This window comes from Comamonas faecalis (assembly GCF_039538025.1).
GTDB classification, from domain to species: domain Bacteria; phylum Pseudomonadota; class Gammaproteobacteria; order Burkholderiales; family Burkholderiaceae_C; genus Comamonas_C; species Comamonas_C faecalis.
The window spans coordinates 1-54,165 of sequence record NZ_BAABBP010000026.1 but is presented as its reverse complement, the minus strand read 5'-3'; the positions used below and the strand labels follow the sequence as shown (position 1 = coordinate 54,165).

56 protein-coding genes, 3 tRNA genes and 1 pseudogene are annotated in these 54,165 nt (G+C 66.8%); 36 read left to right on the top strand and 24 right to left on the bottom strand.

Translation table 11 applies throughout. The annotated features are described in order from the left end of the window. Positions 1 to 134: 134 nt before the first annotated feature. Complete coding sequence (locus ABD767_RS13345; RefSeq protein WP_344869788.1) at positions 135 to 614, bottom strand: pilin; 480 nt, start codon at positions 612 to 614, stop codon at positions 135 to 137. 477 nt (positions 615 to 1,091) lie between these two features. Here ABD767_RS13345 and ABD767_RS13340 point away from each other — a divergent pair, with 477 nt between their 5' ends. The 16 genes from ABD767_RS13340 (at position 1,092) to ABD767_RS13265 (ending at position 13,701) form a co-directional block, all read left to right on the top strand. Then, on the top strand, positions 1,092 to 1,604 hold the full coding sequence (locus ABD767_RS13340) for a hypothetical protein (protein ID WP_344869787.1): 513 nt from the start codon (positions 1,092 to 1,094) through the stop codon (positions 1,602 to 1,604). Between the two features lie 308 nt (positions 1,605 to 1,912). Further along, entirely contained in the window at positions 1,913 to 3,034 is a 1,122-nt protein-coding gene (gene ribBA / locus ABD767_RS13335; RefSeq protein WP_103046370.1) for a bifunctional 3,4-dihydroxy-2-butanone-4-phosphate synthase/GTP cyclohydrolase II, read from the top strand. 4 nt (positions 3,035 to 3,038) lie between these two features. Then, complete coding sequence (gene ribH, locus ABD767_RS13330) at positions 3,039 to 3,503, top strand: 6,7-dimethyl-8-ribityllumazine synthase (protein ID WP_103046371.1); 465 nt, start codon at positions 3,039 to 3,041, stop codon at positions 3,501 to 3,503. Next, complete coding sequence (nusB, locus tag ABD767_RS13325; protein WP_344869786.1) at positions 3,500 to 4,033, top strand: transcription antitermination factor NusB; 534 nt, start codon at positions 3,500 to 3,502, stop codon at positions 4,031 to 4,033. Before ribH ends, nusB begins: the two co-directional genes overlap by 4 nt. Positions 4,034 to 4,099: 66 nt before the next feature. Beyond that, the gene (locus ABD767_RS13320) at positions 4,100 to 5,284 is read left to right on the top strand and encodes a pyridoxal phosphate-dependent aminotransferase (protein WP_344869789.1); all 1,185 of its coding nucleotides are present in this window, start codon (positions 4,100 to 4,102) and stop codon (positions 5,282 to 5,284) included. A 109-nt stretch (positions 5,285 to 5,393) separates the two neighbouring features. Continuing rightward, positions 5,394 to 5,810, top strand: coding sequence for a tol-pal system-associated acyl-CoA thioesterase (gene ybgC, locus ABD767_RS13315; RefSeq protein WP_103046373.1), 417 nt, complete (start codon positions 5,394 to 5,396; stop codon positions 5,808 to 5,810). Beyond that, a complete protein-coding gene (tolQ, locus tag ABD767_RS13310) occupies positions 5,807 to 6,508 on the top strand; it encodes a protein TolQ (protein ID WP_103046374.1) in 702 nt (233 codons plus the stop codon). Before ybgC ends, tolQ begins: the two co-directional genes overlap by 4 nt. 13 nt (positions 6,509 to 6,521) lie before the next feature. After that, complete coding sequence (locus ABD767_RS13305) at positions 6,522 to 6,947, top strand: biopolymer transporter ExbD (protein WP_103046375.1); 426 nt, start codon at positions 6,522 to 6,524, stop codon at positions 6,945 to 6,947. Between the two features lie 64 nt (positions 6,948 to 7,011). Then, the gene (gene tolA, locus ABD767_RS13300; RefSeq protein ID WP_103046376.1) at positions 7,012 to 8,004 is read left to right on the top strand and encodes a cell envelope integrity protein TolA; all 993 of its coding nucleotides are present in this window, start codon (positions 7,012 to 7,014) and stop codon (positions 8,002 to 8,004) included. A 190-nt stretch (positions 8,005 to 8,194) separates the two neighbouring features. Then, on the top strand, positions 8,195 to 9,406 hold the full coding sequence (gene yedE / locus ABD767_RS13295; RefSeq protein ID WP_103046379.1) for a selenium metabolism membrane protein YedE/FdhT: 1,212 nt from the start codon (positions 8,195 to 8,197) through the stop codon (positions 9,404 to 9,406). 36 nt (positions 9,407 to 9,442) lie between these two features. Further along, positions 9,443 to 9,685 carry a sulfurtransferase-like selenium metabolism protein YedF gene (gene yedF / locus ABD767_RS13290; RefSeq protein ID WP_103046377.1) on the top strand — a complete coding sequence of 81 codons (243 nt, stop codon included), beginning with the start codon at positions 9,443 to 9,445 and terminating at the stop codon, positions 9,683 to 9,685. A 91-nt stretch (positions 9,686 to 9,776) separates the two neighbouring features. Then, a complete protein-coding gene (locus tag ABD767_RS13285; RefSeq protein ID WP_103046380.1) occupies positions 9,777 to 10,133 on the top strand; it encodes a DsrE family protein in 357 nt (118 codons plus the stop codon). A gap of 141 nt (positions 10,134 to 10,274) precedes the next feature. Then, complete coding sequence (locus ABD767_RS13280; RefSeq protein ID WP_344869785.1) at positions 10,275 to 10,508, top strand: hypothetical protein; 234 nt, start codon at positions 10,275 to 10,277, stop codon at positions 10,506 to 10,508. Further along, positions 10,505 to 11,863 carry a prephenate-dependent tRNA uridine(34) hydroxylase TrhP gene (gene trhP / locus ABD767_RS13275; protein ID WP_344869784.1) on the top strand — a complete coding sequence of 453 codons (1,359 nt, stop codon included), beginning with the start codon at positions 10,505 to 10,507 and terminating at the stop codon, positions 11,861 to 11,863. The genes ABD767_RS13280 and trhP overlap by 4 nt, the downstream gene beginning before the upstream one ends. A 261-nt stretch (positions 11,864 to 12,124) precedes the next feature. Next, complete coding sequence (locus tag ABD767_RS13270) at positions 12,125 to 12,988, top strand: ParB N-terminal domain-containing protein (RefSeq protein ID WP_103046350.1); 864 nt, start codon at positions 12,125 to 12,127, stop codon at positions 12,986 to 12,988. Between the two features lie 107 nt (positions 12,989 to 13,095). After that, positions 13,096 to 13,701 (top strand): DUF5610 domain-containing protein, encoded by a 606-nt coding sequence (locus tag ABD767_RS13265; RefSeq protein ID WP_103046351.1) that lies wholly within the window; start codon positions 13,096 to 13,098, stop codon positions 13,699 to 13,701. Positions 13,702 to 13,707: 6 nt separating this feature from the next. On the opposite strand, the gene ABD767_RS13260 is transcribed toward ABD767_RS13265, so the two are convergent. Continuing rightward, on the bottom strand, positions 13,708 to 16,197 hold the full coding sequence (locus ABD767_RS13260) for a heavy metal translocating P-type ATPase (protein ID WP_103046352.1): 2,490 nt from the start codon (positions 16,195 to 16,197) through the stop codon (positions 13,708 to 13,710). Between ABD767_RS13260 and ABD767_RS13255 the strand changes: the two genes are divergently transcribed. The 15 genes from ABD767_RS13255 to ABD767_RS13185 all read left to right on the top strand — a co-directional run bounded on the left by ABD767_RS13255 (position 16,190) and on the right by ABD767_RS13185 (position 26,675). Further along, a complete protein-coding gene (locus ABD767_RS13255) occupies positions 16,190 to 16,684 on the top strand; it encodes a hypothetical protein (RefSeq protein ID WP_344869783.1) in 495 nt (164 codons plus the stop codon). The genes ABD767_RS13260 and ABD767_RS13255 overlap by 8 nt on opposite strands. A gap of 227 nt (positions 16,685 to 16,911) precedes the next feature. After that, the gene (locus ABD767_RS13250; protein ID WP_344869782.1) at positions 16,912 to 18,312 is read left to right on the top strand and encodes a tyrosine-type recombinase/integrase; all 1,401 of its coding nucleotides are present in this window, start codon (positions 16,912 to 16,914) and stop codon (positions 18,310 to 18,312) included. An 18-nt stretch (positions 18,313 to 18,330) separates the two neighbouring features. Beyond that, positions 18,331 to 18,654 (top strand): type II toxin-antitoxin system RelE/ParE family toxin, encoded by a 324-nt coding sequence (locus ABD767_RS13245; RefSeq protein ID WP_103046354.1) that lies wholly within the window; start codon positions 18,331 to 18,333, stop codon positions 18,652 to 18,654. Continuing rightward, positions 18,651 to 18,929 carry a helix-turn-helix domain-containing protein gene (locus ABD767_RS13240; protein WP_103046355.1) on the top strand — a complete coding sequence of 93 codons (279 nt, stop codon included), beginning with the start codon at positions 18,651 to 18,653 and terminating at the stop codon, positions 18,927 to 18,929. The genes ABD767_RS13245 and ABD767_RS13240 overlap by 4 nt, the downstream gene beginning before the upstream one ends. A gap of 107 nt (positions 18,930 to 19,036) precedes the next feature. After that, the gene (locus ABD767_RS13235) at positions 19,037 to 19,831 is read left to right on the top strand and encodes a hypothetical protein (protein ID WP_344869781.1); all 795 of its coding nucleotides are present in this window, start codon (positions 19,037 to 19,039) and stop codon (positions 19,829 to 19,831) included. Between the two features lie 688 nt (positions 19,832 to 20,519). Next, complete coding sequence (locus ABD767_RS13230; RefSeq protein ID WP_344869780.1) at positions 20,520 to 20,732, top strand: hypothetical protein; 213 nt, start codon at positions 20,520 to 20,522, stop codon at positions 20,730 to 20,732. 3 nt (positions 20,733 to 20,735) lie between these two features. Then, positions 20,736 to 21,014: a hypothetical protein gene (locus ABD767_RS13225; RefSeq protein ID WP_103045486.1), complete on the top strand. Its 279-nt coding sequence runs from the start codon at positions 20,736 to 20,738 to the stop codon at positions 21,012 to 21,014. After that, entirely contained in the window at positions 21,011 to 21,385 is a 375-nt protein-coding gene (locus ABD767_RS13220; protein ID WP_103045485.1) for a hypothetical protein, read from the top strand. The genes ABD767_RS13225 and ABD767_RS13220 overlap by 4 nt, the downstream gene beginning before the upstream one ends. After that, a complete protein-coding gene (locus ABD767_RS13215) occupies positions 21,382 to 21,846 on the top strand; it encodes a CHC2 zinc finger domain-containing protein (protein ID WP_103045484.1) in 465 nt (154 codons plus the stop codon). The genes ABD767_RS13220 and ABD767_RS13215 overlap by 4 nt, the downstream gene beginning before the upstream one ends. After that, positions 21,843 to 23,456 carry a DUF3987 domain-containing protein gene (locus ABD767_RS13210; RefSeq protein ID WP_103045483.1) on the top strand — a complete coding sequence of 538 codons (1,614 nt, stop codon included), beginning with the start codon at positions 21,843 to 21,845 and terminating at the stop codon, positions 23,454 to 23,456. Before ABD767_RS13215 ends, ABD767_RS13210 begins: the two co-directional genes overlap by 4 nt. Before the next feature lie 461 nt (positions 23,457 to 23,917). Next, positions 23,918 to 24,490, top strand: coding sequence for a hypothetical protein (locus ABD767_RS13205; RefSeq protein WP_344869779.1), 573 nt, complete (start codon positions 23,918 to 23,920; stop codon positions 24,488 to 24,490). After that, complete coding sequence (locus ABD767_RS13200; protein WP_103045482.1) at positions 24,487 to 24,864, top strand: hypothetical protein; 378 nt, start codon at positions 24,487 to 24,489, stop codon at positions 24,862 to 24,864. Before ABD767_RS13205 ends, ABD767_RS13200 begins: the two co-directional genes overlap by 4 nt. A 113-nt stretch (positions 24,865 to 24,977) precedes the next feature. Continuing rightward, positions 24,978 to 25,949 carry a phage major capsid protein gene (locus ABD767_RS13195; protein ID WP_344869778.1) on the top strand — a complete coding sequence of 324 codons (972 nt, stop codon included), beginning with the start codon at positions 24,978 to 24,980 and terminating at the stop codon, positions 25,947 to 25,949. Next, the gene (locus ABD767_RS13190; protein ID WP_344869777.1) at positions 25,949 to 26,170 is read left to right on the top strand and encodes a hypothetical protein; all 222 of its coding nucleotides are present in this window, start codon (positions 25,949 to 25,951) and stop codon (positions 26,168 to 26,170) included. Before ABD767_RS13195 ends, ABD767_RS13190 begins: the two co-directional genes overlap by 1 nt. After that, positions 26,148 to 26,675 carry a zinc metalloprotease gene (locus tag ABD767_RS13185; RefSeq protein WP_344869776.1) on the top strand — a complete coding sequence of 176 codons (528 nt, stop codon included), beginning with the start codon at positions 26,148 to 26,150 and terminating at the stop codon, positions 26,673 to 26,675. The genes ABD767_RS13190 and ABD767_RS13185 overlap by 23 nt, the downstream gene beginning before the upstream one ends. 283 nt (positions 26,676 to 26,958) lie before the next feature. Here ABD767_RS13185 and ABD767_RS13180 read toward each other — a convergent pair. The 7 genes from ABD767_RS13180 to ABD767_RS13150 form a co-directional block, all read right to left on the bottom strand. Next, a tRNA-His gene (locus ABD767_RS13180) sits at positions 26,959 to 27,034 on the bottom strand. A 46-nt stretch (positions 27,035 to 27,080) separates the two neighbouring features. Then, entirely contained in the window at positions 27,081 to 29,003 is a 1,923-nt protein-coding gene (locus ABD767_RS13175) for a SurA N-terminal domain-containing protein (RefSeq protein WP_103045478.1), read from the bottom strand. Between the two features lie 59 nt (positions 29,004 to 29,062). Continuing rightward, positions 29,063 to 29,138: transfer RNA gene (locus tag ABD767_RS13170), tRNA-Val, on the bottom strand. A gap of 24 nt (positions 29,139 to 29,162) precedes the next feature. Continuing rightward, positions 29,163 to 29,435, bottom strand: coding sequence for an HU family DNA-binding protein (locus tag ABD767_RS13165; protein WP_103045477.1), 273 nt, complete (start codon positions 29,433 to 29,435; stop codon positions 29,163 to 29,165). 220 nt (positions 29,436 to 29,655) lie between these two features. Continuing rightward, positions 29,656 to 30,234: a CDP-diacylglycerol--glycerol-3-phosphate 3-phosphatidyltransferase gene (gene pgsA, locus ABD767_RS13160; protein WP_103045476.1), complete on the bottom strand. Its 579-nt coding sequence runs from the start codon at positions 30,232 to 30,234 to the stop codon at positions 29,656 to 29,658. Positions 30,235 to 30,291: 57 nt separating this feature from the next. Further along, the gene (gene uvrC / locus ABD767_RS13155; RefSeq protein WP_103045491.1) at positions 30,292 to 32,256 is read right to left on the bottom strand and encodes an excinuclease ABC subunit UvrC; all 1,965 of its coding nucleotides are present in this window, start codon (positions 32,254 to 32,256) and stop codon (positions 30,292 to 30,294) included. A gap of 7 nt (positions 32,257 to 32,263) precedes the next feature. Continuing rightward, a complete protein-coding gene (locus tag ABD767_RS13150) occupies positions 32,264 to 33,475 on the bottom strand; it encodes a CoA transferase (protein ID WP_103045475.1) in 1,212 nt (403 codons plus the stop codon). 46 nt (positions 33,476 to 33,521) lie between these two features. On the opposite strand from ABD767_RS13150, the gene earP reads away from it, so the two are divergent. The 3 genes from earP to ABD767_RS13135 all read left to right on the top strand — a co-directional run bounded on the left by earP (position 33,522) and on the right by ABD767_RS13135 (position 35,968). After that, positions 33,522 to 34,637 (top strand): elongation factor P maturation arginine rhamnosyltransferase EarP, encoded by a 1,116-nt coding sequence (earP, locus tag ABD767_RS13145; protein ID WP_344869775.1) that lies wholly within the window; start codon positions 33,522 to 33,524, stop codon positions 34,635 to 34,637. Positions 34,638 to 34,845: 208 nt separating this feature from the next. Continuing rightward, positions 34,846 to 35,400, top strand: coding sequence for an elongation factor P (gene efp, locus ABD767_RS13140; protein ID WP_103045473.1), 555 nt, complete (start codon positions 34,846 to 34,848; stop codon positions 35,398 to 35,400). A gap of 61 nt (positions 35,401 to 35,461) precedes the next feature. Then, positions 35,462 to 35,968: a hypothetical protein gene (locus ABD767_RS13135; protein ID WP_103045472.1), complete on the top strand. Its 507-nt coding sequence runs from the start codon at positions 35,462 to 35,464 to the stop codon at positions 35,966 to 35,968. Between the two features lie 34 nt (positions 35,969 to 36,002). Here ABD767_RS13135 and ABD767_RS13130 read toward each other — a convergent pair whose 3' ends face one another. The 14 genes from ABD767_RS13130 to ABD767_RS13065 form a co-directional block, all read right to left on the bottom strand. After that, entirely contained in the window at positions 36,003 to 36,908 is a 906-nt protein-coding gene (locus ABD767_RS13130) for an SDR family NAD(P)-dependent oxidoreductase (protein WP_103045471.1), read from the bottom strand. Positions 36,909 to 36,928: 20 nt separating this feature from the next. Beyond that, positions 36,929 to 37,945, bottom strand: coding sequence for a zinc-binding dehydrogenase (locus tag ABD767_RS13125; protein ID WP_103045470.1), 1,017 nt, complete (start codon positions 37,943 to 37,945; stop codon positions 36,929 to 36,931). A 55-nt stretch (positions 37,946 to 38,000) separates the two neighbouring features. Continuing rightward, complete coding sequence (locus tag ABD767_RS13120; protein ID WP_103045469.1) at positions 38,001 to 38,438, bottom strand: hotdog fold thioesterase; 438 nt, start codon at positions 38,436 to 38,438, stop codon at positions 38,001 to 38,003. Continuing rightward, entirely contained in the window at positions 38,438 to 39,229 is a 792-nt protein-coding gene (locus ABD767_RS13115; RefSeq protein WP_103045490.1) for a glucose 1-dehydrogenase, read from the bottom strand. The genes ABD767_RS13120 and ABD767_RS13115 overlap by 1 nt, the downstream gene beginning before the upstream one ends. Positions 39,230 to 39,329: 100 nt before the next feature. Then, positions 39,330 to 40,058 (bottom strand): ATP-binding cassette domain-containing protein, encoded by a 729-nt coding sequence (locus ABD767_RS13110; RefSeq protein WP_103045468.1) that lies wholly within the window; start codon positions 40,056 to 40,058, stop codon positions 39,330 to 39,332. After that, positions 40,051 to 40,842 carry an ATP-binding cassette domain-containing protein gene (locus tag ABD767_RS13105; RefSeq protein WP_103045467.1) on the bottom strand — a complete coding sequence of 264 codons (792 nt, stop codon included), beginning with the start codon at positions 40,840 to 40,842 and terminating at the stop codon, positions 40,051 to 40,053. Before ABD767_RS13105 ends, ABD767_RS13110 begins: the two co-directional genes overlap by 8 nt. Beyond that, a complete protein-coding gene (locus ABD767_RS13100; protein WP_344869774.1) occupies positions 40,835 to 42,760 on the bottom strand; it encodes an ABC transporter permease in 1,926 nt (641 codons plus the stop codon). Before ABD767_RS13100 ends, ABD767_RS13105 begins: the two co-directional genes overlap by 8 nt. Positions 42,761 to 42,828: 68 nt before the next feature. Further along, on the bottom strand, positions 42,829 to 44,031 hold the full coding sequence (locus ABD767_RS13095) for an ABC transporter substrate-binding protein (RefSeq protein WP_103046180.1): 1,203 nt from the start codon (positions 44,029 to 44,031) through the stop codon (positions 42,829 to 42,831). 97 nt (positions 44,032 to 44,128) lie between these two features. Next, positions 44,129 to 44,221: transfer RNA gene (locus tag ABD767_RS13090), tRNA-Ser, on the bottom strand. Positions 44,222 to 44,355: 134 nt separating this feature from the next. Next, positions 44,356 to 45,093 carry a hypothetical protein gene (locus ABD767_RS13085; RefSeq protein ID WP_146031505.1) on the bottom strand — a complete coding sequence of 246 codons (738 nt, stop codon included), beginning with the start codon at positions 45,091 to 45,093 and terminating at the stop codon, positions 44,356 to 44,358. Between the two features lies 1 nt (position 45,094). Beyond that, entirely contained in the window at positions 45,095 to 46,192 is a 1,098-nt protein-coding gene (gene zapE / locus ABD767_RS13080) for a cell division protein ZapE (RefSeq protein ID WP_103046177.1), read from the bottom strand. Between the two features lie 77 nt (positions 46,193 to 46,269). Continuing rightward, positions 46,270 to 47,697: a dihydrolipoyl dehydrogenase gene (gene lpdA, locus ABD767_RS13075; protein ID WP_103046176.1), complete on the bottom strand. Its 1,428-nt coding sequence runs from the start codon at positions 47,695 to 47,697 to the stop codon at positions 46,270 to 46,272. An 89-nt stretch (positions 47,698 to 47,786) separates the two neighbouring features. After that, a complete protein-coding gene (gene odhB, locus ABD767_RS13070) occupies positions 47,787 to 49,037 on the bottom strand; it encodes a 2-oxoglutarate dehydrogenase complex dihydrolipoyllysine-residue succinyltransferase (protein WP_103046175.1) in 1,251 nt (416 codons plus the stop codon). A gap of 30 nt (positions 49,038 to 49,067) precedes the next feature. After that, the gene (locus ABD767_RS13065) at positions 49,068 to 51,950 is read right to left on the bottom strand and encodes a 2-oxoglutarate dehydrogenase E1 component (RefSeq protein ID WP_103046179.1); all 2,883 of its coding nucleotides are present in this window, start codon (positions 51,948 to 51,950) and stop codon (positions 49,068 to 49,070) included. A 308-nt stretch (positions 51,951 to 52,258) separates the two neighbouring features. Between ABD767_RS13065 and ABD767_RS13060 the strand changes: the two genes are divergently transcribed. Together ABD767_RS13060 and fdxA are read left to right on the top strand one after the other, a co-directional pair. Then, the gene (locus ABD767_RS13060) at positions 52,259 to 53,320 is read left to right on the top strand and encodes an AI-2E family transporter (RefSeq protein WP_103046174.1); all 1,062 of its coding nucleotides are present in this window, start codon (positions 52,259 to 52,261) and stop codon (positions 53,318 to 53,320) included. Between the two features lie 111 nt (positions 53,321 to 53,431). Further along, entirely contained in the window at positions 53,432 to 53,761 is a 330-nt protein-coding gene (gene fdxA / locus ABD767_RS13055; RefSeq protein WP_103046173.1) for a ferredoxin FdxA, read from the top strand. Positions 53,762 to 53,914: 153 nt separating this feature from the next. On the opposite strand, the pseudogene ABD767_RS13050 reads toward fdxA, so the two are convergent. After that, positions 53,915 to 54,165: pseudogene (locus ABD767_RS13050) on the bottom strand (IS5/IS1182 family transposase); the annotation flags it as partial.

Below are 54,165 nucleotides of genomic sequence, written 5' to 3'. Positions count from 1 at the left end.
TCAAATCCTCGGAGAAATTTGCAAGAAAACAGGTACTGGCAAAACCATACCTTGCAAATCGTGTACCCATCAATCCGAAGAATCACCAGTCAGATCAACGGCTTGTGAGTTGTTCAGGGCGGACTATTTAATTATTAGCTTCCTGTTTTATTGGTTTTTTCCACCATCGCCTTGATGGCTGTATTGTCTATATCAGAGGCATCAATAGTCCATACAAGATTTGTGCTAGTTTCGCTGGTCGTTGGTTCCCACTTGATTTCTTTGCCACTGACACCTTCACCAATGTCTGCTGCAAGAGTCGCAGTAATAACACCGTCAGCTACGGTAGCAGAAGCGACTTCCTTTGTCGGGGTGAATTCAGGAATGGTTGTTTCGGCGCCAGCGGCAGTGGTGTCACAGCTATCCATAACACCACCGTTCTCCTGCGAGCAAAGGGCTACAGCAGTTTTCAGGCTATCCACTGCCGTCAGTGCATTACCAATTTTTGCGCGAATAACATAATTTTGGTACTGCGGAATCGCCACCGCCGCCAAAATACCAATGATCGCCACGACGATCATCAGTTCGATCAAGGTAAAGCCCTGCTGGGCCTTGCGCATCATTTGCTTGTTCATTTCAGTCCTCCTGAAGATGGAAAAGTGCTGGCAGGAGAAAAGCCGGCCAGTCGACAGGTAACAAGCAAGAGGTGTGCCAAGTTGTATCTTGCGTATTGCAGGTGTTGCCGGGTGGTTTGACCCACTGTTTTCCTGGGTCACCGCCGCACGTGACCAGGCGCGCGGGTGCTTCACACTGGCTGGGCAGCCGCTGCGCCTGGTCAGCAGCGGCTGCGGGCTGGCGGCAAATCCAGCATTCGCCATCCCAGCGTTTGCCCATGGCAGAAGATCGAGGGGTCAAATCAATATTGCTCCGGCCTTGTGATGTTTGAACTCGTCATCCCGGCGAAGGCCGGGATCCAGTGCTTTTGGGAGGAAGTCATGGATTGCGGCCCCGGATCAAGCCCGGGGTGACGTTCCTTCGCCGGAATGACGAAAAATTGCTACTTCAAAGGGCCGAATCAATAGAATGGCCCGTCCCCCACCACCTCGCCTCCCATGAACCACCTCAGCCTGGACGCCGCCGTCACCCTTACCGGCCTGAGCCGCAGCACCTTGCAGCGGCGCGTGCGCGACGGCGCGCTGGCTGCCAGCACGCGCGAGGGCGACAACCGCGTGCTGCTGGCGCTGCCGGCCGTGCTGGCGCTGTCGGACCTGCGGCTCGATGCCGAGGACTTGCGCCAGCTGCTGGCCGCCGACGCCGGCGACGCCGCCGCGCAGGCCGACGTGGGCGCGCTGCTGTATGTGGCCGGGCGAACCGGCGCGGCGCTGTACTGGCTGCACAAGGCGGCCGCGCAGGACAACGCCGAGGCCATGCACTGGCTGGCGACGGCCTGCGCGGCGGGCGAGGCCGGCGCCGGCCTTGGTGCGGGGGGGGGGGGGGGGGAGGATGTCGCGCAGCAAAACGCGCAGGCCCTCACCTGGCTGGCGCTGGGGCATCCGATTGCGCGCCCACAGTTGAAGGCGCTGGTGCAGGCGGGGATTGACGGGGCGCCAGCCCCTGAGCGCTGATCGGGCGGGGATCGCGGCGAGGGCGCTGCTCCTACGGGGCGCGAGGTTTGAAGCGGGTTGTAGGAGGCCAGCCCTCTGGCCGATGGCAGGGAGCGCCGGCGTCTCGCCGGCACTGGTCGCGGCGAGGGCGCCGCTCCTACGAGGCCCTTACCCGTCAAAGACCGGCGCAGGCCGCTGGCGCGTGGGCAAGCGTCTAAAATGCCCGGTTTTGATGCGAGCGCCCCTTGAGCCGGCAGCCGCCCACCGCCATGGCGCGGCGCTGGGCCAGGGGCCAGCGCCAGGCCACGCCAACTTTCGAGACTTCCCACATGGACACCCCCACCCAGCCCGTTCCCATCTCGCCCGTCAAGGACATCGTCGCCGAGATCGCCGCCGGGCGCATGGTCATTCTGGTCGACGAGGAAGACCGCGAGAACGAGGGCGACCTGATCCTCGCGGCCGACCACGTGACGCCCGAGGCGATCAACTTCATGGCGCGCTTTGGCCGCGGGCTGATCTGCCTGACGCTGACGCGCGAGCGCTGCGAGCGCCTGCACCTGCCGCCGATGGTCGAGCGCAACGGCACCAAGATGGGCACGGCGTTCACCGTGTCGATCGAGGCGGCCGAGGGCGTGACCACCGGCATTTCCGCCGCCGACCGCGCGCGTACCGTGCAGGCGGCGGTCGCCCCCAATGCCCAGGCGGGCGACCTGGTGCAGCCGGGCCACATCTTTCCGCTGCAGGCCGTCGACGGCGGCGTGCTGATGCGCGCCGGCCACACCGAGGCCGGCTGCGACCTGGCCGCGCTGGCGGGCCTGAGCCCCACGGCGGTGATCTGCGAGGTGATGAAGGACGACGGCACGATGGCGCGCCTGCCCGACCTGCAGCTGTTTGCCGCAGAGCACGGGCTGAAGATCGGCACGATTGCCGACCTGATCGAGTACCGCAGCCGCACCGAGTCGCTGGTGCGCCGCGTCGGCACGCGCACGCTGGGCACGCCCTGGGGGCCGTTCACCGCGCATGCGTTCAGCGACACGACGAGCGATGGCGTGCATCTGGCGCTGGTGTGCGGCCAGTGGTCCACGGACGACAGCGTGCCGGTGCGCGTGCATGAGCCGCTGTCGGTGCTCGATCTGCTGGAGGTGGGCCGCTCGATGCACTCGTGGAGCCTGGACGAGAGCCTGCGCTTCATCGGCGAGCAGGGCCGCGGCGTGGCCGTGCTGCTGAACGCGGGCGAGTCGGCCGCGCAGCTGCTGGCCCAGTTCGAAGGCACGGCGCGCGCGGCGCAGGCGCCCGAGCGCGGGCGCATGGACTTGCGCACCTACGGCATTGGCGCGCAGATCCTGCGCGAGCTGGGCGTGGCGCGCATGCAGCTGCTGGGCCAGCCGCGGCGCCTGCCCAGCATGGTGGGTTACGGACTGGAAATCACGGGCTACATCCCCAAGGAGTGAATCGATGCTTCATGCAGACAAGGGCTCGGCCGGCCCGCTTGACGGCAAAGGCCTGCGCATCGGCATCGTCCAGGCGCGCTTCAACGAGAACATCACCGGCGCGCTGGCGCAGGCCTGCCGCGACGCGCTGCAGGATCTGGGCGTGCGCGACGAGGACATCACCCACCTGCTGGTGCCTGGCGCGCTGGAGGTGCCCAGCGCGCTGCAGGCGCTGGCCGAGCGCGACGCCTACGACGCGCTGATCGCGCTGGGCTGCATCATCCGTGGCGAGACCTACCACTTCGAGCTGGTGGCCAACGAGTCGGGCGCAGGCGTGTCGCGCGTGGCGCTGGACTACCGCCTGCCGGTGGCCAACGCGATCTTGACGACCGAAGACCTGGAGCAGGCCGTGGCGCGCCAGAGCGAGAAGGGGCGCGACGCGGCCTATGTGGCCGTCGAGATGGCGCGCCTGCTGGAGACGCTGGAATGAGCGAACACCAAGGCGCTGCCCATGGAGCGGGCCACGCGGCGCAGCCGGGGCGCACCAGCACCGGCGCGCGCAAGGCGTCGGCCAAGTCGCCGCGCACGCGGGCGCGCGAATTTGCGCTGCAGGGGCTGTACCAGCACCTGGTGGGCGGCAATGCGGCCAGCGACATCGACCTGTTCACGCGTGACCTGTCGGGTTTTCACAAGGCCGACGCGGTGCATTACGACGCGCTCCTGCACGGCTGCATCGAGACCGGCGCGCAGATGGACGCGATGATCACCCCGCGCCTGGATCGGCCGCTGGCCGAGATCTCGCCCATCGAGCATGCGGTGATGTGGATGGGCGTGTACGAGTTCCAGCACTGCCCGGACGTGCCCTGGCGCGTCGTGATCAACGAGTGCATCGAGCTGGCCAAGGAGTTTGGCGGCACCGACGGGCACAAATACGTCAACGGCGTGCTGGGCGCGCTGGCGCCGCAGCTGCGCGGCCCCGAGGTCGACGCCGATCGCGCGGCCGGCCGCATCGCGCCGTGATTTCCTGAACCTTTCAGCGGCCGCGGACGTGCATGCCGCCGGCCGCTGCCCGCGATTGCCATGACACTGCAGTTTTCCAGCCGCGCACAGCGCATCGAGCCCTTTTACGTGATGGAGGTGGCCAAGGCCGCCCAGGAACTCGCGCGGTCGGTGGCCGCCACGCGCGACCCGATGATTTTTCTCAACATCGGCGAGCCCGACTTCACCGCGCCGCCGCTGGTGCTTGAAGCCGCCGAGCGCGCGCTGCGCGCAGGCCAGACGCAGTACACCAACGCGCTGGGGCTCGAAGCGCTGCGCGAGGCGATCAGCGGCTGGTACGCGCAGCGCTTTGGCGTCGACGTGCCGGCGCGGCGCATCGTGGTGACGGCCGGCGCGTCGGCGGCGCTGCAGCTGGCCTGCCTGGCGCTGATCGACCGCGGCGACGAGATCCTGATGCCCGACCCCAGCTACCCGTGCAACCGCCACTTCGTCAGCGCGGCCGAGGGCACGGCGGTGCTCATCCCGACCACGGCCGAGGAGCGCTTTCAGCTCAGCGCCGACAAGGTGCAGGCGGCCTGGGGCGCGAAGACGCGCGGCGTCTTGCTGGCGTCGCCCTCCAACCCCACGGGCACGTCGATCGCGCCCGATGAACTGCGCCGCATCGTCGACGTGGTGCGCGCCAGGGGCGGCCTGACCCTCATCGACGAGATCTACCTGGGCCTGTCGTACGAGGAGCAGTTCGGCCACACGGCGCTGGCGCTGGGCGAGGACGTGATCAGCATCAACAGCTTCAGCAAATACTTCAACATGACCGGCTGGCGCCTGGGCTGGATGGTGGTGCCCGACGCCATGGTGCCGGTGGTCGAGCGCATGGCGCAAAACCTGTTCATCTGCGCGTCGACCATATCCCAGCACGCGGCGCTGGCCTGTTTTGCGCCCAGCAGCATTGCCGAGTACGAACGCCGCCGCGCCGAGTTCAAGGCGCGGCGCGACTACTTCATTCCCGAGCTGAACCGCCTGGGATTGAGCGTGCCGGTCATGCCCGACGGCGCCTTCTACGCCTGGGCCGACTGCAGCGCGGCCGCCGAGCGCCTGGGTGTGGACGGCAGCTGGGACTTTGCCTACGAGCTGATGCACCGCGCCCACCTGGCGATCACGCCCGGGCACGACTTCGGCAGCGCCGACACCGCGCGCCACGTGCGCTTCTCCACGGCTAACTCCATGGCCCAGCTGCAAGAAGCCGTCGCCCGCCTGCAGCGGCTGATCGGCTGATGTCTGTGCATGCCCCATCGGCCAGAGGGCTGGCCTCCTACCCCCGCGCCCACCCCTGTAGGAGCGGCGCCCTCGCCGCGATCGCGGCCCACCGCCACGGAGCCCGACCATGAGCTTTGAATGGCCGGTGCGCGTGTACTGGGAGGACACCGACGCCGGCGGCATCGTCTTCTACGCCAACTACCTGAAATTCTTCGAGCGCGCGCGCACCGAATGGCTGCGCGCGCTGGGCCACGACCAGCACCGGCTGCGCGAGCACACCGGCGGCATGTTCGTCGTGACCCACGCGCAGCTGCGCTACGTGGCGCCGGCGCGGCTCGACGATGAACTTTTGATCACCGCCGCTGTCCACGAAAGTGGCCGCGCAAGCGTTAGCTTCAAACAGCAGGCGCTGCGCAAAATGACCGGCGCGGCCGGCCACGAGCTGCTGTGCGAAGGCAGCGTGCGCGTGGGCTGGGTCGACGGCGCCACCATGCGCCCGGCCCGCATTCCAGACTCTCTCTTGCAACAACTGACTCACCAATGAACTCCCAAGACCTGTCCATCCTGAACCTGGTGCTGGGCGCCAGCTGGGTGGTGCAACTCGTGATGCTGCTGCTGTTCGCCGTCTCGATGGCCAGCTGGGCGGCAATCTTTCGCAAGCTCGCGGCGCTCAAGCGCGTGAATGCGCTCAACGACGCATTCGAGCGCGACTTCTGGTCCGGCACCAGCCTGAACGACCTGTACGCCAGCGCCGCGCAGAACGCCAAGGTGGCCGGGCCGATGGAGCGCATCTTCGCCAGCGGCATGCGCGAGTACCAGAAGCTGCGCGAGCGGCGCATTCAGGACGCACCCACGCTGCTCGACGGCGCGCGCCGCGCGATGCGCGCGAGCTTTCAGCGCGAGATGGACGTGATCGAGTCCAGCCTGTCCTTCCTGGGCTCGGTCGCCTCGGTCAGCCCCTACGTCGGCCTGTTCGGCACCGTGTGGGGAATCATGCACGCCTTCACCGGCTTTGCCGGCATGGAGCAGGTGACGCTGGCCACCGTTGCCCCGGGCATTGCCGAGGCGCTGGTGGCCACCGCGCTCGGCCTGTTTGCCGCCATTCCCGCGGTGATTGCCTACAACCGCTTCGCGCGCGACATCGACCGCGTGGCCATCCACCAGGAGACCTTCATCGAGGAGTTCTCCAACATCCTGCAGCGCAACCTGGGCGCGCACAGCGCCACGCCCTCGGGGCATTGAGAAGGAGCAGCGCATGCCCGTCATGGCCTCTCGCGGCGGCAGCCGCCGGCGCTCGATGAACGAGATCAACATGGTGCCCTTCATCGACGTGATGCTGGTGCTGCTCATCATCTTCATGGTCACCGCGCCCATGCTCACGCCCAGCGCAGTCAACGTGCCCTCGGTCGGCAAGGGCGCCAAGGTACCCAAGGTGCGCGCCGACGTCATCGTCGAACCGGGCGGCAGCGTCGTCTTCAAGGCTGACGGCATCGAGCGCACCGTGGCCGTCGGCCAACTGGGCGCCACCGCCAGCGGCTGGCTCAAGAACCAGCCCGAGGACACGCCCATCCTGATCAGCGCCGACAAGAACGTCTCCTACGACCAGGTCATGCAGGCCATGTCCGAGCTGCAAAAAGCGGGCGTGGCCCGCGTGGCGCTGGCGGTCAAGGCCGCCAATTGACAACCGAACCGAACTGAACAAACCCCAGGCTGCGCCGGACCGCACGCCACAGCCCAGACCGCCCATGCCGCTTCAAGCCCAAGACGACCGCGACCAGTTTGCCCCGCCCCGCCCGCCCGGGCGCGCGCGCGCCGTGGCGCTGGCTGCGCTGGCGCACCTGGTGCTGATTGCCGCGCTGACCTGGGGCGTGAGCTGGAAGACCAGCGCCGACCAGCCCGCCGTCGAGGCCGAGCTGTGGTCTGCCGTGCCCCAGCAGGCCGCGCCGCGCGCGGTGCAGCCGCCCGCGCCCAAGCCTCCGCCCGAACCCAAGCCTGAACCGCCACCGCCGGAGCCGGCCAAGGCCCCTCCTCCCCCACCACCGCCACAGGCCGAGCCCGACAACCGCGAGGCCGACATTGCGCTGCAAAAGCAAAAGGAACGCCTGGAGCAGGAGAAGAAGCTGCGCGAGCAGCAGCTGCAGCGCGAGAAAGAGCAGCGCGAGAAGGCCGAGAAAGAGAAGGCGCAAAAGGAAAAAGCCGAGCGTGAAAAAGCCGAGAAGGCCCGCGCCGAAAAGGAAAAAGCCGAGAAGGAAAAGGCGGAACGGGAAAAGGCCGAGCGCGAAAAACGCGAGGCGCAGAAAAAAGCCGAGGCAGAGAAGCAGAAGAAACTGGCCGAGGAAAAGCGCAAGGCCGAGGCGGATGCGCGCCGCGCCGAGGAGTTGCGCCAGGAGCAGCTGCGCCGCATCCAGGGCCTGGCCGGCGCCACCGGAGGCGAGAACGCCACGGGCAACGCGCAGCGCTCCAGCGGCCCGTCGGGCAGCTACGGCGGCAAGGTGGCGGCCAAAGTCAAGCCCAACATCGTCTATCCCGACGTGATCCCGGGCAACCCGCGCGCCGAGGTCGAGGTGCGCGCCGCGCCCGACGGCACCATCACCAGCGTGCGCCTGACGCAATCGAGCGGCAACAAGGCCTGGGACGACGCCGTGGTGCGCGCGCTGTACAAGACCGAGACGCTGCCGCGCGACGTCGACGGGCGCGTGCCGCCGGCGCTGGTCATCGGGTTCAGGCCCAAGGATTGAGCACCATCTCTCCACGCCGGCGCGAAACGCACGCACCAGCGCGATAATCAGCGCGCCCCTCGCGGGAGGACGGCACCGCCGACAGCGGCGCCAACCGACTCGGACGGGCGTTTTCAAATCACCCCCGCCCTGCCTTGGCAGGGCATTGGGCTTTAAACGCCGCGCACCCCCGTGCGGCAAGGACTTGACGATGAACTGGCTTGACTTCAAGCACCAGTACCTGGTGCGCTTCTGGTCGCCCGTGCCCGCGGTGATTGCGGCCGGCGTGCTCTCCGCCTATTACTTTGGCCTGACCGGCACCTTCTGGGCCGTCACCGGCGAGTTCACGCGCTGGGGCGGGCATGTGCTGCAGTGGTTCGGCGTCGACCTGTCGGACTGGGGCTATTTCCAGATCATCGGCATGCAGGGCACGCCGCTGACGCGTATCGACGGCGTGATGATCATCGGCATGTTCGTCGGCTGCTTCTCGGCCGCGCTGTGGGCCAACAACGTCAAGCTGCGCATGCCACAGCACCGCAAGCGCGTGTTCCAGGCGCTGGTGGGCGGCATCATTGCCGGCTTTGGCGCACGCCTGGCCATGGGCTGCAACCTGGCGGCCTTCTTCACCGGCATTCCGCAGTTCTCGCTGCACGCGTGGTTCTTCGCAATCGCCACGGCCATCGGCTCGCTGGCGGGCGCCAAGGTCAGCCTGCTGCCCATCTTCCGCATCCACGTGAAGCTGCAGAAGGTGTCGAGCGCGCAGCCGCTGAGCCAGCACGCGGCGCAGGCGCGCCGGCGTTTTCGCATCGGCATGGTGCTGTTCTTCGGCTTTGCAGCATGGGCCGTGGCCAAGGCCTTCGACATGCCCAAGCTCGGTTTTGCCGCGCTGTTCGGGCTGGCGTTCGGGCTGATCATCGAGCGCGCCCAGGTGTGCTTCACATCGGCGTTCCGCGACCTGTGGATCACCGGGCGCACGCAGATGGCCAAGGCCATCATTGCCGGCATGGCGGTGGGCACCATCGGCGTGTTCAGCTATGTGCAGCTGGGCATGGAGCCCAAGGTGTTCTGGGCCGGGCCCAACGCGGTCATCGGCGGGCTGCTGTTCGGCTTTGGCATCGTGCTGGCCGGCGGCTGCGAGACGGGCTGGATGTACCGCGCCGTCGAGGGCCAGGTGCATTTCTGGATCGTCGGCCTGGGCAACGTGATCGGCTCGACGCTGCTGGCGCTGGCCTGGGACGACCTGGCGCCGGTGATCGCAGTGAACTTCGACAAGGTCAACCTGCTGCAGGCGCTGGGCCCGCAGGGCGGCCTGCTGGTCACCTACGCGATGCTGGCGGTTGCGCTGCTGCTGGTGCTGGCCTGGGAGCGGCATTTTTTCACGCGCAAGACGCGCGGCGCGGCAGCGACGCTACAGGCGGCCTGACCACCCCCGCTCAACCCCATTCCCGGAGATATTCCCATGAGCAGCAACCCCGCATACACCCCCGACTTTCGCCTGGACATGGTCGGCGAGCCCTGCCCCTACCCGGCCGTGGCCACGCTGGAGGCCATGCCCCAGCTGCAGCCTGGCCAGATCCTGGAGGTGGTCTCGGACTGCCCGCAGTCGATCAACAACATCCCGCTCGACGCCAAGAACCACGGCTACGAGGTGCTGCAGGTCGAGCAGGATGGCCCAACCATCCGCTACCTGATCCGCCGCTGAAACGGTTTCGCCTTCAAACGTATAACTGCGCTGGTTCGCCTTGTTCTGCGCTTGAATGCGAAACCGTATGAAACCCCACAAGGACGCATTCATGCAAAACATCCTCCTCATCGTCCACGCCGCGCCGCACGGCAGCGAGCGCTTTCTGTCGGCCCTGCGCCTGGCCACGGCGCTGCACGCGGTCGAGGCCGACGCGCCGCGTCTGCGCCTGTTCTTCATGTCCGACGCCACCGTGGGCGGCCTGCCCCACCAGAGCGACGGCGCGGGCAACGCGCTGCAGACCATGGTCGAGCAACTGGCCGCCGCGGGCGTGCCCGTCAAGCTGTGCCGCACCTGCGCGCTGGCGCGCGGCCTGGCAGATCTGCCTTTGATCGCCGGCGTAGGGATCGGCACGCTGCCCGAGTTGGCGCAATGGACGCTGGAGGCGGACAAGGTCATTACCTTCTGAGAGCGTGTTTACGATCTTTTCATAGTGCCCGTTGCCCCGCAAAGGCGGTGGCTGCAAGACGCAAAGCGCAGCCGGGCTGGTGGCCCGGCGAGTATTTGCTTGCGCCGCAGACGCTGCTTTTGCGGGGCAACCCTTCGGGCAATGCAGCAAAAAGCCGCACTCAGCGTTGCGCACCTTGTCCAGGCCACCAGCATGGCCTGCGGCGCGCGCCTCGATTGCGGCTTTTTGCTGCATTGCGGGCATCATGAAAAAATCGTAAACACGCTCTGGCCACCGCGCAATCCGCACGGCCAGCCGCGGCTTTCCCGGCTGGCCGTGTGTTTTTGCGAATCGCCGAAAATGCGCGGTTGCCCTTCTCTTGCACGACTCCGATGAAAAGCCCTGAACTGCTGCTGCCCGCCGGCTCGCTGGCCAAGATGCGCGCCGCTTACGACTTCGGCGCCGACGCCGTCTACGCCGGCCAGCCGCGCTACTCGCTGCGCGCGCGCAACAACGAATTTCGCCTGGAGCAGATCGCCCAGGGCATCGAGGAGGCGCACGCGCGCGGCAAGAAGTTCTTCGTCACCAGCAACCTGATCGCGCACAACGACAAGGTGCGCACCTATCTGCGCGACATCGAGCCGGTGATAGCCTGCAAGCCCGACGCCTTCATCATGGCCGACCCGGGGCTCATCATGATGATCAAGGAAAAGTGGCCCGAGACCGAGATCCACCTCTCGGTGCAGGCCAACACCACCAACTGGGCGACGGTCAAGTTCTGGCAGAAGATGGGCGTGGCGCGCATCATCCTGTCGCGCGAGCTGGCGCTCGACGAGATCGAGAAAATCCGCCAGGAATGCCCGGACATGGAGATCGAGGTCTTCGTGCACGGCGCGCTGTGCATCGCCTACTCGGGCCGCTGCCTGCTCTCGGGCTATTTCAACCACCGCGACCCCAACCAGGGCACCTGCACCAACTCCTGCCGCTGGGAGTACAAGACGCACGGCGCCGACGTGGACCCGAACACCGGCGAGGCGCTGGCGCGCAGCATGGAGGGCGGGGGTTTTAGCTTCACCAAGGCGCGCGAGGAGGCCGACAGCCAGTTCGCCGGCACTCAAATCCAGCGCCACCCCAAGGCCGACGAGGTCTACCTGATCGAGGAGGCCGGCCGCCCGGGCGCGATGATGCCCATCATGGAGGACGAGCACGGCACCTACATCATGAACAGCAAGGACTTGCGCGCCGTCGAGCACGTCGAGCGCCTGGTGAAGATCGGCGTCGATTCGCTCAAGATCGAGGGCCGCACCAAGAGCCAGTACTACGTGGCGCGCACCGCCCAGGTTTACCGCCGCGCCATCGACGACGCCGTGGCCGGCCGCCCGTTCAACCCGCACTTGATTACCGAGCTGGAAGGCCTGGCCAACCGCGGCTACACCGGGGGTCTCTTGGAGCGCCGCCCGGCCAACGACTACCAGAACTACGAGACCGGCCACAGCGTGCTGCAGCGCAGCCACTTCGTCGGCGAGGTGCGCAGTTGGGCCGAGGGCTGGGCCGAGGTCGAGACCAAGAACCGCTTTGCCGTGGGCGACCGGCTGGAGATCATCCACCCTGCCGGCAACCGCGAGATCGTGCTGGAGCAGATGCTGAACCTGGACGGCGAGCCAGTGCAGGTGGCCAGCGGCAGCCCGGTGCGCGTACGCATCCCGCTGGCCGCGCCGGCCGAGGGCGCGTTGATCGCGCGGCTGTTGTAGACCCAATACCCTGATGAGTGACATGTCTCAGACTCCTTCCCCCTCTGGGGGAAGGCTGGGATGGGGGCCGGCAACGCCAGCACCAAGGCGCGAGCGTCGCTGGCCCCCACCCTCCCCCGAAGGGGGAGGGAGTGAAGGCAGCACTCTGAACGACGTGCCTAATCAAGCCAAAGACCTCCCCAACGCTTGCCAGCACTGCGCTGGCAGCTCTGTTTTTTGAACAAGGCCTATTCCGGGGCCTTGTGCTTTTTTCGTGACCCCATGACCACTGACACCCCCCACATCACCGTCCTGCCCGAACTCGAAGCCTATATCGACCCGCTGACCCCCGACGAGGACGAGGCGCTGGAGCGCAGCCTGCTGGCCGAGGGCTGCCGCGACGCGCTGGTGCTGTGGGGCAAGGTGCTGGTCGATGGCCACAACCGCTATCGCCTGTGCACCAAGCACGGCCTGCCGTTCAGGACGGTGCAGAACGAGCGCTTCCAGAACATGGAGGACGTGCACCTGTGGATGATCGACCAGCACCTGGGCCGGCGCAGCGTGTCGGAGTTCCAGCGCGGCGTGCTGGCGCTGCGCAAGCGCGAGATCATCGCCAGCCGCCGCGCGGCCGCGGCCGCCGCGGTGAACGCCGCGCGCGCCGAGGCGCCGCAGGAGGCGCCCTGGGAGGGCGAAGTAGAGCCGGCCGTCGCCCAGGCGCTGGCCAGCATGCCCAAGGTGCCCGAGCAGGCGCTCGATACGCGCGAGGCGCTGGCGCGCGCGGCGCGCCTGACGCCGGCGCAGGTCAAGATGATCGAGACCATTCACCAGAGCGCCGCGCCCGAGGTCGTCACCGCGGTCAAGTCCGGCGAACTGTCGCTCAACGCCGCCGCCGTCGTCGCCCAGCTGCCGCTGGCCGAGCAGCAGGCCGCAGCCAGCGCCGGCGCGCAAGAGCTCAAACAGGCCGCCAAGCGCGTGCGCGACGCGAAGAAAAAACCCAAGGCCGAGGCGGCCCACGAGTCCGCCGACGACACCTCGGCACCCGACGCCGCCACGCTGCAGCAGCGCGTGACCGAGCTGGAAGCCGAGAACGAGCGGCTGCGCCAGCAGGTCAAGGCACTGCAGGACTTGCTGGCCGAGCAGGAATAAAACAGGCCGGCGGGCGCACAAAAGCCGCATCGGTCTCAACTTTGCTTTCTAAAGACCGATAACAGCGGTATTTCCCCGGTATTTCCCGCTTTCGACAGGAGTTCGCCATGGTTGCGCCGCTTGCCTCCACTGCCCCATCCAGCACCCCGACCTCCGGCCCGGCCGGTGCTGCCGCGCTCGACGAAGCGCGCAAAACCGCCGCCGCCAGCGCCCAGGGCCAGCGCGCCGAACTGAACGGGCAAATCCTGCAGGCCTCGCTCCAGGTGTCGATCGGCGCGGGCAACGACTCGCTGGCGCTGCTCTACAAAAGCGCCATTGAGCAGATCAACGAGCGGTTGGCGCCCGAGCTGGGCGCCAACGCCTTGCAGGCGGCGATGGGCCAGGACAACAGCGCCGAGGGCACGGCCGGGCGCATCCTGGCGCAGTCGACGGCGTTTTTCGACGCCTACGCGCGCCAGCACCAGGGCGAAGACCCCGAGGCCGTGCTGCGCAACTTCGTCGACCTGATCCGCGGCGGCTTTGAAAAAGGCTTTGCCGAGGCGGCCGACATCCTCGCCGGCCTGGGCGTGACGGGCGAGGGCAGCGCCATCTCCGCCGACATTCAGAAAACCTTCGAGCTGGTGCAAAAAGGCTACGACGACTTTTTGAACAGCCGCCTGGCCGCGCTGCAGCCGCAAAGCCAGGACAGCGCCGGGGCTGCCTCCGGCGCCTGAAGCGGCTTACCCGCCCGCCAGCACTGGCGCAAAGCGGCGCAGCCGCAGCGCGTTGCTGAGCACGAAGACGCTGGACAAGGCCATGGCGCCGGCGCCAAAGATGGGCGACAGCAGCAGGCCATAGGCCGGGTACAGCACGCCGGCGGCCAGCGGGATCAGCGCGGTGTTGTAGCCAAAGGCCCAGAACAGGTTCTGGTGGATGTTGGCAATCGTCGCCCTGGACAGCGCGATCGCGTTGGGCACGCCCGCCAGGCTGCCGCCCACCAGCACCACGTCGGCCGACTCGACGGCCACGTCGGTGCCGGTGCCGATCGCCAGGCCGACGTCGGCCTCGGCCAGCGCCGGCGCGTCGTTGATGCCGTCGCCGACGAAGGCGATCGCTCCATGCTCCGCGCGCAGCCGGCGCACCGCGTCGACCTTGCCGGCGGGCAGCACCTCGGCCACCACCTCGTCGATGCCCAGTTGCCGGGCAATCGCCTGCGCGGTGTGCGCGTTGTCCCCCGTGACCATGGCCACCTTCAGCCCAAGCTGGTGCAGCGCGGCGATGGCCGCCGGCGTGCTCTCCTTGACCGGGTCGGCCACGGCGATGACGGCCGCCAGCCGCCCGTCGATGGCGGCATACAGGGGTGACTTGCCCTGCTCTCCCAGGCGCTGCGCGGTCGCCGCGAATGTGCTGGCATCCAGCCCCAGCGCGCGCATGAAGCGGTCGGCGCCTACCTCCACGCGCACGCCCTGCACGCTGGCGCGCACACCCATGCCGGTGACGGATTCGAAGTCGTCCAGCGGCGCCAGCGCAATGCCGCGCTCGGTGGCCGCCGTGGCAATGGCGCGCGCAATCGGGTGCTCCGAGCGCGACTCCACCGCCGCCACCAGCGCCAGCACCTGGTTGCGGTCAAAGCCCTCGGCCACCTCCAGGTCGGTCAACGCGGGGTGGCCCTCGGTCAGCGTGCCGGTCTTGTCGACGGCGACGACCTTCGCATCCTTGAGCCGCTGCAGCGCCTCGCCCTTGCGAAACAGCACGCCCAGCTCGGCGCCGCGGCCGGTGCCGACCATGATCGAGGTCGGCGTAGCCAGCCCCATCGCGCAGGGGCAGGCGATGATGAGCACGGCCACCGCATTGACCAGCGCAAAGGTGAGCGCCGGCGTCGGGCCGAACACCATCCAGGTGGCGAACGTGAGCAGCGCCGCCAGCATCACGGCCGGCACGAACCACATCGTCACCTTGTCGACCAGCGCCTGGATCGGCAGCTTGGAGCCCTGCGCCTGCTCGACCATGCGGATGATCTGCGCCAGCATGGTCTGCGCGCCCACGGCCGTGGCGCGCAGCGTCAGCGCGCCCTGCTGGTTGACCGTGCCGCCGACCACGACGGCAGCCACCGTCTTCTCGACCGGCACCGGCTCGCCGGTGATCATCGACTCGTCCACGAAGCTGCGCCCCTCGGTCACCTCGCCGTCCACCGGCACGCGCTCGCCCGGGCGCACGCGCAACAGGTCGCCCAGCTGCACCGCGTCCACGGCAACGTCGACCTCCTGGCCGTCGCGCAGCACATGCGCCACCTTGGCCTGCAGCCCCACCAGGCGGCCGATGGCCTGCGAGGTGCGGCCCTTGGCGCGTGCCTCCAGGTAGCGGCCCAGCAGGATGAGCGCGACGATGACGGCCGCCGCCTCGTAGTACACGTTCACGGTGCCCGCCGGCAGCACGCCGGGCGCGAACGTGGCAACGACCGAATAGCCGAACGCCGCCGCGGTGCCGACCGCGACCAGCGAGTTCATGTCCGGCGTCAGCCGCGCCAGCAGCGGAAAGCCCTGCAGGTAAAACCGCCGACCCGGAATCGCCAGTACCAGCGCGGTCAGTACGAACTGGACGTACCAGCTGGTCTGCATCCCGATGATGCGATCCACCCAGGCGTGCATGCCAGGGCTCATGTGCGAGCCCATCTCCAGCACGAAAACCGGCAGCGCCAGCGCCGTCGCCAGCAGCAGGTCGCGCCTGAGTTGCTCGCGTTCCTGGTCTTTTTTGGCCGCAGCCACGCCGGCCGCCTGCGCGCGCGTGTCGACCACGCTGGCCGGATAGCCCGCCTTGGCCACCGCGGCCAGCAGATCGGCAGCCGCCGCAGTGCCGTGCACGCTGGCGCGCTCGCTGGCCAGATTGACCACCGCCTCGGTCACGCCAGGGACGGCCTTGAGCGCGCGCTCGACCCGCCCCACGCAGCTGGCGCAGGTCATGCCGTCGACCGCCAGCTCAACGCTGCCGGCCGGCACCGCGTAGCCCGCGTCCCGCACCGCCTGCACCAGCGCCGCATGGTCGACACCACGGCCGGCCGGCCGAATGTCCGCGCGCTCGGTCGCCAGGTTGACCGCCACGCTGTCCACGCCCTCGACCTTGGCCAGCGCCTTTTCCACCCGGCGCACGCAGCTGGCGCAGGTCATGCCCTCGATGGGCAGGCTGACGGGCGCGGCAGCCGCCTGGGCATGGCCCGCTACTGACATGTTCATGGCCGTCACTCCTTTGATTCAAACTTATGGGCGTAGCGTAAACCTTGCCATGATGTCAAAGTCAAGCGCTGCGGGCGACGGCGACGGCGACGGCGCTGGCGCTGGCGCTGGCGCTGGCGCTGCCGATTGTCGTGTCGGGATCGAGCCTGCAGACCGATTGGCCGCGCGCCGCCATGTTCAAGGTGTGGCAGCCCTGCTCCGTCGGCACCAATGCGACCGTCGGGTCGAGTCGCACGGTAGCGAGGCGCGCACCAAGGCCGTGTCCCCGCAGGCTATTGACCGGTTCCTGGCTTGGCTTGAATTGCAGACGCCACAGCGCCGCACCATCGGAATGGCGGCCGAGTACGCCAGCCTGGCAGGCAGCCGGAGGCCGGATCTGCATAAAAACAAGGAGACGACGGCCGTGTGTACGACCGGAATATGGCTGTCAGGCGCGATGCCCTTTGCGAATATTCCCACCATGGGAATAAAAAGCAAAACGCGCTAGGCTTTTTGTAGCGCTAGCGCGTTTGTTTATATGGGGTGGCTGATGGGGCTCGAACCCACGACAACAGGAATCACAATCCCGCCCAAATAGTATTTACCTATGTTGGTGTGCGTAGATACAATCATTAAAATCAACAACTTATCAATGAAACAAGTTTTTGATGTGTTGATTGTTATTCCTGAAAATTCGGGTTTTCAGTCTGTAAACAGTCTGTACGAGGTGGCAGCATGGCAAGGCCGAGCAAATCAGCATCGATCGACTACGGGGACGCTCACGTCCTGACGCATGGGCTACTGGACCGCGCTGCCTGCCCTGCTGGTGACCGCTTCGTGCTGGTGAAGGACGCCGATACCAAGGGACTGCGCCTGCGCGTCACGCCTGCCGGTGGCAAGTTCTGGCAGTTTGAAACCCGCATGAAGGGCAAACTGATAACCCGTTCGCTGGGTGAGTGGCCCGCCGTATCAATCAGCGAAGCCCAAACGCAAGCCCGCATCTTGCGCAATATGACCGCGCAAGGGGTTGACCCGCGCGAAGTTGAACGCGAAGCACAGGAAAGGCGCGAAGCCGAGGAGGCCGCACGCGCTGCCCTGCTGGCGCAAGAACAGGCAGAACGCGAAGCCGCCGCCCTGCAAGCCCAGCACGAAGCCCAGACGGTGGGCGAGGCATGGACCGCGTACATCGAGGCCCGCCGCCCGTTCTGGGGCGCGCTGCACCTGGCCGACAACATGGGCATGATGGCCCCGGGTGGCGAGCCCAAGAAACGGGGCAAGGGCACCACCACGCCGGGGCCGCTGGCACACTTTGCGCCCCTGCGCTTGTTGGACGTGACGGGGGAAACCGTGCACCAGTGGGCGATGGAAGAAGCCCGCGCCCGCCCGACACGCGCCCGCCTTGGCCTGCACCTGTTCAATGCCTTCCTGAACTGGTGTACCGAGCGCCCAGAATATGCCGACCTTGTCACGGCCAATGCTGCCAAGAACCGCCGCGCCCGCGAAGCGCTGGGCAAGCCCCAAGCCAAGCATGATGCGCTGCTGAAGGAGCAGCTACCCACGTTTTTCCAAGCCGTGCAAGGGCTGCGAAGCCCCGCCGCTAGCGCCTACCTGCTGGGGCTGCTGCTGACTGGCGCACGTCCCGGCGAGCTGCAAGCGCTGCGGTGGGAGGACGTAAACACCCAGTGGAAGGCTCTCACCATCCGCGACAAGGACGCCAGCAAAGGGGGCCGCGATGGCACCCGACAAGTGCCCTTGACGCCCTACATGCACCACCTGATTGCTGGCTTGCCCCGCCGTGGCGACTTCGTGTTTTCCAGCGAGCAAGGCGACGCGCCCATCAGCCGCCCGCATCGCCGCCTGGCCGACGCCTGCGCCGTGGCTAGCGTGAGCGTCACCTTGCATGGCCTGCGCCGCAGCTTTGGCAGCTTGTCCGAATGGCTGGAATTGCCCGCTGGCGTGGTGGCGCAGATTCAAGGCCACAAGCCCAGCGCCACCGCTGAAAAGCATTACCGCGTGCGCCCGCTCGACCTGCTGCGCGTGCACCATGAAAAGCTGGAGGCGTGGATTTTGGAACAGGCCGGGGTGCAATTCGACGTCCAGGCCGAACCGGGCAAGCTGCGTGCCGTTGTCTCTTAATATCAAAAAAGCGATAATATGAATCAATGGACTGTCACCCTGCACCCGCAGGCCGAGCCTGAGCTGCAAGCTCTGCCCGCTGACATGCAGGCGCGCTTTCTGCATATTGCCGAGTTGCTGGAGGAATTCGGGCCGCAGCGCGTGGGCCTGCCCCATATCCGCCCGCTGGAAAGCAAGCTGTGGGAAATGAGGATGCAGGGCCGCGACGGCATCGCCCGCGCCGTGTACGCCGCCATCCATGGCCGCCGCCTGCTGGTGCTGCATGTGTTCGTGAAGAAAACCCAGACCACGCCCCGCAAGGCGATTGAAACCGCACTGAAACGACTGGAGGCCCAGGCATGAAAGACCTGAAAACCATCAAGGCGCAACTGCTGACAGACGCCGACACCCGCGCCGCCTACGACGCCCAGGCCGACGAGTTCACCGTCGCCCGCGAACTCATTGCCGCGCGCACCCAGGCCGGACTGACGCAAGCCGATGTCGCCGAGCGCATGGGCACCACGCAAAGCACCGTTGCCCGACTGGAGGGCGGCAAGGCCGCGCCGTCGCTGCGCAGTCTGCAACGCTATGCCCAGGCCGTGGGCCGCCGTGCCGTGGTGCGGCTGGAGCACGCCTGACCCGTTTTGCCCCAGCTAGACCCGCCTCGAAACCGGGTTGAAAGCCAGTGCCTCCCGCTGGCCTGCTGGGGCTCCCGCTACAGGGAGCAGCGCCCGGGAGGGGCACAATGCGAGCACCAAATTTTGAGGGTGAGCGCTCCGGCGTTAGTGGGTACGGAGTAGCACAGTTCAGCGAAGAAAAACTGAAAAATATTTGGGAGCTTATCCCGGCGCGCTGGAAAAGCCACGAAACAAGGGATCTCCGTGGCCAAACCGACGCTTATCGCCTGATCTTAGGCATTGCCCAAGGGCTGTCCTACTGCGACGCCGCCGGGAAAGTAACCGCCGCTGGCAATTCAGTTGCTCAGGATATGGAGGCCATCGGTAATGCGGCTGTAGCTTTAATGCGTGCGATCCAACGCGCCGACAAGGCCGCCCGCGTGTCTATTGATTGCGAGGCTGTCTTGCGTACACCCCCGCTGGTAGGCCCGGAAACCAAGCTCCTGAGCGTGGAGGGGCAGTTTTCAGTGAACTGGTTCCAGGCACTGCGCGCCCGCGGCCATCTAGAGCATGCACTTGCGATAGCTGATTCAGTACCGCAAGACCGCGGAACGAGGTCGTTTCTGGCTGCTCTATGGGCGCTAGCCGACGATGTATCGAACGTGGTCGCAGACTTGCAAAAAGACGTCGCCACCGGCACCAACATCCGTCCCGACCGAATCAACGCGCAGAGGATGGCACGGGAGTTTACCGTCCATGCAGGCGCAGAACTTCGCCGCCCGCTGCCGATCTCGCCTTGGGTTGCCGAGGTGTTTGCTCTGGCAGCGTCTGAGCGCAATGTCAAGGTCGGCAAGGCCCTTGCACTACGAGAAATTCGAACCTATGCCGCACGCTATGCAGACCACATGAAGCGACTGGCATAGTCGTTTTCTCGTGTAAAAAAGACCATAGCGCTATCAACCGAAAGGGATATAGCGCAATGGAAATAGTAGTTAATCAATCATCCGAAGCCCGCCGCGCTGCTGCCGAGCCCCAGCAAGTCACGACGCCGCAATGGCCGCCGCTGGAAAGCGTCACAAGCCCCGCCGTACCAACAGCGCAGGCGGCCTATTACCTGAGCCGCCGCCCGCAGACGCTGCGCATATGGGCGATGACGGGGCGCCCCATCAAGCCCCTGCGCGTCCATGGGCGCCTCGCCTGGCCAATGGCCGACATCCGTCGCCTGCTGGGTATGGGGGGCGTGCAATGAGCCCCAACAAAAACGCCCTGGAGCTGGCGGGCTCCAAAGGCGCTATTCAAAACACGAACAACGCTGATTCTACCCGCAAGCCTCCGCGCTTGACCAGCTTGCGCTACACTGCGCCCGTGCAGAAATGCATGGTGTGTAGTAACGCCAAATCCGAAGCGGTTGCAAGCCCCACCGACAAGCGGGCTTTTGTCACGTCCAAATTTTGGGGACTGGTGCGCCTGCATCAGCCCATGGTTTCGGGCGAGATGGGCCTACCCGCGAGGATGGCCGCACGGCTTCGGACGTGTTACTACCATCTCGCCCACCCTATGCCCGTAGTACGGCAAACGGTGGCCCTTGTCACTCCCGAAGGAGCCAAGACCATGATGAACCCGACCACCAAGGGCCGCACCGCGCCCGCTACCGATCCAGTTCACCTACACGCCTGCGCCGTCAACGGCCTGCGCCATGCCCTGCACCTGCTGACGCATGGCGACCTGGCAGACCGCGCCGAGCTGCAGCGCGCCATCGGCAAGGCCACGCGCGCCGCTACCGCCATCAAGCGCCTGGCTGCTTCCAACACGTTGGAGGGCTGAACCATGAGCAACACCAACATCACCGCCCGCGCCATGGGCGAGGCCACGGCATTGCCCGAGTTCGTCACGGGCTACACCGACGCCGACCAGCTTGTCTGTTTTCAGCACTTTGGGCAGGGACGCACCCTGACCGTATCGGCATCGCAGTTTGCGAACACCGTGCGGCTGGCGCAGAGCACCGGCGACACCTATGCATGTCTGACCCTTGCGCCCGGGCTGGCGCGCGCCCTGGCCGGGTATCTGCTGGCCTGCGCCGATGCAGTGGAAGGAGGTCAGCAATGAACGCCAGCAAGACCAACCAAAAAGCTGCCGTAGTCTGCGCCGACCAATGCCGCGCGCTGGTGCTGCTCGACTTTGCCGAGCTGCAAACCGCCGGGCGCTGCGCCGACGAAACAGGCGAATGGAGCGACGACGACTTCGACCTGCTGCTGGCAACCGATGCCGCGCACGAGCTGGCGCAGGCGCTGTCGCCTGGCGACGACCTGACGAACTTCGAAGCCGGTTGGTATCGCGCCCTGGCCGTGCTGGTGCTGGTGAGCAAGGCATATGCACCCGGCGATACGACCTACTTTGGGCGTGCCATGGCCAGCCTGGTGCGGAAGATGCAGACGCTGCCCGAGATGTGGCAGGCGCTGGTGGAGGGGCTGATATGAGCTTCGACAAGACCCGCCTACCCGACCCGCAGGGTTACTACACCGAGCGCGCCGGGCTGACGTTCCGCGAGCGCCGGGGCAAGTGGCGCACCACCGCCTGCGCCTTCCACGACGGCGCCGACAGCATGCGCGTGAACCTGGACAGTGGCGCTTTTGTCTGCATGGCCGGTTGTGGTGCGCGAGGTGGCGACGTACTGGCCTATCACATGGCGCACGCCGGGCTCGATTTCATCACTGCTGCCAAGGAGCTGGGCGCCTGGGTGGAGGACGGCAACCAGGCGCCAGCCAGGCCTACGCCGCTACCGGCGCGCGATGCCCTGGCTGTGCTGGCCGTCGAGTCCAACGTGGTGGCCGTGGCTGCCGCTAACGTCGCCCACGGCGTGACTCTGACGCAGGTGGACTTGCAGCGCTTGATGCTGGCCGCTGGCCGCATCGCCCGCATAGCGGAGGTGTTCGCATGAAGCGCGATTACCAAGATCTTGTGGCGCCGCTAGATGCCGATGTTGCCGCAGCCCTGGCCTGCCGCCCACCTGAGCGTGCGTTTCCACCGCTGGAGGACAGGGACGCAATGGACGTCACGCAAACAAAGCCAGATATCCAATCAAAGGATGAAGCCGAATGGCCTGCGCCCGCGCTGGCCGATGCTGTCGCGCCTGAGCTGACCGCCGATATGCTGCCCGGCTGGCTGGGCGCCTACGTGGGCGCGCTGGCCAGGTCAACGCAAACGCCGGTAACCATGTCTGCGCTGTTCGCGCTGTCTGTCGTGGCCACCTGCGTTCAGCGGCGCTACGTGGTGCAGGTGCACGAGGGCTACACCGAGAGCGCCAGCTTTTGGAGTCTGAGCGCAGCGCCGAGCGGTTCCCGTAAATCGGCCATCGTGGCTGCTCTGACGGCGCCTATCGAGGCATGGGAGAAGGACGCACAGCAAAAGATGCGCCGGGCAATCAGCGACCGGCGGGCGCAGATCGGCGAGATCGAGGCCACCGTGAAGCGCATCAAGGAGCAGATAGGCAAGTGCGACGACGGGCAAGAGCGGGAGCAAATGCGGCGCCGAATGGCTGAGCTGGATGCATCCATGCCCGAGGAGCTTTTCCCGCCCGTGGTGTTCTCTGGTGACACGACGGTGGAAGCGCTGCAAATGACCTTGGATGAGCAGTGCGGACGGGCGTCGGTGCTGTGTGCCGAGGGTGGGTTGTTCAGCGCCTTGTCAAGCACCTACGGTGGCCGCGCCGGGCCATCGTTGGATGTGCTGTTGGAAGGCTTTAGCGGCGGGGCGGTGCGCGTGGTGCGCCATTCGCGTAAGGCATTTGTCGAGCGCGCGGCAGTCACGCTAGGTCTGATGATCCAGCCCGACCTATTGGCCGATGCGGCGGGTTCTTCGCGGTTTCGTGCCAGTGGCTTGATGGCGCGCTTTGCCTTTGCCGTGCCCGGCCCATTCGTGGGCGGGCGCAACGTGCGGGCGTACACACCTGTACCCGATGAGCTGCGCGGCGAGTACCGGCGCTGTGTCGATTCGCTGCTGGGTGATCCAGACACCCAGGGGCCGTACCTGCCGCCCAAGGTGATCCCGCTGGGCGAGGACGCCTTGGGGGTCTGGTATGACTTCGCGCAGTGGGTGGAGGACGAATTGGCGCCGGGCCGGGTGCTGGCCGCAATGCACGACTGGGGCGCCAAGCTGGCGGGCATGGCTGCGCGCGTGGCGTTGCTGTTTGAGCTGGTGAAGTCCGGGCCTGAGCTGGTCGAGGTGGGTGTGATGAGCATGGATGGAGCCGTGCGTCTGTGCCGCGCTCTGGTGCCGCACACGCGCCAGGCGTTCCGGCTGCTGGCAGCAGATGAAGTGGACAGGGATGCTGACCACGTTTTGCAGTGGGCGGTGCGCGGCGGGCGGCGGGAGTTCCTGCAGTCCGAGGTGCACCGGGAGCTGCACAACCGATTCACCAAGCGCGAGCGCTTGATTGCTGCCCTGCAGCGGCTGCAAAGCAGCCATTGCCTACGGCACACCAAAAGAAAGAACGAAGGCGCCCGAGCTTCGGACGTGTGGCTGGTCAATCCGGCGCTGTTCCTTCATTGATTCCTTTTATTGCTATAGAGATTAAATAAATGTTATTTCTATTCAATACCTTACATGCGCGAGCGCTAAGACGCCAGGAAAAACAGGAAAAACAGGAAGAACTCAAACAGGGGCTGATGACCTTCGGTAATTCCTGTAATTCCTGTTTTTCCTGCCCTTCGCTGGGTGGCGCGGCGGGTGTGCGCTCGTCGCCGGCAGTCGCGAGTGGGCGCGCCGCATTCTGGCGCGCGTTGAGGGTGGCGAGCGTGTCAGCCGCACCGTGCAGCGCCTTGACCTGCAGTCCATCGCCCGCAGCGCCGATCTGCAGACCTACCTCGACCGCCGCATCCGAGCCCGCATCCGCAATCTCGCCGAGGGTAAGCCTGCATGACGGCGCGTGGGTCCTCCCTGGCCTTTGCCCGTGCGGGTCATTCGCGCCGCACTCTCCGGCTGTTGCGCAACCCTACTAAGGGGGCTATGGCATGGTGATTGACCTGAACGAGCAAGGAACGCAGACGGCTTTGGCCTTGCTGGTGGGCGTGACGCAGCCCACCATCAGCAACCTGATGTCCGAAGGCAAGCTGCCATCGTCTGGCACCTTGGGCGAGCTGCTGCAGGCCTACTGCGCCCGCCTGCGCGACCAGGCTGCTGGCCGGCTTGGTGATTCGCTGGGCCTCGACCTGGTGCAAGAGCGCGCCGCCCTGGCCCGCGAGCAGCGCATCGGCCAGGCCATCAAGAACGGTGTGGCCCGCAGGGAATTTGCCCCGGTGGGCCTGTTGGCCGATGTGCTGGGCACGGCTTCCAGCGCCGTGGTGGATCGCTTCGACCACCTGGAGGGCGTGCTGGCCAAGTCCTGCCCCGACTTGCCCGACGATGCCAAGACCGCGGTGCTTACCGTGATTGCGGATGCCCGCAACGAGTGGATCAAGTCCACGGCCCGCCTGGTGGATGCCGCCGTTGATGAGATGCTTGCCGACAGCGACCATGACAGCATGGCGGCTGACAACGCTGCGCCGGTTGATTTGACCACCGACGTAGAGGGGAGCATCACATGAGCCCGCTTGAAGTCACCCTGCAAATCGCCTCGGGGCAGACCATCGCACCCGAGCAGGCTTTGGCCGCGCTGCTGGCGCGCACCACCGACCCCGAGGCCACGCGTCGCCGTGAGCGCAACGCCGCTATTCGCACAAGGGATAACGCCTTGCGTGAAGCCGCCCAATGCCTGGCGCACGACGCCCCGGCTATCTGGACACTGGCGCAGCGCCTGGCGCAAGCCATAGCGCGCTTTCGCGCCTGCACCTGGCCGCGCATCAAGGCCGGGTTAGACGTGGCCCTGAGCCCTGCCGAGGATGCATTGCGGCAAGCGTTTTTGACGGGCATCAACATCCCCAGCACCCAGCGCCACCTGTACGAGTTACTGAAACTTTGACGGTGGCGCCTGCAGTGGTAGCTCGACATCATGGCGCTATCCCAACTTGGAATAACGCCATGCCACACCCCACCCCCAAGCAAATCCGCGAGCAGCAAGCCGCCGTTGCCGACGTGATCGCCGCCGCCTACGGCGAGCCGCCCGCCGCCATGCATCCGCTGGCGCAAGCCATGAGCCTGCGCGCAGCCGTAGACCTCATGGGGCGCCAGCTTTTGAGCGAGCACGACAACACGCAACGCGCCTTTGCCCGTGGCCTGGCCAGCAGCGACTTCGCAGCGCTGCTGGCACAAGGCGCCGCGCCCGCAACCCTCGCCACATTCGCCCAGGCCGCCGAGCATCGCGTGTTCTGCGACATTGTGGGTGTGACCTCTTACCGCCCCGAGCCCATCCGCGCGCTTGAGGATGACACCATCCTGTTGGAGCCGCTGCAAGAGTTCCAGCGCATGCGCGCAAGCGTGATCTTGCCGGGCACCCCAGGCCCTGCGGATGTTGCGCTGCGCACCTATGGCCGCGTCGTAGGCGTGTCGCGTCAGTTGGTTGTCAATGGCGACCTCGCCCACGTCCTGCGCAGCCTCAAGAACGTAGCCGCAACCAGCGCCAGGCAAGAGGCCGCCATGCTGGCGAACACGATGGAAACGGGCATCACCATGGGCGACGGACAGTTCATGTTTGACGCGCAATTCAAGAACGTGCACGCCGCCGCCCTTGACGCCGCAGCGCTGGGCAAGGCTATCGAGCTGCTGCGCACGCAACCCACTGCAAGCGGCCAACCCGCAGGGCTGAGCGCCCGACATTTGATCGTCGCCCCTGATCTTGAATTTCCCGCGCGGCGCCTGGTGCATGAATCTGGGGTTCGGATCGAGGTGCAAGCCCTGGCCGGGCTGCCCGCTGGCCGTTGGTTCCTGCTGGCAGCGCCCGACGTGTGCCCGGTGATCGGCCTGTTGCAACTGGAGGGCAGCCGCTCGCCTATTCGCGTGGAGCAGTTGAACTACATCTTTGAATCCGACGTGCTGCCCATCCGCATCACGGCTGATTTGGGCTGCACCTGGTTGCGCCGTACCGGTGTCGTGAAGGGTGGCGTGTGATGGCGCTTTTCAAGAAAGAACCCACGGCGTTGGAGTATCGCGCCTACCTGCAAGAGCAATACGACGTTGCCGAGGCCAACCGTCAACGCATGAACATCGCCAACAAAGCAACCGCCGCCAACAGCTACGCGCATACCGCCCGATGGCTGCAGGCGGCAATGCAAGAGGTTGACGATTTCTTGAGCGCCAGGTCAGCAAGTGAACACCCACCGCGCGCCTGACCTGACCGACCTGCGCCGCGTTTGGGCGTGGAAGCCCTGCCCGTGGGGTGGTGGCCCTGCCGACCGGCTGGCCGTTGCCTGGCACGAGGCAGGCCATGCGGTCTATGCCCGCTGGATCGGCTGGGACATGCGCCGCGTAGAACTGCACGCCGATGGCGGCGACTGTTTTCCCGAACCAATTGACCCCGAGGTCACGCACCAGCTTGAAGATGAAGATGGAGAGATTCGAGCAACGGCTGCAGGGCTTTTTCATGCGGGCCTGGCCGCCGAGCTGCTGCGTGCGAAGCTGCCGTGGCGCGGCCCAATAGCACGCCCACGACAGACTGACCACCACCGGGCGGAAACGATGCTGGCGCCCGGTTTTGGTGCAAACACCTTGCCAGGCCACGCCTACGCCCAATTGCAGGCGCTGCACGCGCTGAGCGCGCATTGGGACGAGGTTGCCGCCATCGCCGCCATCCTGCAGCGCGATGGCGTTTGGAGCCCACAGGCGATGGTGGCCTGAATATTTCCCGCGTGTGGCGGACGGCTGACCGCGACACAAGACCGCCGGCGGGCACCTGGGTTTTCTCCTCCCAGGTGACAAGGTGGTCACCTACATCGTGATGCGCCCTTGCACGCCCCTTTGGAGGGGCTTTTTTGTGGGCGCGCATCGTGTAGCCCAAAAAACGCCGTCGATTAACGCTGAAACCCCGCACCGCAGTCTGTAAACAGTCTGTACGAACACAAAAAAGCAACCAAAAAAAAAGCGCGCTACTGTTTTTGTAGCGCGCTTTCCTTTGCTGTATTGGGGTGGCTGATGGGGCTCGAACCCACGACAACAGGAATCACAATCCTGGACTCTACCAACTGAGCTACAGCCACCGTAGCTCTGCATTATAGCCTGAGAATTTTGCTTCCCCCCGAAGATTTATTCGTCGTTGGCGCTCAGCGCGGTGGGCTTGTCCACCTTGATCTGCACGTCCATCTGCTTCTTGAGCCATTCGTAATACGCCATCGCTTCGGCTGAGATCCAGGCCTGGGTGTATTGCTGCTGCTCGATGCGCTGCACCTCGGGCTTTTGCTCTTCACGCGGTGCGATGCGCTCGAGCCGCACGACGGCATAGCCCTGCTGCCCAAGATCCACACCCAACCATGCCGGCAGCGGATCGATGGGCGCCTGCAGCACTGCGTCGACGAGAACTGGCGGCAGGTTGTCGGCCTGGTCGCGCGAGACCAACTGCTTGGCACCCAGGCCCTTGGCGCTGTCGGGCTTGGCCTTCCAGGCGGCCAGTTGGGCCTGGCCGTCTTCGCGCGCCAGCTGGGCCGACCGGTCTGCCAGGTAGAGCTGGCGCGCCTTGTCTTTGGATTGGTCGAAGGGCAACGTCATCGCCGGCTGGTAGTCGATCACGCGGCCGGCGGCCATCGTCGTGGCGTCCAGCTCGACGGCTTCTGTGTTGCGTTTGCTTTGCACGGATTCAGGCTGGAACAGTGCTTGCAGAAAACGCGGGTTAGCCAGCACCCCTTGCGCCTGGAGTTGCGGCTGGCGCGTGACGCCAGTTGCCGTGTGGATCTTGAGATTGAACTTGTCGGCCACGGCCTGCAGGTTGTCGGGCTGCTCGTACACCGTGTTGGCAAACGATTCGGCCATCTCGGCAAATTTGCGCTGCGCCTGCTGCTGCTTGAGCTCGGCCTCCAGCCCGGGGCGCATGGTCTCGAAGCTGGGCACTGCGGGGGCCTTGACGTCGGTCAGCTCAATGATGTGGTAGCCGAAATCGGTCTCGACCAGGTCGCTGATCTCGCCCTTTTTCAGCGCATAGACCGCATCCTCGAACGGCTTGACCATGGCGCCGCGGCCAAAGAAGCCCAGATCGCCGCCGTTCACCGCAGACCCGGGGTCTTGCGACTCCTCGCGCGCCACCCGCGCAAAGCTGGACGGGTCTTTGCGCACCTGCTCCAGCAGCTTCTCGGCCTTGGCCTTGGCGGCCTCGCGCTCGGCTGGCGGCGCATCCTTGTCGACGGTAATCAGGATATGGCTGGCGCGGCGCTCTTCCTGGCCGGCCAGGCGCTGGGCGTTTTCCTTGTAGTAGGTGCGCAGGTCGTCTTCGTTGAGCGTGATGCCGGCCTTGATCGCATCCAGGTCGAGCACGACGTATTCGACGTTGGCCTGCTCGGCCTGCTGGAACTGATTCTTGTGGCCGTCGTAGTACTGCTGCAGATCGGTGTCGGTGGCGCTGACCTTGGCTGCGTAGCTGGCCGGCTCAAAGCGGGCGACCTGGATCTCGCGGCGCTGCAGCAAGGCGCCGATGGCCAGGTCTGCCTCGGCCGGGCTGTTGAAACCGGTATTCACCAAGCGTCCCATGACCTGGTTGACCGACAGGTCATGGCGCACGCGCGCCTCGAAGCCCTCGGGAGTCATGCCCTGCGCGGCAACGAGGTTGCGGTAGGCATCGGCATCCAGCGTGCCGTCGGCACGGCGCAGCGCGGCGATCTGCGGAATGTCGTGCAGTTCGCGCGCCAGGCGTGCGTCGCTGGTCAGCAGGTGCATTTTTTGCGCCGCAGCCTGCAGCACCTGGTCGTGCACCATGCGCTCGAGCGTCGCATAGCGCGCCTGATCCGTGTCCAGCAGCTTGGCGTCGATGCCGGGCGACTGGGCGCGGATGCGGTCGCTCTCCTGGCGGTGCACGTTGTCCCACTGGTCGCGGGTGATGTCGGTACGGCCCACGCGCGCAACCACTTCGCTCTTGCCGGAGAAATAGTTCGCATCGATGCCCACCAGAACAAACGATGGAATGATGAGCAAAAACAGCACACCCATGACCCATTTGGTGTGCTTGCGAATCGATTCGAGCATGAACGGTCTTTCAACTACTGCAAAAGAAAAGGCGAACAGGTGTTCGCCTTTGTCTGGGGTGGTGGGTGCTGACGGTCTCGAACCGCCGACCTACGCCGTGTAAAGGCGCCGCTCTACCAACTGAGCTAAGCACCCCCCATAACTGATTTTCCTCGCGTCTCAGTTCAAGGCATCCTTCAATGCCTTGCCTGGACGGAACTTGGGAACCTTGGCAGCCTTGATTTTAATCGTAGCGCCGGTGCGGGGATTGCGGCCGGTGCGCGCGGCGCGCTTGCCTACGGCAAAGGTGCCAAAGCCTACCAGCGAGACGGTGCCACCTTTTTTCAGGGTCTTCTTGACGGCCTCGATCGTGGAATCCAGCGCGCGCGCGGCAGCGGCCTTGGAGATGTCTGCATCGTTCGCGATGTGTTCAATCAATTCTGTCTTGTTCACAAGAGATCCCTCTGCAATGGATGGAGTTTGTTCAAACAGGGCCTTGCCGGCGCGCCAGTGTCTGTATTGATGGGCCCGCTGGAAAAGCTGCAAGGCAGCCCACTGACTGCCTTGCGAGATTAGAGCCAGCACGCCATGCAGTGTCAACAAGACATGCCCCAAGAGCACGGCAAAACGCAGATTCTATCGTCGGTTTGCCCTCTCGCGCGGCTGCGGTGCGTCAGCGCCCTTGCGGGCCGATGCGCGCGCGGATTTCGGGCAGGGCGCGGCGCAGGTAATACACCATCGACCAGACGGTCAGGATGGCTGCGGCCCAGATCAACCAGGTGCCCCACACGCCGGTGTCGATGCCGCCGGGCAGATGGCCATCGAACAGCAGGAACGGAATGGCCAGCATCTGCACCGTGGTCTTGACCTTGCCCAGCATGTGTACCGCCACGCTCTTGCTCGCGCCGATTTGCGCCATCCACTCGCGCAGCGCGCTGATCGCGATCTCGCGCCCGATGATGATGAGCGAGACAAAGACGTCGACGCGCTGCAGGTGCACCAGCACCAGCAGAGACGCGCAGACGAGGAATTTGTCGGCCACCGGGTCGAGGAAGGCGCCGAACGCCGATGTCTGATTCAGCCGCCGCGCCAGAAAGCCGTCAAGCCAGTCGGTGGCGGCAAAGACGCAGAACATCACGGCCGCGACCAGGTTGCGCGTGGCCGGCTCCAGCGGCAGGTAGAACACCCCGACGATCAGCGGAATCGCGGCGATGCGCGCCCAGGTCATGAGGGTGGGGATGGTCCAGAACATGGAGAGCGATTGTGACATGGGCTTGCGTCGCATCGCCGCGGCGCGTGGACGCCGCGGTCAGCGCAGCGCGCGGTAGATTTCCTCGGCCAGCTGGTGGGAGATGCCGTCCACGGTCGCCAGGTCTTCGACGCTCGCGTCCTGCACGCCGCGCACGCCGCCAAAGCGCTGCAGCAGGCGCGCGCGGCGCTTGGGGCCGATGCCGGGAATGTCCTCCAGGCGGCTGGCGCCGGTGCGCACGCGCGCACGCGCGGCACGCATGCCGGTGATCGCAAAGCGGTGCGCCTCGTCGCGGATCTGCGCGACCAGCATCAGCGCGGCCGAGTCGTGGCCCAGGTAGACCTTCTCGCGCCCGTCGGCAAAGACCAGCTCCTCCAGCCCCACCTTGCGCCCCTCGCCCTTCTCGACGCCGACGATGCGCGAAATGTCCAGGCCCAGTTCGGTGAACACTTCGCGCGCCATGCTGACCTGGCCGCGCCCGCCGTCGACCAGCACCAGGTCGGGCAGGCGCGCGCGCCGGTCGGTCACCTCGGCGCCGCCGGCCTCTTGCTGCGCCTGGGCGACGGGCAGATAGCGGCGCTTGAGCACCTGGCGCATCGCGGCGTAGTCGTCGCCGCCGGTAATGCCCTCGATCTTGAAGCGGCGGTAGTCGCCGTGCTGCATCTTGTGGTGATGGAACACGACGCACGACGCCTGCGTCGCCTCGCCCGCGGTGTGCGAGATGTCGAAGCACTCGACGACCAGCTCGTCCAGGCGCTCGGCGTCCAGCCCCAGCGCCTCGGCCAGCGCGCGCGTGCGCGCCTGCTGCGAGCCCTCCTCGGCCAGCAGGCGCGCCAGCTGGATCTGCGCGTTGTGCTGCGCCATCTCCAGCCAGGCGCGGCGCTGCTCGCGCGGCTGGTGCACCGCGGTGACGCGCGTGCCGCTTTGCTCCATCAGCGCGTCCAGCAGCAATTCGTCGACCGGCTCGCTGGTGATCAGCGTCGGCGGCACCGCCACGTCCAGGTAGTGCTGGGCGATGAAGGCGCGCAGCACCTGCGCCTCGATGCTGCCCGCTGCGCCATCGGCGCGCGCGCCCTCCTCGGCGTGAAAGACGCCAACCGCCTCTTCGACGTGGCTGGGAAAGTAGGCGCGGTCGCCCAGGTGGCGCCCGCCGCGCACCATGGCCAGGTTGACGCAGGCGCGCCCGCCCTGCACGCGCACCGCGAGGATGTCCACGTCCTTGTCCGACACGCTCTCGATGGCCTGCTGGTGCAGCACGCGCGATAGCGCCTGCAGCTGGTTGCGCACCTCGGCCGCCTGCTCGTACTCCAGCCGCTCGGAGTGCACCAGCATGCGCGCCTGCAACTGCTCGATCAGCTGCTGCGTCTCGCCGCGCAAGAGCGCCTCGGCGCCGCGCACGTCGGCGGCGTAGTCCTTGGCCGAGATGTAGCCCACGCAGGGCGCGGTACAGCGCTTGATCTGGTAGAGCAGGCAGGGGCGGGTGCGGTGGGCGTAGACCGTGTCCTCGCAGGTGCGCAGGCGAAAGACCTTCTGCAGCAGCTCGATGGTCTCCTTGACCGCCCAGGCGTTGGGGTACGGCCCGAAAAAGCGGTTTTTGCGATCCACCGCGCCGCGGTAATAGGTGATGCGCGGGAAACGCTGGCCGGGCGCGTCGCCCGTGCCGTCCTTCGCCGCCACGCCGGTGATCTTCAGGTAGGGGTAGCTCTTGTCGTCCCGAAACAGGATGTTGTACTTGGGGTGCAGCGTCTTGATCAGGTTGTTTTCCAGCAGCAGCGCCTCGGCCTCGGAGCGCACCACCGTCGTCTCCAGACTCACGATCTTGCCGACCATGTGGCCGATGCGCGTGCCGCCGTGCTGCTTGGTGAAGTAGCTGGAGACGCGCTTCTTTAAATTGCGTGCCTTGCCCACGTACAAGAGCTGGCCTTGTGCGTCAAAGTAGCGGTACACGCCCGGCAGCGCGGGCAGCGCCGCGACCTGGTCGAGCAGCGCCTGCGGATGGCGTGGTTCTGCGCCCTCGTCGCTCATGACCATCTCACTGCACGATGCCGCGCTCGCGCAGCTGCGTGATCTGCCCGGCCGTCAGGCCCATGCCGGCCAGCACCGCGTCGGTGTCGTCGCCCAGACCCGGCGCGCTGCTGCGCACCCGCCCAGGCGTGGCCGACAGCTTGGGCACGATGCCCGGCACCAGCAGGTCGTAGCCATCGCGCGTGTGCTGGGTCAGCAGCATGTCGCGCGCCTTGTAGTGCGGATCCTCGGCAATGTCGCGCGCGGTATAGACCTTGCCCGCCGGCACGCGCGCCTGCGCCAGCTGGCGCACCACGTCGTCCACCTGTTGCTGCGCGGTCCACGCTTGAATAGCCGCGTCGATCTCGGCCACGCGCGCCACGCGCCCGGCGTTGTGCGCCAGGTCGGGCGCGTCGCCCAGGTCCTGGCGGCCTATCGCCGCCATCAGCCGCTTGAAGATGCTGTCGCCATTGCCCGCCACCAGTACCCAACCGTCCTGGCAGGGGTAGGCATTGCTCGGCGCAATGCCCGGCAGCGCGCTGCCGCCGGCTTCGCGCACCGCGCCAAAGGCGCTGTATTCGGGAATCAGGCTCTCCATGCAGTTGAACACCGCCTCGTGCAGCGCAACGTCTATCACCTGGCCCGCGCCACCGTGCGCCTTGCGGTGGTACAGCGCCAGCAGCACGCCGATGGCTCCGTGCAGCGCGGCCAGCGTGTCGCCGATCGATACACCGACCCGCACCGGCACGCGCCCGGGCTCGGCCGTCAGGTGGCGCAGGCCGCCCATGGCCTCGCCAATCACGCCAAAGCCGGGCAGGTCGCGGTACGGCCCGGTCTGTCCGTAGCCCGAGATGCGCAAAATGATCAGTCCCGGGTTGAGCGCGTGCAACTGCTCGGGCGCCATGCCCCAGCCCTCCAGCGTTCCGGGGCGAAAGTTCTCGATCAGCACGTCGGCCTCGGCGATCAGGCGGCGCGCAATCTCCTGCGCCTCGGCCTGGCGCAGATCCAGCGCCACCGACCGCTTGTTGCGCGACTGCACCTGCCACCACACCGAGGTGCCCTCCTTGAGCAAACGCCAGTTGCGCAGCGGGTCGCCCGTACCCGTGGCTTCGATCTTGACCACGTCGGCACCAAAGTCGCCCAGCGTCTTGCCGCAAAACGGGCCGGCGATGAGCTGGCCCATTTCGATCACGCGCACCCCCGCCAGCGCGGCGGGGGCGTTCAAAGAAGTCTCGTCCATGGTCTGTCCGGTCGGTGCTGTGAAGGCTGACCTTACCATCGCCCCCATGGACTTTTTGCCCGCGCAAGCATCCCCCCCACGCCGGTTGTGGGACATTTTTTGCCAGGTCATCGACAACCACGGCGACATCGGCGTGTGCTGGCGCCTGGCGGCCGACCTTGCCGCGCGCGGCCAGCGGGTGCGCCTGTGGTGCGACGACGCCAGCGCCCTGGCGTGGATGGCACCGCCCGCCACGCGAAGTCGCGACATCGAGCTGCTGGGCTGGCCCGCGCAGGCGCCAGGCAACGGCGGGGCGAGCGGCGGCGTGGGCGACGTGGTCATCGAGGCCTTTGGCTGCGAGATCCCCCCGGCCTGGGCCGCCGCCATCGCCCAGGCTGCGCGCGAGCGCCCCCGGCCACCCGTATGGATCAACCTGGAATACCTGTCGGCCGAGGGCTATGTCGAGCGCTGCCACCGCCTGCCCTCGCCCATCCAGAGCGGGCCGGCCCAGGGACTCACGCGCTGGTTCTTCTACCCGGGCTTCACCGAGCGCACCGGCGGCCTGCTGCGCGAGGGCGGCCTGGCGGCGCGCCAGCAGGCGTTCGACCGCCAGGCCTGGCGCGCCCGCCTAGGCATTGCGTCGCGCGCGCTGGCCGTCTCGCTGTTCTGCTATGAGCCGCCAGCGCTGGCCGAGCTGGTCGCGCAGCTGCGCCAGCACGGCCCAGCCCACCTGCTGGTCGCGCCCGGACGCGCGGCGCAGGCGCTGCAGCGGTTGCCCGCGGTGCAAGACACGGCGGGACTGGCACTGCACCTGCTGCCCTACGTCAGCCAGCCGCAGTTCGACGAAATGCTGTGGGCCTGCGACCTGAACCTGGTGCGCGGCGAGGACTCGCTGGTGCGCGCGCTGTGGGCCGGCCAGCCGCTGGTGTGGAATATCTACCCGCAGCACGACGACGCCCACCACGCCAAGCTGCACGCCTTTCTCGACTGGCTGGACGCACCCGCGTCGCTGCGGCGCTTTCACCTGCTGTGGAACGGCGTGCAGGCGGGCAGCCCCTTGCCGCTGCCGAGCACCGGCGTGCTGGCCGAATGGCGCGCCTGCGTGCACGCGGCGCGGCAATCTTTGTTGCAGCGCAAGGACTTGCTCACGCAGTTATTGGGTTTCGTCGAAGAAAAAAGTTAAAATCGTGCGTTTTGCGCTTATGCGGCTCCTGTCGCGGGCGGGTCGTGCAGCCAGCGGCGGCACGAACGTCCGGTAACGAGGAAATGCCATGGGCGCTTTCCTGCCGCCCACCTGCACTGGGTGGGCAGGCCGCCCGTTTTTGCACCGCCGCAACCACGCGACGCCTGTCCGCCGAGCCGTTGTGCGGCCCAACCTTCACAGGCAAACCATGAAAATCGCTCAAGAAATCCGCGCTGGCAACGTGATCATGCAGGGCAAGGACCCGATGATCGTGCTCAAGACCGAATACGCCCGGGGCGGGCGCGGCGCCGCCACCGTGCGCATGAAGCTCAAGGGCCTGCTCAACAACATGGGCACCGAAATCGTCTTCAAGGCCGACGACAAGATCGACAACGTCATCCTGGACAAGAAGGAGTGCACCTACTCCTACTTCGCCGACCCGATGTACGTCTGGATGGACGCCGAGTACAACCAGTACGAGGTCGAGGCCTCCAACATGGGCGACGCGATCAACTACCTGGACGACGGCATGGAAGCCGAGGTCGTGTTCTACGACGGCAAGGCCATCTCGGTGGAACTGCCCACCAGCGTGCAGCGCGAGATCACCTGGACCGAGCCGGCCGTCAAGGGCGATACCTCGGGCAAGGTTCTGAAGCCCGCCAAGATCGCCACCGGCTTCGAAGTATCGGTGCCGCTGTTCGTCGACCAGGGCGACAAGATCGAGATCGATACCCGCACCGGCGAATACCGCAAGCGCGTCTGAACGCCCTGCGCCGTGGTACAAAAAGGCTTGCTTCACGCAAGCCTTTTTTGCTTTTGACCGCATGACGACGACACCCTCATTTCCCAACCGCCGCCAGCTGCTGGCCGGCGCCGCGCTGGGCCTGCTGCCCGCTGCAACGCTCGCGCAGATGAGCCGCCCGCAGATCCGCCTGGACTCGGTCATCCCCTTCGACACGCACACCTGGCAGCGCCTGCTCGACAAGGGCCCGCGCCCGGCGGCCTATCTGTTCGCGTCGATGGACAGCCCCGACTGCGAGCGCGTCTTCGGCGTGCTGCGCGACCACGTGATGGCCACGCGCAAGATGGCCGAGCTGGTCATCGTGATGACCGACGCCTGGGGTGGGGATGCATTGCGCCAGGCGCGCCACTACCTGCTGGCCACGCGCATGTACGCCTTCATGGGCGACAAGGACGCAATCCGCCAGAGCGTCGACGCCCACTGGGACGGCAGCACGCCCTACACCGTGCTGCTGGAGCGCGAAGGCCCGGTGCACAGGGTGACCGACGCGCCGTCGGCCAGCCTGCTGCAGCTGTGGCTGCACCATTGATGAAATGACGGGCGGCTGACGCAGTCCTGCGCAGTCAACCGCCGCGCAGCGCCGCTCTTAGCTGCTCACCCACCTGCGGGCGCTCGGCAAACGGGTCGGGCGGGTTCTCGCCGCGCACGATGTGCTCCATGCGGCTCTGCACATTGCCCAGAGCCTGGGGGTGGCTGAAGATGTAGAAGCGGTTCTCCAGCACCGCATCGAACACCTTGGCCGCCACGTCGGCGGCGCTGACCTTGCCGCTCTCGACGGCCTTGCTGGTCATTGCCTGGCCGATGCGCTGGCTGGCGGTGAACGGCTCGCCCTCCATGGCCTGCGGGCGGTTGCGCTCGCTGTGGCTGATGCCGGTGGGCACGAAGTACGGGCACAGCACGCTGGCGCCGATCTGGTCGGTCACCAGGCGCAGATCCTGGTACAGCGTCTCGCTCAGGCTGACGACGGCGTGCTTGCTGACGTTGTACACGCCCATGTTCGGCGGCGTCAGCAGCCCGGCCATGCTGGCGGTGTTGACGATGTGGCCGCGCCACTGCGGGTCGGCGCGCGCGGCATCCAGCATCATCGGCGTGAACAGGCGCACGCCATGGATCACGCCCCACAGGTTCACGCCCAGCACCCATTGCCAGTCGCGCACGCTGTTCTCCCACACCAGGCCGCCCGAACCGACGCCAGCGTTGTTGAACACGAAGTGCGGCGCACCAAAGCGCTGTTGCACCGCCTGCGCCAGCTGTTCCATCTGCGCGGCATCCGATACGTCCACCGACCGCGCCAGCACCTGGGCGCCCGTGGCCTGCAATTCCTCACGCGCGCGCTCCAGCGCATCCTGCTGCACGTCCACCAGCACCAGATTCATGCCGCGCTGCGCGGCAATGCGCGCGCACTCCAGGCCGAAGCCCGAGCCGGCGCCGGTCAGCACCGCGGTCTTGCCGGCAAAGCTCTCGATCATTGCACTGCCTCCCGCACCTGTTAAATCAGCTTGACCAGCTGCTTGCCGAAATTGCGGCCCTTGAGCATGCCGAGGAAGGCCTCGGGCGCCGCCGCCAGCCCCTGGGCGACGCTCTCGCGCGGGCGCAGCTTGCCGGCGGCCACCAGTTGCGACAGCTCGGCCAGCGCCTGGGGCCACAGCTGCATGTGCTCGCTGACGATGAAGCCCTCCACGCGCATGCGGTTGATCAGCATCAACGCGGGGTTGGCCAGCGGCAGCGGCTGGCCGTCATAGCCGGCAATCATCCCGCACAACGCCACGCGGGCGAAGGCGTTGGCGCGCAGCAGCACCGCGTCCAGGATGTAGCCGCCGACGTTCTCGAAGTGGCCGTCGATGCCGTCCGGGCACGCGGCCTTGAGCGCCTGCGCCATGCTCTTGAGATCACCGTTCTGGCGATGGTCGATGCAGGCGTCAAAGCCCAGCTCGTCGGTGGCGTAGGCGCATTTCTCGGGCCCGCCGGCAATGCCGACGACGCGGCAGCCGCGCGCCTTGGCCAGCGCCACAAACGCGCTGCCGACGGCGCCAGTCGCGGCACTGACCACCAGCGTCTGGCCCGGCTTGGGGTCGATGATCTGCGTCAGCCCGTACCAGGCGGTCACGCCCGGCATGCCGACGGCGCCCAGGTAGTACGACAGCGGCACGACCGAGGTGTCGACCTTGCGCAGGCTGCCGGGCACGCCGGCGTCGACCACGCTCCACTCCTGCCAGCCGCCCATGCCGACGACCTTGTCGCCTGCCGCATAGCCCGGGTGGCGGCTCTCCATCACCTCGCCCACGGTGCCGCCCTGCATGACCTCGCCCAGCGGCTGGCAGGCGGCGTAGCTCTTGGCGTCGTTCATGCGCCCGCGCATGTACGGATCCAGGCTCAGGTAGTGGTGGCGCACCAGCACCTGGCCGTCCTGCAGTGCCGGCGTGTCGACCGCCACCAGGCGGAAGTTGTCCGCGGTGGCCGCGCCCTCGGGGCGGTTGTCGAGCAGGAATTGATGGTTCAGCGGCATGTCGCTCTCCTTGAAAACAAAGGCAATCGCAAACGCGCCCGGGCAGGCGCGGGCTTCAATCGGTGGCCACGGACTTGGCCGGGTCGGCCTTGGGCACGTAGCGGAAGGTGCCGGTGGCGTGGCCGCAAATCTGTCCGTCTTCGTCAAAGATGCTGGCCTCGGCAAATGCCATCGAGCGCGTGCGGTGCAGGCGCCGCCCGCGCGCGGTGAGCACTCCGCGCGCCGGGCGCATGAAGCTGGCCTTCATCTCGATGGTGACCACGCCCAGCTCGGGCGTGTCGCTGCGCGCGGCCACGGCCATGGCCACGTCCAGCAGCGTCATCGATACACCGCCGTGCGCCACGGCAAACGAATTGGTGTGCTGCGGCTGCGTGCGGTAGCACAGCGTCGACTCGCCGCCTTCCATGCGCAGCAGCTCGACGCCCAGCTCGTGCACGAAGGGAATGTGGGCGCCGAAGGCCAGCGGCGCACCCGTCGATTCTTCCTGTGCCATCAGCCGCCCACCAGTGCGCTGACGCCGCCGTCCACCGCCATCCACTGGCCGGTGATGTGTTTGCCCGCGTCGCTGGCGTACAGCAGCGTGATGCCCTTGAGGTCTTCGTCGTCGCCCAGGCGGCGCAGCGGTGCGTGGGCGGCCATTTTGTCCTCGCCCAGGGTCTCGATCAGCACGGTGGCCATCTTGGTCTTGAAGAAACCCGGGCAGATGGCGTTGACGCGAATACCATACTCGCCCCACTCGCCGGCCAGCGCGCGCGTGAAATTGATGACCGCGCCCTTGGAGGTGTTGTAGGCAATCGTCTTCATCGCGCCGGGGTTGCCGCCCAGGCCGGCGATCGACGCGATGTTGATGATGGTGCCGCTGCGCCGCGCGATCATGCTGTGCTTGGCGATTGCCTGCGACAGCAGGAAGTAGCCGCGCACGTTCAGGTTCATCACCTTGTCCCACGCGGCCGTTGGGTGATCCTCGGCCGGCGCACCCCAGCTGGCGCCGGCGTTGTTGACCAGGATGTCGACGTGGCCCAGCCTGCCCAGCGCCTCGGCAGCCAAGCGGTGGATGTCCTGCTCGTCGGCGCAGTCGGCGGCAATCCAGTCGGCCGCGATGCCGGCGGCCTCGAGCTCGGCCGCGGCCTGCTCCAGATCCTGCGCCTTGCGCGAGCTCAGTACGATGCGCGCGCCGGCCTCGCCCAGCGCGTGCGCCATCTGCAGCCCCAGGCCGCGCGAGCCGCCGGTGACCAGCGCGGTCTTGCCTTCAAGATTGAAAAGTTGTTGCACCGTGCGTGCCATCTCCATGCCTCCTGATGTGGGTCAAAGCTGCGGCCATTGTGCGCACAATCGCAGCGGCAATCTGTCGCCTTTGCGAAGCATGCGGCACTGCGCCGCGCCGTCACACGCCCAGGTACTGCTGGCGCACCGCGTCGTTGCCGACCAGCTCGCCCATGCTGGCGGCGTAGCAGATCTGACCCTTCTCCAGCACATAGGCGCGGTCGGCCACCCAGGCGGCGAACGGCAGGTTCTGCTCGCTCAGCACAATGCTCACGCCCTGGCGCTTGAGCGCCAGAATCATCTGCGCCATCTGCTCGACGATGGCCGGCGCCACGCCTTCGCTGGGCTCGTCGAGCAGCACCAGGCAGGGGTTGCCCATCAGCGTGCGCGCCACGGTGAGCATCTGCTGCTCGCCGCCGCTCATGCGATCCGCGCGGCGCTGCAGCATCTCGGCCAGGTTGGGAAACAGCACCAGCAGCGCGTCCACGCTCCACGACGGCGCAGCGCCGCCACCCGGCCACTTGCGCGGCGGCTGGCGCCCGACCTGCAGGTTCTCCAGCACCGTCAGGTCGGTGAAGATGCGCCGCTCCTCGGGCACATAGCCCAGACCCAGGCGCGCGCGTTCATGCGGCGCGGCGCGTGCGATCTCGCGCCCCATGAAGCGCACGCTGCCGCTGCGCCGCGCAACCAGCCCCATCAGCGTCTTGAGCGTGGTCGACTTGCCCGCGCCGTTGCGTCCCATCAGCGCCACCACCTCGCCGCGGCGCACCTGCAGATCCAGGCCGAACAGAATGTGCGCGGCGCCATACCAGGCGTTCAGTCCCTGCACCTCCAGCAGCAGCTCATCCATCGACACGCCCTCCCTGCGCGGCTGCCGGCGCCAGCATCGCGCCGCTGCCCAAGTAGACCTGCTGCACCAGCGGGTCGGCACGCACCTGCGCTGGCGTGCCCTGGGCGATCAGGCGCCCGCGCGCGAGCACCAGCACGCGGTCGGCATGGGCGAACACCACGTCCATGCTGTGCTCGGTGAACAGCACCGCCGTACCCTGCTCGCTCACCAGCCGGCGGGTGAGCTGCATCAGCGCATGGCGCTCGGCGGGCGACATGCCGGCCGTCGGCTCGTCCATCAGCAGCAGGCGCGGGCGGTGGGCCAGCGCAATTGCCAGCTCCAGGCGCTTGACGTCGCCATAGGCCAGCGCGCTGCAGGGCGCGTCGCCCAGCGCCTGCATGTCCACCTGCGCCAGCAGCTGCAGCGCGTCGGCGCGGCGGTGGCCGGCGGCGCGCCACCACAGGCCGTAGATTTTGCGGTCCTGCGACAGCAGCGCCATCTGCACGTTCTCGGCCACGGTGAGCGAGGCAAAGGTCTGCGCGATCTGGAAGGTGCGCCCCACGCCCAGGCGCCAGATGGCGCGCGGCGGCAGGCCGGCCAGTTCGCGCCCCGCCAGCCGGATGGTGCCGGCATCTGCGCGCAGCTGTCCGCCCACCATGTTGAAGGTGGTGGACTTGCCCGCGCCGTTGGGGCCGATCAGCGCCAGCAGTTCGCCGGCCGCCAGGTCGAAGTCCACGCCATCGACCGCGTGCACGCCGCCAAACGACTTGCGCAGGCCGCGCACCGACAGCAGCGGCTCAGCCATGGCCTGCCTCCTGCGCGGCGGCGCCCCGGCGCGCGGCCCAGCGCCGCCACAGCTGCTGCGCGCCGCCCACCAGCCCCTGAGGGAACACCAGCACCAGCACCAGGATGATGGCGCCCAGCACCGCGCGCCAGTAGTCGGTGCCGCGCGCCACCGCGTCCTGCAGCCAGGTCAAGCCCACGGCGCCGGCCACCGGGCCGGCCAGCGTCTGCACGCCGCCCAGCAGCACCATGACGAGCGCGTCGATCGACTTGCCGATACCCAGCGCCTCGGGCGAGATGCTGCCCTTGGAATAGACGAACAGCGCGCCCGCGACGCCGGCAAACGCGCCGGCAATCACAAAGGCCAGCCACTGCACGCGGCGCACGTCCACGCCTATGGCCTCGGCACGCAGCGGCGCGTCGCGCGCCGCGCGCAGCGCCAGGCCCAGCGGCGCATGCAGCATGCGCCGCAGCAGCCACAGGCCGGCCAGCACCAGCGCCAGCACCAACAGGTAGTAGCGCGCGGTGTCGGCCAGCGCCGACGCCGGCCAGATGCCGGTCAGGCCGTTGCTGCCGCCGGTCAGGTCGTCCCACTGGTAGGTGACGGCCCAGGCGATCTGCGCCAACGCCAGCGTCAACATGGCCAGGTAGACGCCCGACAGGCGCACCGCCAGCCAGCCGAACACCAGCGCCAGCAGCGCCGCCAGCAGCGGCCCGGCCACCAGCGTGGCGGCCATCGGCAGGCCCAGCGCCTTGAGCGCCAGCCCCGCGCCATAGGCGCCGGCGCCAAAGTAGGCGGCGTGGCCGAACGAGTGCATGCCGCCCGGCCCCATGATGAAGTGCAGGCTGGCGGCCAGCAGCGCGGCGACGGCCAGCTCGATGCCCAGCACCAGCGTGTAGTCCGACGCACCCAGCCACGGCAGTGCCAGGAGCGCCAGCGCCAGCAGCGCCCAGGCCGCGCGCGCGCCGCGCCCGGCCGGGCGCAGCGGCGCCTCGCCCTCGCCCGTGCTGCGCACCAGCGCCTGCGGCCGGCCCAGCAGCCCCCAGGGGCGCCAGACCAGCACCGCGGCCATCACCGCGAAGTCGACGACCAGCGTCGCCTTGGAGAGATTGACCGGCACGCCCCACAACGTCACCTGTCCCAGCCAGATGCACAGCGCCTTGACCAGCGAGATCAGCAGCGCCGCCAGGTAGGCGCCAGGCAACGAGCCCAGCCCACCCACCACCACCACCACAAAGGCCGCGCCGATGGCGTTCAGGTCCATGTCCAGATTGGCGCTCTCGCGCGGCAGCTGCAGCGCGCCACCCAGCCCGGCCAGCAGCGCGCCCAGTGCAAACACCGCGGTGAACAGCCAGGCCTGCTGCACGCCCAGCGCGCTGACCATTTCGCGATCCTGCGTCGCGGCGCGCACCAACGTGCCAAAGCGCGTGCGCGTGAGCAGCAGCCACACCAGCAACAGCACCAGCGGGCCGGCGGCAATCAGAAACAGGTCATACGCGGGAAACTGCCGTCCCAGCACCGACACCGCGCCGCGCAGCCCCGGCGCGCGCGGGCCCAGCAGTTCGTCAGGCCCCCACAGCGCCAGCACACCGTCGCGCACCACCAGCACCAAGGCAAACGTTGCCAGCAACTGCAGCAGCTCGGGCGCCGGGTACAGGCGGCGCAGCAGCAGCGCCTCGATCAGCGCGCCAAGCAGGCCCACGGCCAGCGCCGCCAGCGGCAGCGCCAGCCAGAAGCCCCAGCCCGCGCCCAGCACCGGCGCGAGCGACTCGGCCAGGCTGTAGGCAAGGTAGACGCCCAGCATGTACAGCGAGCCATGGGCAAAGTTGACGATGCGGGTGACGCCGAAGATCAGCGACAGCCCCGCCGCCACCAGAAACAGCGACGACGCACCCGCCAGCGCGTTGAGCAGCTGGACGATCAGCCCCGACAGCTGCACCGCAGCCTCCCATCATCCAGGGCGCACCGGCTGCGGCGCCCGTGCATGGCACTGCGCTGCATCGAGCCTTATTGCGCCGCGGTGCGCGACGCCCTGACCTGCGCATCCGACGGCTGGAAGTCGGCGCCGTCGCGGTAGGAAAAGTCGACCATCACGCCCTTGCCACCGTCGTTGTGCGTCTTGCCGACGTAAGCGCCCAACGTGGACTGGTGGTCTTGCGCCCGGTAGTGGATGCGGCCGAATGGCGTGTCCACCTCCAGCCCGCGGAACGCCGCGACCATTTTGTCGCTGTCGGCGCTGCCGGCCTTCTTCAGCCCTTCGGCGGCCGAACGGATCATCGCGTAGCCGACGACCGAGCCCAGGCGCGGATAGTCTTTGAAACGCGCCTGGTAGGCCTTCAGGAATGCCTGGTGCTCGGGCGTGTCGATTCCATACCACGGGTAGCCGGTGACGATCCAGCCCTCGGGCGTCTCGTCCTTGAGCGCATCCAGGTACTCGGGCTCGCCGCTGATCAGGCTGACCACGGTGCGATCCTTGAACAGCCCGCGCGTATTGCCCTCGCGCACGAATTTGGTCAGGTCGGCGGCGAACAGCACGTTGAAGATGGCGTCGGGCTTGGCGTCGGCCAGCGCCTGAACCACGGCGCCCGCGTCCAGCTTGCCCAGCGGCGGCGCCTGCTCGGCGACGAACTCCACGTCGGGCTGCGCCTGCTTGAGCAGCGTCTTGAACGCATTGACCGCCGACTGGCCGTATTCATAGTTGGGATAGACGATGGCCCAGCGCTTCTTGTCGAGCTTTGCCGCCTCGGGCACCAGCATGGCGGCCTGCATATAGGTGCCAGGGCGCAGGCGGAAGGTGTAGGCGTTGCCGCCCTGCCAGGTCAGCTTGTCGGTCAGCGGCTCGCCAGCGAGGAAGAAACGCTTCTTCTGCTGCGCATAGTCGGCCACGGCCATGCCGGTATGTGACAGAAAGGTGCCGGTGAGCACGTCCACCTTCTCGCGCGTGACCAGTTCCTCGGCCACGCGCACCGCGTCGCCCGGGTTGGCGTTGTCGTCGCGCACGACCAGTTCCAGCTTGCGGCCGTTCACGCCGCCAGCGGCGTTGATCTGCTCGACCGCCAGCTCCATGCCCTTCTTGTACGGCCCCAGGAACGCGGGTTGCGCCTTGTAGCTGTTGAGTTCGCCAATCTTGTAGACGCCCTGCGTCTGGGCGAGCGCAGCGCCCGTCACGACGGCCAGGGCCACAGGCGCCCAGCGCAGCCAACCATGCATGGTCATGCGAAACCTCCAGAATGAATGCCCGGCGACGCAGGCACAGGCCGGCCGCGGATACAAAAAAGCCCAACCGACGGATCGGTTGGGCTTGTCCTGGCGGAGACGGAGGGATTCGAACCCTCGATGGGGCTCTACACCCCATACTCCCTTAGCAGGGGAGCACCTTCGGCCACTCGGTCACATCTCCAGCAATCCGGCGATTATGCCCGAAAAACCGCCATCGCCAGGCAGTCCAACGCTTTTTCGTCGCGCCATTGTGCAATGCGGCAAGCGAGCGCGCAGATGCGCCGCCAATACCCCTGCCGCAGTGCACACTCTGGATCAATCGCCCTGCGCGCCGCTGACTGGCTCCGCGGCGGGCAACGGCGGCGCCGGATTCTTGCCCGCCTTGGCGGCCTCGGCCTGCTGGCGCGCGTGCTCCTCCTGGCGCCGTAGGGCGCGGTCCCGTTTGTCCTGCTGGCGCTGGCGCGCGGCGGCGGCGCGCTCGTCCAGCGTGGCGCGGCGGCCGGCGCGCTCATCGGCCTGCGTGGCCTGGTGCTGGCGCTGCTGCTGCGCACGGCCTTCGGCCTGGGCGCCGCGCTGCACTTGTTCTTGCTGCCGTTGCTGCTCCCGTTCGGCGGGCGTGCCGCGCACGCTGGATTGCGCGCCGCGTTGCGTGGCTTGCTGCACGTCCTGCTCATGCTCCTGCTGGCGCTCGCGCACCGATTGCAGACGCTGATCGGCGCGCCACTGACGCTCGGCGGCGTTGATCTGACGCTCTCGCGCACCGATTTCGCCCTCCTGCCCGCGCAGGCGCTGGCGCGACGCACTCAGGCAGTTCTCGACCGCGAAGCGCTGGTAGCAGGCGGCCTCCTCACGCACGCGCTGCGCCTGCAGCTGCTGGCGTTGCTGCTCCAGCAGCTTGCGCTCGGCCTCCCATTGCACGGTGGGGTCGGCGGGCTGCGCCGCGGCCGGCGCATCGACTGTGGCATCGGCAGCAGGCGCCTGCACCGTCTGGGCGCCGCCAACAGTGGCGGCGCAGCCCAACAGCAGAACGGCGCAAAGTGTGTGAAGCCTCATGTCAGGTCAACCCCGTGTCGACCACGCGGCGTTCGAGCTGCAGGTATTCCTTGGACTGCATTTCCTGCAGGCGCGAGACGGTGCGCGGGAACTCATGCACCAGCGGCCCTTCGGTATAGAGCTGCTCGGGCGGCACCGCGGCCGACATGATGAGCTTGACGCGCCGGTCGTACAGCACGTCGACCAGCCAGGTGAAGCGCCGCGCGGGCGATGCCATGTTGACCGGCATATAGGGCACGTTGGACAGCAGCACCGTGTGAAAGCGCGTGGCGATCTCCAGGTAATCGTTCTGCGAGCGCGGGCCCATGCACAGCTCGCGAAAGTCGAACCAAACGACGCCGCCGGCGCGGCGGATGCTGCGGATTTCGCGCGCCTCGATGTGCAGCACCGGGTCTTCGTCGTGCACCGGTGCGAGCTGGTCGAAGGTCTGCCCCATCGCGGCGTCGGCCTCGGGGCCGAGCGGGCAGTGGTAGAGCTTGGCGCTCTCCAGCGTGCGGCTGCGGTAGTCGGTGCCGTTGTCGACGTTCACAACCTCCATGTGCTCGTTGAGCAGGTCGATGGCCGGCAGGATGCGGTCGCGGTGCAACCCGTCTGGGTACAGGTCGTCAGGCTTGAAGTTGGACGTGGTGACGAAGCCCACGCCGTTGTCGAACAGCGCCACCAGCAGGCGGTACAGAATCATCGCGTCGGTGATGTCCGCGACGTGGAACTCGTCGAAGCAGATCAGCTTGTAACGCTTGGCGATCTTGGCGCCCAGCGCATCGAGCGGGTTCTGCGTACCCTGCAACGCCACCAGCTCGTGCTGCACCTCGCGCATGAACTCGTGGAAATGCAGGCGCACCTTGCGCTTGAGCGGCACGGCGTTGAAGAAGCAGTCCATCAGAAAGCTCTTGCCGCGGCCCACGCCGCCGTACATGTACACGCCCTTGGGAATGCCGGGGTGGTTGATGAGCTTCTTCAAGCTGTTGGAGCGCTTGGCCTTGTAGACGCTCCACTCCTGCGCGCAGCGCTCCAGCGCGTCGACCGCGCGCAGCTGCGCGGGGTCGCTCTTGAAACCCTTGGCGGCAAGTTCCGCCTCGTAGGCCTGCCTGACGTTCACCGTTGTTCCTTGTCTCGAAAACAGAAACTGCCAGCGCCCCTCGACGGGCGCCGGCAGCTACGCAAACCGCATCAATCTCAGAAATTGAGCGTGCGCTTGTCCACGGCCAGCGCCGCTTCCTTGGTCGCTTCGGACAGCGAGGGGTGGGCGTGGCAGATGCGGGCGATGTCCTCGCTGCTGGCCTTGAACTCCATCGCCACCACGGCCTCGGCGATCAGCTCGCTGGCCAGCGGGCCGACGATGTGCACGCCCAGGATTTCGTCGGTGGCAGCATCGGCCAGCATCTTGACGAAGCCGGTGGTGTCGCCCAGCGCACGCGCGCGGCCGTTGGCCATGAACGGGAAGCTGCCGGCCTTGTACTTGACGCCGTCCTGCTTGAGCTGCTGCTCGGTGCGGCCGACCCAGGCGATCTCGGGGCTGGTGTAGATGACCCAGGGAATGGTGTTGAAGTTGACGTGGCCGTGCTGGCCGGCCATGCGCTCGGCCACGGCGACGCCCTCTTCCTCGGCCTTGTGCGCCAGCATCGGGCCGCGCACCACGTCGCCCACGGCCCACACGCCCGGCAGGTTGGTCTGGCACAGGTCGTTGACCACGACGGCGCCGCGCTCATCCAACTGCAGGCCCACGGCCTCCGGGTTCAAGCCGATGGTGTTGGGCACACGGCCGATCGAGACGATGAGCTTGTCGACGTCGAGCTTCTGCGCCTCGCCCTTGGCATCGGTATAGGCGACCGACACGCCTTTTTTACCGCCTTTGACTTCGCCGATCTTCACGCCCAGCTCGATCTTCAGGCCTTGCTTGTCAAACGCCTTCTTGGCTTCCTTGGCGACCTGCTCGTCCACGGCGCCCAGGAAGGTCGGCAGGCCTTCGAGCACCGTCACCTGGGCGCCCAGGCGGCGCCAGACGCTGCCCATCTCCAGGCCGATCACACCCGAGCCGATCACGCCCAGCTTCTTGGGCACGGCACCCAGCGCCAGCGCGCCATCGTTGGACAGGATGTTGATCTCGTCGAAATCGACGCCAGGCAGAGCGCGGGCGTTGGAGCCGGTGGCGACGACGACCTGCTTGCCCACCAGCGTCTCGTCCTTGGCGCCCTTGACCTGGATCTCGTAGCCGCCCTCGACCGCCTTGGAGAACGAGCCGCGGCCGTGGAAGAAGCTGACCTTGTTCTTCTTGAACAGGTAGAGGATGCCGTCGTTGTTCTGCTTCACCACGGTGTCCTTGCGCCCGACCATCGTGGCCACGTCCATCGTCACCTTGCCGGTGCTGATGCCGTGCTCGGCGAAGTGCTTGTTGGCGTGCTCGAAATGCTCGCTGGACTGCAGCAGCGCCTTGGACGGGATGCAGCCCACGTTGGTGCAGGTGCCACCGGGCGCGGGGCCGCCCTTGTCGTCGGTCCAGGCGTCGATGCAGGCCACGCTCATGCCCAGTTGTGCGGCGCGAATCGCTGCGATATAGCCGCCGGGGCCGGCTCCGATGACGACGACGTCGAATTGCTTGCTCATGGTTGTCTCAAAAAGGGAAAAGTAAAAAACCCACCGCAGGGCCGGGCCGAGGGTGGGTTCGCTTCAGTGCGGTGGACCCGGCGCTTGGCTTACAGGTCGAACAGCAGGCGCGAGGGGTCTTCCAGCGCGTCCTTCATCGCCACCAGGCCCAGCACCGCCTCGCGTCCGTCGATGATGCGGTGGTCGTAGCTCAGCGCCAGGTAGTTCATAGGACGCACCACGACCTGGCCGTTCTCGACCACGGCGCGATCCTTGGTGGCGTGCACGCCCAGGATGGCCGACTGCGGCGGGTTGATGATGGGGGTGGACATCATCGAGCCAAACGTCCCGCCATTGCTGATCGAGAAGGTGCCGCCGGTCATGTCTTCCAGGCCCAGCTTGCCTTCCTGCGCCTTCTTGCCGAACTCGGCGATCTTTTTCTCGATGTCGGCAAAGCTCATCTGGTCGGCGTTGCGCAGGATGGGCACGACCAGGCCGCGCGGCGATCCGACGGCGATGCCGATGTCGAAGTAGCCGTGGTAGACGATATCGGTGCCGTCGACCGAGGCGTTGATCACCGGGTACTTCTTGAGTGCATGCACCGCGGCCTTGACGAAGAAGCTCATGAAGCCGAGCTTGACGCCGTGCTCCTTGGTGAACGCGTCCTGGAACTTCTTGCGCAGCTCCATCACCGGCGCCATGTTGACCTCGTTGAAGGTGGTCAGGATGGCGTTGGTGGACTGCGACTGCAGCAGGCGCTCGGCGATGCGCGCGCGCAGGCGGCTCATCGGCACGCGCTGCTCGGGGCGCTCGCCCAGGTTGGGCGCTGCGGGCGCGGCCACCTGGGGCAGCGCCTTGGTCGGCACGCCCGTGGGAATGACCGCCGCCGTGGATTGCGCGCCGCCGGCCACTGCGGCCAGCACGTCGCCCTTGGTCACGCGGCCGTCGCGGCCGGTACCGCTCACTTGCGCGGCGCTCAGGTTGTTGTCGGCCAGCAGCTTGGCAGCGGCGGGCATGGCCACGCCGGCCTTGCTGGCGCCGGCTGCGGCAGGCGCTGCAGGTGCAGCAGCCGGTGCGGCGGCCGCAGGCGCCGCAGCAGCGGGTGCGGGGGCGGCGACGGCCGCGGTGTCGATCTTGGCGATCAACTGCTGCGCGGTGACCGTGGCGCCGTCGGCCTGGACGATCTCTGCGAGCACGCCAGCGGACGGCGCGGGCACTTCGAGCACGACCTTGTCGGTCTCGATCTCGATCAGGATCTCGTCCTGCGCGACCGCCTCGCCCGCCTTCTTCTTCCAGTTGAGCAGCGTGGCCTCGGCCACGGATTCGGACAGCTCAGGGACTTTGACTTCTACGATTGCCATTTTGTGAATTCCGTTGTGCGTTGATCTGGATTACTTGGTCAGGACAAAACCCTTGAGCTTGCCAAATGCCGCCTCGACCAGGTTCTTCTGCTGCTCGGCGTGCAGGTGGGCGTAGCCCACTGCAGGCGACGCGGAAGCGGCACGGCCTGCGTAGCCCAGCTTCTGGCCCGCGAGCATGTTCTCGTGGATGTTGTGCTGGATGAAGAACCAGGCGCCCTGGTTCTGCGGCTCGTCCTGGCACCAGACGATCTCGGTGGCCTTGCCGAATCGCTTGACCTCGGCGGCAAACGCCTTGTGCGGGAAGGGGTAGAGCTGCTCGACGCGGATGATGGCCACGTCGGTGCTGCCCTTCTCGGCGCGCTTTTTCACCAGGTCGTAGTACACCTTGCCCGAGCAGGCAATGATGCGCTTGACCTTGGCTGCGTTCTTGAGCACGGCTTCGTCCTGCTCGCCGATCACGGTCTGGAAGCCCCCGCTGGTGAACTCCGACAGCGGCGAGGTCGCGTCCTTGTTACGCAGCAGGCTCTTGGGCGTCATGATGATCAGGGGCTTGCGCAAGTCGCGCACCATCTGGCGACGCAGCACGTGGAAGATCTGGCTGGCCGTCGTCGGCTGCACGATCTGCATGTTGGTGTCGGCCGCCAGCTGCATGAAGCGCTCCAGGCGCGCCGAGCTGTGCTCCGGGCCCTGGCCCTCGTAGCCGTGGGGCAGCATCAGCGTGATGCCGTTGATGCGGCCCCACTTCACCTCGCCCGAGGCGATGAACTGGTCGATCACCACCTGTGCGCCGTTGGCGAAGTCGCCGAACTGCGCCTCCCAGACCACCAGGGTGTTGGGATCGTTCGACGCATAGCCGTATTCATAGGCCAGCACCGCCTCCTCGGACAGGATGGAGTCGATGACGACGAACGGCGCCTGGTTCTCGGTCACGTTCGACAGCGGCACGTAGGTGCCCTCGTCCCACTTCTCGCGCTTCTGGTCGTGGATCACGGCGTGGCGGTGCGTGAACGTGCCGCGCCCGCTGTCCTCGCCCGACAGGCGGATCGGGTAGCCCGAGGCGACCAGCGAGGCGAATGCCATGTGCTCGCCCATGCCCCAGTCGACGTTGTGCTCGCCGCGGCCCATCGCGGCGCGGTCGTCCAGCACGCGCTTGACCAGCATGTGCGGCGTGACGCTGTCGGGAATGGTGGTGATGCGCTCGGCCAGGCGCTTCCACTCGGCCAGCGGAATCGCGGTGTCGGCCGCGTCGGTCCAGGCCTTGTTCAGGAAGGGGCTCCAGTCGACCGCGTACTTGCTCTTGAAGTTGGTCAGCACCGGGTCGATGGTGTGCTTGCCATTGTCCATCGCGGCGCGGTAGGCGCGAGCCATGTCGTCGCCCAGCGTCTCGCCCAGACCCTGCGTGGCCAGCTTGTCGGCGTAGAGCTTGCGCGTTCCGGGGTGCTGGGCGATCTTCTTGTACATCAGCGGCTGGGTGAGCATGGGCGTGTCCTGCTCGTTGTGGCCCAGCTTGCGGTAGCAGATGATGTCGACCACCACATCCCTGGAGAACTCCATGCGGTAGTCCAGCGCCAGCTGCATCGCCAGGCAGACGGCTTCCGGGTCGTCGCCGTTCACGTGCAGCACGGGCGACTCGATCATCTTCACGATGTCGGTGCAGTACAGCGTGGAGCGCAGGTCGCGCGGGTCGGACGTGGTGAAGCCGATCTGGTTGTTGATGATGATGTGTACCGTGCCGCCCGTGGTGTAGCCACGGGTCTCGGACAGAGCCAGCGTCTCCTGGTTCACGCCCTGGCCGGCAAAGGCCGCGTCGCCGTGCACCAGCACCGGCAGCACCTGCTTGCCGTGCGGGTCGTCGCGGCGATCCATGCGCGAGCGCACCGAGCCCTCGACCACCGGGTTGACGATCTCCAGGTGCGAGGGGTTGAACGCCAGCGACAGGTGCACCGGGCCGCCGGGGCTGGAGACGTCCGAGGAGAAGCCCTGGTGGTATTTCACGTCACCAGCAGGCAGATCCTCGGGCGCCGTGTGCTCGAACTCGGCAAACAAATCCTTGGGCATCTTGCCCAGCGTATTGACCAGCACGTTCAGGCGCCCGCGGTGGGCCATGCCGATCACGATCTCCTGCACTCCCTTGATCCCGGCGGACTGGATCAGCTCATCCATCGCGGCGATGAAGCTCTCGCCGCCTTCCAGCGAGAAGCGCTTCTGGCCGACGTACTTGGTGTGCAGAAAGCGCTCCAGCCCTTCGGCGGCCGTCAGGCGCTCGAGAATGCGCTTTTTCTTGTCGGCGTCGAACGCCGGCTTGCTGCGGATGCTCTCCAGCCGCTGCTGCCACCAGCGCTTCTGGTTCTGGTCGGTGGCATACATGTACTCAGCGCCAATGGTGCCGCAATAGGTCTCACGCAGCGCGTTGATCAACTCGCGCAGCGGCAGGCTTTCCTTGCCGAAGAAGGTGTTGGCGACGTTGAACACCGTCTCCTGGTCGGCGTCAGTGAAGCCGTAGAACGACGGCTCCAGCTCAGGGATGCTCGGGCGCTCGGCGCGCTTGAGCGGGTCCAGGTCGGCCCAGCGCGCACCGACGTTGCGGTAGGCCGCAATCAGCTGCTGCACCGCCGTGCGCTTGCGACCCAGCTCCGAATCTGCGCCCGTGGCAATGACCACCTGGGTACCGCCGGCTTTGGCACGCTCGGCAAAGGCATCAATGACGGGCTGGTGGGGAACGTCGCGTGCGCTGCTGCCATCCACTGCGGGTACGTTTTGCAGCGCATCGAAATACTGGCGCCAGGAATCGGGCACGCTGCCCGGATTGACCAGATAGTTCTCATACATCTCTTCGACGTAGGACGCGTTGCCGCCGAAGAGATAGGTATTGCCCTGATAGGCTTGATAGATGGACGTGGGCTGATCGCTCATGTTGGCGCTGACCTCCACTTCCCTTTGGGAAGCTCGAGCTGGTTGGGAAAACCTTCCGCGTCACGGCTGAACCGGTTGGCGGATGCGACTGTGGCAGGGGAAGGGCCTGTTGCGGCAAGCATTGTGCCACTGAACGCATTGCGGGGTACCGCACAGTCCCGCAGGAGACTGGGCTTGCGTTGCCCAGACGACACGGACGGCCCTGGCATTCGCCGCCCAGAGCGCACGGCACCTGCCGACGCCGGGGATCGGCTCCAGGCCCACGCCTCGCGTACCATCGGCGACTCTGTCTTGAACACCCGGCGCCCATGCTCTCCTCCACCAATCGGCCCCTGCTGATCCTGACCATCGCGGCCACGCTGGCCTTCGGCGCCGTTCTGTGGCCATTCAACGGCGCGGTGTTCTGGGCCGTGGTGCTGGCCATCGTATTCACGCCGCTGCACCGGCGGCTGCTGGTGCGCCTGCGCGGGCGGCGCAACCTGGCCACGCTGGCGACGCTGCTGGTCTGCCTGGTCATCGTCATTCTGCCGCTGCTGGTCATCGGCAGCTCGCTGATCCAGGAGGTGACGGCCGCCTACCAGCGGGTGCGCTCGGGGCAGCTGAACTTTGGCAACTATGCACAGCAAATCCTCGCGGCGCTGCCGCCCTGGGCGCTGGGGCTGCTCGACCGCATCAACCTGACGCAGCCCGCCGAACTGCAGGCGCGCCTAGCCACGCTGGGCGCGCAGGCCAGCCAGCTGCTGGCGACCAAGGCGGTGGACGTGGGGCAGGACACGCTGCAGTTCATCGTCAGCTTCGGCGTCATGCTCTACCTGCTGTACTTTCTGCTGCGCGACGGTCGCCACCTGGCCGCCCGCATCCGCGCGGCACTGCCGCTGGATGCGCACCACCAGCACGCGCTGTCGGAGAAATTCATCACCGTGATACGCGCGACGATCAAGGGCAATCTGGCGGTCGCCGCGGCCCAGGGTGCTCTGGGCGGGCTGATCTTCTGGCTGCTGGGCATCCAGGGGCCGGTGATGTGGGGCGTGCTGATGGCATTCCTGTCGCTGCTGCCCGCCGTCGGCGCCAGCCTGATCTGGGGGCCAGTGGCCATTTACTTTCTGGCCACGGGCGCAACCGGCCAAGGCCTGGTGCTGACCGCCTATGGCATTTTGGTGATCGGCCTGGTCGACAACGTGCTGCGCCCACTGTTGGTGGGCAAGGACACCAAGATGCCCGACTACGTGGTGCTGATCTCCACGCTGGGCGGCATGGCGCTGTTCGGGCTCACCGGCTTCGTCATCGGGCCGGCAATTGCGGCGCTGTTCATGGCCTGCTGGGATCTTTTTGCACCGCCGCCGGGCCACGCCCCCCGCGGCCGCGAATGACCGCGTTGCCCACGGGCCCGTCAGGGCCGAGGCGCGACGCCCGCGTGTGAGGTTCTAGAATCAGGGTATTCCACGAAGCCTCCCATACCACGTACCGCGTACCGATTTGTCATGACCCACGTCGTTTCCGAGAACTGCATCAAGTGCAAATACACCGATTGTGTGGACGTCTGTCCCGTTGATTGCTTTGTTGAAGGCCCGAACATGCTGGTCATCAACCCGGACGAGTGCATCGACTGCGCGGTCTGCGTCCCCGAATGCCCGGCCAACGCGATTTTTGCCGAGGAAGACCTGCCGTCCGACGAACTGGCCTTCATCAAGATCAACGCCGAACTGACGAACGCGCCCGGCTGGAAGACCATCACGCGCCGCAAGGGCGCGCTGCCAGACGCCGACGAGTTCAACGGCCAGCCGGGCAAGATCACCGAACTGCAGCGCTGACACGCCCGGCCGCAGGCACGCTTCGCGCACGCGGCCACTCCTGCTTCCCCTCTCCTTTTCTTCGCCTTCCCATCGATGGGCGGGCTTTTGCGTGCGCGAAGCGTAGTGCTTGCATGCAAGCGTGTCGATAGTCCGCCCTGAACAATTCCGTTTTCAACTGCCGGCAGGCTGGTGCTCATGCGAAGCGGCGAGCAGCACAGCAATGACAGCCTGCATCGACAGCCCGAAGCGGGCGCAACAAAGCCGCAGTGCGGCCAGGATCAGACGCAGGTTATGGCCTGCGCCGCACATGACCGCATGGATGGCATCTCCCAACTGGCCCTTGAGCGGGTTCCGGGCTAATCTGCCGTCCATCTTCATATGCCCAATCGCCGGCTCAATGGCGCTTCTTCTTTTGATCATCG

Bases quoted from the DNA above. Each gene is read 5' to 3' on its own strand.
- ABD767_RS13060 (WP_103046174.1), top strand. From the start codon at position 52,259: ATGCTCTCCTCCACCAATCGGCCCCTGCTGATCCTGACCATCGCGGCC.
- uvrC (WP_103045491.1), bottom strand. From the start codon at position 32,256: ATGAGCGACGAGGGCGCAGAACCACGCCATCCGCAGGCGCTGCTCGAC.
- ABD767_RS13110 (WP_103045468.1), bottom strand. From the start codon at position 40,058: ATGGATGAGCTGCTGCTGGAGGTGCAGGGACTGAACGCCTGGTATGGC.
- ABD767_RS13130 (WP_103045471.1), bottom strand. From the start codon at position 36,908: ATGATCGAGAGCTTTGCCGGCAAGACCGCGGTGCTGACCGGCGCCGGC.
- ABD767_RS13215 (WP_103045484.1), top strand. From the start codon at position 21,382: ATGAGCTTCGACAAGACCCGCCTACCCGACCCGCAGGGTTACTACACC.
- ABD767_RS13115 (WP_103045490.1), bottom strand. From the start codon at position 39,229: ATGGCACGCACGGTGCAACAACTTTTCAATCTTGAAGGCAAGACCGCG.
- ABD767_RS13245 (WP_103046354.1), top strand. From the start codon at position 18,331: ATGAATCAATGGACTGTCACCCTGCACCCGCAGGCCGAGCCTGAGCTG.
- ribBA (WP_103046370.1), top strand. From the start codon at position 1,913: ATGGACACCCCCACCCAGCCCGTTCCCATCTCGCCCGTCAAGGACATC.
- ABD767_RS13205 (WP_344869779.1), top strand. From the start codon at position 23,918: ATGGTGATTGACCTGAACGAGCAAGGAACGCAGACGGCTTTGGCCTTG.
- trhP (WP_344869784.1), top strand. From the start codon at position 10,505: ATGAAAAGCCCTGAACTGCTGCTGCCCGCCGGCTCGCTGGCCAAGATG.
- fdxA (WP_103046173.1), top strand. From the start codon at position 53,432: ATGACCCACGTCGTTTCCGAGAACTGCATCAAGTGCAAATACACCGAT.
- ABD767_RS13260 (WP_103046352.1), bottom strand. From the start codon at position 16,197: ATGAACATGTCAGTAGCGGGCCATGCCCAGGCGGCTGCCGCGCCCGTC.
- ribH (WP_103046371.1), top strand. From the start codon at position 3,039: ATGCTTCATGCAGACAAGGGCTCGGCCGGCCCGCTTGACGGCAAAGGC.
- ABD767_RS13345 (WP_344869788.1), bottom strand. From the start codon at position 614: ATGAACAAGCAAATGATGCGCAAGGCCCAGCAGGGCTTTACCTTGATC.
- ABD767_RS13225 (WP_103045486.1), top strand. From the start codon at position 20,736: ATGAGCAACACCAACATCACCGCCCGCGCCATGGGCGAGGCCACGGCA.
- ABD767_RS13265 (WP_103046351.1), top strand. From the start codon at position 13,096: ATGGTTGCGCCGCTTGCCTCCACTGCCCCATCCAGCACCCCGACCTCC.
- ABD767_RS13220 (WP_103045485.1), top strand. From the start codon at position 21,011: ATGAACGCCAGCAAGACCAACCAAAAAGCTGCCGTAGTCTGCGCCGAC.
- ABD767_RS13150 (WP_103045475.1), bottom strand. From the start codon at position 33,475: ATGGACGAGACTTCTTTGAACGCCCCCGCCGCGCTGGCGGGGGTGCGC.
- ybgC (WP_103046373.1), top strand. From the start codon at position 5,394: ATGAGCTTTGAATGGCCGGTGCGCGTGTACTGGGAGGACACCGACGCC.
- ABD767_RS13270 (WP_103046350.1), top strand. From the start codon at position 12,125: ATGACCACTGACACCCCCCACATCACCGTCCTGCCCGAACTCGAAGCC.
- ABD767_RS13240 (WP_103046355.1), top strand. From the start codon at position 18,651: ATGAAAGACCTGAAAACCATCAAGGCGCAACTGCTGACAGACGCCGAC.
- ABD767_RS13250 (WP_344869782.1), top strand. From the start codon at position 16,912: ATGGCAAGGCCGAGCAAATCAGCATCGATCGACTACGGGGACGCTCAC.
- ABD767_RS13125 (WP_103045470.1), bottom strand. From the start codon at position 37,945: ATGCCGCTGAACCATCAATTCCTGCTCGACAACCGCCCCGAGGGCGCG.
- earP (WP_344869775.1), top strand. From the start codon at position 33,522: ATGGACTTTTTGCCCGCGCAAGCATCCCCCCCACGCCGGTTGTGGGAC.
- efp (WP_103045473.1), top strand. From the start codon at position 34,846: ATGAAAATCGCTCAAGAAATCCGCGCTGGCAACGTGATCATGCAGGGC.
- yedE (WP_103046379.1), top strand. From the start codon at position 8,195: ATGAACTGGCTTGACTTCAAGCACCAGTACCTGGTGCGCTTCTGGTCG.
- odhB (WP_103046175.1), bottom strand. From the start codon at position 49,037: ATGGCAATCGTAGAAGTCAAAGTCCCTGAGCTGTCCGAATCCGTGGCC.
- ABD767_RS13340 (WP_344869787.1), top strand. From the start codon at position 1,092: ATGAACCACCTCAGCCTGGACGCCGCCGTCACCCTTACCGGCCTGAGC.
- yedF (WP_103046377.1), top strand. From the start codon at position 9,443: ATGAGCAGCAACCCCGCATACACCCCCGACTTTCGCCTGGACATGGTC.
- ABD767_RS13105 (WP_103045467.1), bottom strand. From the start codon at position 40,842: ATGGCTGAGCCGCTGCTGTCGGTGCGCGGCCTGCGCAAGTCGTTTGGC.
- lpdA (WP_103046176.1), bottom strand. From the start codon at position 47,697: ATGAGCAAGCAATTCGACGTCGTCGTCATCGGAGCCGGCCCCGGCGGC.
- tolQ (WP_103046374.1), top strand. From the start codon at position 5,807: ATGAACTCCCAAGACCTGTCCATCCTGAACCTGGTGCTGGGCGCCAGC.
- ABD767_RS13280 (WP_344869785.1), top strand. From the start codon at position 10,275: ATGCAGCAAAAAGCCGCACTCAGCGTTGCGCACCTTGTCCAGGCCACC.
- ABD767_RS13305 (WP_103046375.1), top strand. From the start codon at position 6,522: ATGCCCGTCATGGCCTCTCGCGGCGGCAGCCGCCGGCGCTCGATGAAC.
- ABD767_RS13065 (WP_103046179.1), bottom strand. From the start codon at position 51,950: ATGAGCGATCAGCCCACGTCCATCTATCAAGCCTATCAGGGCAATACC.
- ABD767_RS13190 (WP_344869777.1), top strand. From the start codon at position 25,949: ATGGCGCTTTTCAAGAAAGAACCCACGGCGTTGGAGTATCGCGCCTAC.
- ABD767_RS13120 (WP_103045469.1), bottom strand. From the start codon at position 38,438: ATGGCACAGGAAGAATCGACGGGTGCGCCGCTGGCCTTCGGCGCCCAC.
- ABD767_RS13230 (WP_344869780.1), top strand. From the start codon at position 20,520: ATGATGAACCCGACCACCAAGGGCCGCACCGCGCCCGCTACCGATCCA.
- ABD767_RS13135 (WP_103045472.1), top strand. From the start codon at position 35,462: ATGACGACGACACCCTCATTTCCCAACCGCCGCCAGCTGCTGGCCGGC.
- nusB (WP_344869786.1), top strand. From the start codon at position 3,500: ATGAGCGAACACCAAGGCGCTGCCCATGGAGCGGGCCACGCGGCGCAG.
- ABD767_RS13095 (WP_103046180.1), bottom strand. From the start codon at position 44,031: ATGCATGGTTGGCTGCGCTGGGCGCCTGTGGCCCTGGCCGTCGTGACG.
- pgsA (WP_103045476.1), bottom strand. From the start codon at position 30,234: ATGTTCTGGACCATCCCCACCCTCATGACCTGGGCGCGCATCGCCGCG.
- ABD767_RS13085 (WP_146031505.1), bottom strand. From the start codon at position 45,093: ATGAGGCTTCACACACTTTGCGCCGTTCTGCTGTTGGGCTGCGCCGCC.
- ABD767_RS13200 (WP_103045482.1), top strand. From the start codon at position 24,487: ATGAGCCCGCTTGAAGTCACCCTGCAAATCGCCTCGGGGCAGACCATC.
- ABD767_RS13235 (WP_344869781.1), top strand. From the start codon at position 19,037: ATGCGAGCACCAAATTTTGAGGGTGAGCGCTCCGGCGTTAGTGGGTAC.
- tolA (WP_103046376.1), top strand. From the start codon at position 7,012: ATGCCGCTTCAAGCCCAAGACGACCGCGACCAGTTTGCCCCGCCCCGC.
- ABD767_RS13285 (WP_103046380.1), top strand. From the start codon at position 9,777: ATGCAAAACATCCTCCTCATCGTCCACGCCGCGCCGCACGGCAGCGAG.
- ABD767_RS13210 (WP_103045483.1), top strand. From the start codon at position 21,843: ATGAAGCGCGATTACCAAGATCTTGTGGCGCCGCTAGATGCCGATGTT.
- ABD767_RS13255 (WP_344869783.1), top strand. From the start codon at position 16,190: ATGTTCATGGCCGTCACTCCTTTGATTCAAACTTATGGGCGTAGCGTA.
- ABD767_RS13175 (WP_103045478.1), bottom strand. From the start codon at position 29,003: ATGCTCGAATCGATTCGCAAGCACACCAAATGGGTCATGGGTGTGCTG.